The sequence below is a fragment of the Streptomyces sp. E2N166 genome (assembly GCF_003671715.1).
In the GTDB taxonomy this organism is placed as follows: domain Bacteria; phylum Actinomycetota; class Actinomycetes; order Streptomycetales; family Streptomycetaceae; genus Streptomyces; species Streptomyces thinghirensis.
In genome coordinates this window covers 1934969-1992639 of the sequence record NZ_RAIF01000032.1, presented here as the reverse complement: position 1 = coordinate 1992639, position 57671 = coordinate 1934969, and the positions used below count along the sequence as shown (strand labels likewise).

At 69.8% G+C, this 57671-nt stretch carries 49 protein-coding genes and 8 pseudogenes (1 of these 57 cut by a window edge); 39 read left to right on the top strand and 18 right to left on the bottom strand.

Annotated features, from left to right (window positions below; translation table 11 throughout):
• Positions 1-985, top strand: partial view of a RiPP maturation radical SAM C-methyltransferase gene (locus tag EBH09_RS36165; protein ID WP_121751191.1) — the 3' portion only. The gene continues 965 nt to the left of window position 1, outside the view; 985 of the gene's 1950 nt are visible here — the last part of the coding sequence; its start codon lies beyond the left edge, outside the window; its stop codon occupies positions 983-985.
• A gap of 59 nt (positions 986-1044) precedes the next feature.
• A complete protein-coding gene (locus tag EBH09_RS36160) occupies positions 1045-1704 on the top strand; it encodes a DUF5825 family protein (RefSeq protein WP_121750969.1) in 660 nt (219 codons plus the stop codon).
• Positions 1705-2152: 448 nt separating this feature from the next.
• Here EBH09_RS36160 and EBH09_RS36155 read toward each other — a convergent pair whose 3' ends face one another.
• The 4 genes from EBH09_RS36155 to EBH09_RS36140 all read right to left on the bottom strand — a co-directional run bounded on the left by EBH09_RS36155 (position 2153) and on the right by EBH09_RS36140 (position 6717).
• Positions 2153-2518: an STAS domain-containing protein gene (locus EBH09_RS36155; RefSeq protein ID WP_121750968.1), complete on the bottom strand. Its 366-nt coding sequence runs from the start codon at positions 2516-2518 to the stop codon at positions 2153-2155.
• A 23-nt stretch (positions 2519-2541) separates the two neighbouring features.
• Positions 2542-3645 carry a cobalamin-dependent protein gene (locus EBH09_RS36150; protein WP_121750967.1) on the bottom strand — a complete coding sequence of 368 codons (1104 nt, stop codon included), beginning with the start codon at positions 3643-3645 and terminating at the stop codon, positions 2542-2544.
• Positions 3642-5264: a PP2C family protein-serine/threonine phosphatase gene (locus tag EBH09_RS36145; protein ID WP_121750966.1), complete on the bottom strand. Its 1623-nt coding sequence runs from the start codon at positions 5262-5264 to the stop codon at positions 3642-3644. Before EBH09_RS36145 ends, EBH09_RS36150 begins: the two co-directional genes overlap by 4 nt.
• Before the next feature lie 292 nt (positions 5265-5556).
• Positions 5557-6717: a PP2C family protein-serine/threonine phosphatase gene (locus EBH09_RS36140; protein ID WP_193776710.1), complete on the bottom strand. Its 1161-nt coding sequence runs from the start codon at positions 6715-6717 to the stop codon at positions 5557-5559.
• 148 nt (positions 6718-6865) lie between these two features.
• On the opposite strand from EBH09_RS36140, the gene EBH09_RS36135 reads away from it, so the two are divergent.
• Both EBH09_RS36135 and EBH09_RS36125 read left to right on the top strand, forming a co-directional pair.
• The gene (locus tag EBH09_RS36135; RefSeq protein WP_121750964.1) at positions 6866-7348 is read left to right on the top strand and encodes a MarR family transcriptional regulator; all 483 of its coding nucleotides are present in this window, start codon (positions 6866-6868) and stop codon (positions 7346-7348) included.
• A 1008-nt stretch (positions 7349-8356) separates the two neighbouring features.
• Positions 8357-8803 (top strand): DUF6196 family protein, encoded by a 447-nt coding sequence (locus EBH09_RS36125; protein WP_121750963.1) that lies wholly within the window; start codon positions 8357-8359, stop codon positions 8801-8803.
• Positions 8804-9024: 221 nt separating this feature from the next.
• Here the strand turns inward: EBH09_RS36125 and EBH09_RS39655 are convergent.
• Positions 9025-9396 (bottom strand): annotated as a pseudogene (locus tag EBH09_RS39655) (hypothetical protein).
• Between the two features lie 178 nt (positions 9397-9574).
• Here EBH09_RS39655 and EBH09_RS39650 point away from each other — a divergent pair.
• Positions 9575-9912, top strand: a pseudogene (locus EBH09_RS39650) (trehalase-like domain-containing protein); the annotation flags it as partial.
• Between the two features lie 30 nt (positions 9913-9942).
• The gene (locus EBH09_RS36115; RefSeq protein WP_238697597.1) at positions 9943-10560 is read left to right on the top strand and encodes a TetR/AcrR family transcriptional regulator C-terminal domain-containing protein; all 618 of its coding nucleotides are present in this window, start codon (positions 9943-9945) and stop codon (positions 10558-10560) included.
• 140 nt (positions 10561-10700) lie between these two features.
• Here the strand turns inward: EBH09_RS36115 and EBH09_RS36110 are convergent, their stop codons facing one another.
• Positions 10701-11933 carry a SpoIIE family protein phosphatase gene (locus EBH09_RS36110; protein WP_121750962.1) on the bottom strand — a complete coding sequence of 411 codons (1233 nt, stop codon included), beginning with the start codon at positions 11931-11933 and terminating at the stop codon, positions 10701-10703.
• Between the two features lie 899 nt (positions 11934-12832).
• Between EBH09_RS36110 and EBH09_RS36100 the strand changes: the two genes are divergently transcribed.
• A complete protein-coding gene (locus EBH09_RS36100) occupies positions 12833-14761 on the top strand; it encodes a PAS domain S-box protein (RefSeq protein ID WP_121750961.1) in 1929 nt (642 codons plus the stop codon).
• A 179-nt stretch (positions 14762-14940) separates the two neighbouring features.
• Here the strand turns inward: EBH09_RS36100 and EBH09_RS36095 are convergent, their stop codons facing one another.
• On the bottom strand, positions 14941-16257 hold the full coding sequence (locus EBH09_RS36095; RefSeq protein WP_193776708.1) for a phytase: 1317 nt from the start codon (positions 16255-16257) through the stop codon (positions 14941-14943).
• A gap of 130 nt (positions 16258-16387) precedes the next feature.
• On the opposite strand from EBH09_RS36095, the pseudogene EBH09_RS39645 reads away from it, so the two are divergent.
• Positions 16388-16619 (top strand): annotated as a pseudogene (locus EBH09_RS39645) (xanthine dehydrogenase family protein molybdopterin-binding subunit); the annotation flags it as partial.
• 75 nt (positions 16620-16694) lie between these two features.
• Here the strand turns inward: EBH09_RS39645 and EBH09_RS36085 are convergent.
• On the bottom strand, positions 16695-17585 hold the full coding sequence (locus EBH09_RS36085; protein ID WP_153182733.1) for a hypothetical protein: 891 nt from the start codon (positions 17583-17585) through the stop codon (positions 16695-16697).
• Positions 17586-17726: 141 nt separating this feature from the next.
• Positions 17727-17966: pseudogene (locus tag EBH09_RS36080) on the bottom strand (MerR family DNA-binding transcriptional regulator).
• Positions 17967-18794: 828 nt separating this feature from the next.
• Here EBH09_RS36080 and EBH09_RS36075 point away from each other — a divergent pair.
• A complete protein-coding gene (locus tag EBH09_RS36075) occupies positions 18795-19412 on the top strand; it encodes a hypothetical protein (protein WP_153182732.1) in 618 nt (205 codons plus the stop codon).
• Positions 19413-19568: 156 nt separating this feature from the next.
• Here the strand turns inward: EBH09_RS36075 and EBH09_RS36070 are convergent, their stop codons facing one another.
• The gene (locus EBH09_RS36070; protein ID WP_153182731.1) at positions 19569-20864 is read right to left on the bottom strand and encodes an MFS transporter; all 1296 of its coding nucleotides are present in this window, start codon (positions 20862-20864) and stop codon (positions 19569-19571) included.
• Between the two features lie 559 nt (positions 20865-21423).
• On the opposite strand from EBH09_RS36070, the gene EBH09_RS36065 reads away from it, so the two are divergent.
• The 9 genes from EBH09_RS36065 to EBH09_RS36025 all read left to right on the top strand — a co-directional run bounded on the left by EBH09_RS36065 (position 21424) and on the right by EBH09_RS36025 (position 29520).
• The gene (locus EBH09_RS36065; RefSeq protein ID WP_202977442.1) at positions 21424-22149 is read left to right on the top strand and encodes a TauD/TfdA family dioxygenase; all 726 of its coding nucleotides are present in this window, start codon (positions 21424-21426) and stop codon (positions 22147-22149) included.
• A gap of 20 nt (positions 22150-22169) precedes the next feature.
• Positions 22170-22607, top strand: a complete 438-nt coding sequence (panD, locus tag EBH09_RS36060; protein WP_121751188.1) for an aspartate 1-decarboxylase — start codon at positions 22170-22172, stop codon at positions 22605-22607.
• A complete protein-coding gene (locus tag EBH09_RS36055) occupies positions 22604-23959 on the top strand; it encodes a DUF6002 family protein (RefSeq protein WP_121750956.1) in 1356 nt (451 codons plus the stop codon). Before panD ends, EBH09_RS36055 begins: the two co-directional genes overlap by 4 nt.
• 74 nt (positions 23960-24033) lie before the next feature.
• A complete protein-coding gene (locus EBH09_RS36050; protein WP_121750955.1) occupies positions 24034-25254 on the top strand; it encodes a GNAT family N-acetyltransferase in 1221 nt (406 codons plus the stop codon).
• The gene (locus EBH09_RS36045; RefSeq protein WP_121750954.1) at positions 25251-26363 is read left to right on the top strand and encodes a potassium transporter TrkA; all 1113 of its coding nucleotides are present in this window, start codon (positions 25251-25253) and stop codon (positions 26361-26363) included. Before EBH09_RS36050 ends, EBH09_RS36045 begins: the two co-directional genes overlap by 4 nt.
• Entirely contained in the window at positions 26360-27193 is an 834-nt protein-coding gene (locus EBH09_RS36040; RefSeq protein WP_121750953.1) for a methyltransferase domain-containing protein, read from the top strand. Before EBH09_RS36045 ends, EBH09_RS36040 begins: the two co-directional genes overlap by 4 nt.
• Positions 27194-27326: 133 nt before the next feature.
• A complete protein-coding gene (locus EBH09_RS40035) occupies positions 27327-27782 on the top strand; it encodes a hypothetical protein (RefSeq protein WP_345940971.1) in 456 nt (151 codons plus the stop codon).
• 267 nt (positions 27783-28049) lie between these two features.
• Complete coding sequence (locus EBH09_RS36030) at positions 28050-28643, top strand: TetR/AcrR family transcriptional regulator (protein WP_121750952.1); 594 nt, start codon at positions 28050-28052, stop codon at positions 28641-28643.
• A gap of 139 nt (positions 28644-28782) precedes the next feature.
• Complete coding sequence (locus EBH09_RS36025; protein ID WP_121750951.1) at positions 28783-29520, top strand: NAD(P)-binding domain-containing protein; 738 nt, start codon at positions 28783-28785, stop codon at positions 29518-29520.
• Between the two features lie 195 nt (positions 29521-29715).
• Here the strand turns inward: EBH09_RS36025 and EBH09_RS36015 are convergent, their stop codons facing one another.
• From EBH09_RS36015 to EBH09_RS36005, 3 genes are all read right to left on the bottom strand, one after another.
• On the bottom strand, positions 29716-30858 hold the full coding sequence (locus EBH09_RS36015; RefSeq protein WP_121750950.1) for a GDSL-type esterase/lipase family protein: 1143 nt from the start codon (positions 30856-30858) through the stop codon (positions 29716-29718).
• Between the two features lie 298 nt (positions 30859-31156).
• Positions 31157-31681 (bottom strand): carboxymuconolactone decarboxylase family protein, encoded by a 525-nt coding sequence (locus EBH09_RS36010; RefSeq protein ID WP_121750949.1) that lies wholly within the window; start codon positions 31679-31681, stop codon positions 31157-31159.
• 200 nt (positions 31682-31881) lie between these two features.
• Positions 31882-32775 (bottom strand): sigma-70 family RNA polymerase sigma factor, encoded by an 894-nt coding sequence (locus tag EBH09_RS36005; RefSeq protein ID WP_121750948.1) that lies wholly within the window; start codon positions 32773-32775, stop codon positions 31882-31884.
• A gap of 253 nt (positions 32776-33028) precedes the next feature.
• Between EBH09_RS36005 and EBH09_RS35995 the strand changes: the two are divergent.
• The 4 genes and pseudogenes from EBH09_RS35995 to EBH09_RS35975 form a co-directional block, all read left to right on the top strand.
• Positions 33029-33361: pseudogene (locus EBH09_RS35995) on the top strand (DDE-type integrase/transposase/recombinase); the annotation flags it as partial.
• A 290-nt stretch (positions 33362-33651) separates the two neighbouring features.
• Positions 33652-35121, top strand: a complete 1470-nt coding sequence (locus tag EBH09_RS35990) for an alpha/beta hydrolase (RefSeq protein WP_121750947.1) — start codon at positions 33652-33654, stop codon at positions 35119-35121.
• A 13-nt stretch (positions 35122-35134) separates the two neighbouring features.
• Positions 35135-35788, top strand: a complete 654-nt coding sequence (locus EBH09_RS35985) for a hypothetical protein (RefSeq protein WP_121750946.1) — start codon at positions 35135-35137, stop codon at positions 35786-35788.
• Positions 35789-36594: 806 nt separating this feature from the next.
• On the top strand, positions 36595-37107 hold the full coding sequence (locus tag EBH09_RS35975) for an ATP-binding protein (RefSeq protein ID WP_153182730.1): 513 nt from the start codon (positions 36595-36597) through the stop codon (positions 37105-37107).
• Between the two features lie 99 nt (positions 37108-37206).
• On the opposite strand, the gene EBH09_RS35970 is transcribed toward EBH09_RS35975, so the two are convergent.
• A complete protein-coding gene (locus EBH09_RS35970) occupies positions 37207-37896 on the bottom strand; it encodes a GAF and ANTAR domain-containing protein (protein ID WP_121750943.1) in 690 nt (229 codons plus the stop codon).
• A gap of 253 nt (positions 37897-38149) precedes the next feature.
• On the opposite strand from EBH09_RS35970, the gene EBH09_RS35965 reads away from it, so the two are divergent.
• On the top strand, positions 38150-38425 hold the full coding sequence (locus EBH09_RS35965) for a hypothetical protein (protein ID WP_121750942.1): 276 nt from the start codon (positions 38150-38152) through the stop codon (positions 38423-38425).
• A 289-nt stretch (positions 38426-38714) separates the two neighbouring features.
• On the top strand, positions 38715-39332 hold the full coding sequence (locus EBH09_RS35960) for a hypothetical protein (protein WP_121750941.1): 618 nt from the start codon (positions 38715-38717) through the stop codon (positions 39330-39332).
• 278 nt (positions 39333-39610) lie between these two features.
• Here the strand turns inward: EBH09_RS35960 and EBH09_RS40030 are convergent.
• Positions 39611-39861 (bottom strand): annotated as a pseudogene (locus tag EBH09_RS40030) (hypothetical protein); the annotation flags it as partial.
• 90 nt (positions 39862-39951) lie between these two features.
• Here EBH09_RS40030 and EBH09_RS35950 point away from each other — a divergent pair.
• The 4 genes and pseudogenes from EBH09_RS35950 (at position 39952) to EBH09_RS35935 (ending at position 46015) form a co-directional block, all read left to right on the top strand.
• Positions 39952-42078 (top strand): SpoIIE family protein phosphatase, encoded by a 2127-nt coding sequence (locus tag EBH09_RS35950; RefSeq protein ID WP_238697547.1) that lies wholly within the window; start codon positions 39952-39954, stop codon positions 42076-42078.
• Positions 42079-42428: 350 nt separating this feature from the next.
• A pseudogene (locus EBH09_RS35945) lies at positions 42429-43629 on the top strand (PP2C family protein-serine/threonine phosphatase).
• Between the two features lie 55 nt (positions 43630-43684).
• Positions 43685-44616, top strand: a pseudogene (locus tag EBH09_RS35940) (IS5 family transposase).
• A gap of 310 nt (positions 44617-44926) precedes the next feature.
• Complete coding sequence (locus EBH09_RS35935; protein ID WP_193776706.1) at positions 44927-46015, top strand: hypothetical protein; 1089 nt, start codon at positions 44927-44929, stop codon at positions 46013-46015.
• Between the two features lie 547 nt (positions 46016-46562).
• On the opposite strand, the gene EBH09_RS39640 is transcribed toward EBH09_RS35935, so the two are convergent.
• The gene (locus EBH09_RS39640; RefSeq protein WP_238697546.1) at positions 46563-46799 is read right to left on the bottom strand and encodes a hypothetical protein; all 237 of its coding nucleotides are present in this window, start codon (positions 46797-46799) and stop codon (positions 46563-46565) included.
• 127 nt (positions 46800-46926) lie between these two features.
• On the opposite strand from EBH09_RS39640, the gene EBH09_RS35920 reads away from it, so the two are divergent.
• The 9 genes from EBH09_RS35920 (at position 46927) to EBH09_RS35880 (ending at position 54981) form a co-directional block, all read left to right on the top strand.
• On the top strand, positions 46927-47928 hold the full coding sequence (locus EBH09_RS35920; RefSeq protein ID WP_121750938.1) for a fumarylacetoacetate hydrolase family protein: 1002 nt from the start codon (positions 46927-46929) through the stop codon (positions 47926-47928).
• Positions 47925-48887: a cyclase family protein gene (locus tag EBH09_RS35915; RefSeq protein WP_121750937.1), complete on the top strand. Its 963-nt coding sequence runs from the start codon at positions 47925-47927 to the stop codon at positions 48885-48887. The genes EBH09_RS35920 and EBH09_RS35915 overlap by 4 nt, the downstream gene beginning before the upstream one ends.
• Positions 48888-48910: 23 nt before the next feature.
• Positions 48911-50041: an FAD-dependent oxidoreductase gene (locus EBH09_RS35910; RefSeq protein WP_121750936.1), complete on the top strand. Its 1131-nt coding sequence runs from the start codon at positions 48911-48913 to the stop codon at positions 50039-50041.
• Positions 50038-51057 (top strand): amidohydrolase family protein, encoded by a 1020-nt coding sequence (locus EBH09_RS35905; RefSeq protein WP_121750935.1) that lies wholly within the window; start codon positions 50038-50040, stop codon positions 51055-51057. The genes EBH09_RS35910 and EBH09_RS35905 overlap by 4 nt, the downstream gene beginning before the upstream one ends.
• A 5-nt stretch (positions 51058-51062) precedes the next feature.
• Entirely contained in the window at positions 51063-51995 is a 933-nt protein-coding gene (locus tag EBH09_RS35900) for a VOC family protein (protein ID WP_121750934.1), read from the top strand.
• Between the two features lie 178 nt (positions 51996-52173).
• Complete coding sequence (locus EBH09_RS38140; RefSeq protein ID WP_238697545.1) at positions 52174-52338, top strand: hypothetical protein; 165 nt, start codon at positions 52174-52176, stop codon at positions 52336-52338.
• Between the two features lie 23 nt (positions 52339-52361).
• On the top strand, positions 52362-53333 hold the full coding sequence (locus EBH09_RS35895; protein WP_121750933.1) for a fumarylacetoacetate hydrolase family protein: 972 nt from the start codon (positions 52362-52364) through the stop codon (positions 53331-53333).
• A gap of 590 nt (positions 53334-53923) precedes the next feature.
• A complete protein-coding gene (locus EBH09_RS35885; RefSeq protein ID WP_121750932.1) occupies positions 53924-54259 on the top strand; it encodes a metalloregulator ArsR/SmtB family transcription factor in 336 nt (111 codons plus the stop codon).
• 2 nt (positions 54260-54261) lie between these two features.
• Positions 54262-54981, top strand: a complete 720-nt coding sequence (locus EBH09_RS35880; protein ID WP_121750931.1) for a cation transporter — start codon at positions 54262-54264, stop codon at positions 54979-54981.
• Positions 54982-55300: 319 nt separating this feature from the next.
• On the opposite strand, the gene EBH09_RS40025 is transcribed toward EBH09_RS35880, so the two are convergent.
• Positions 55301-55579, bottom strand: coding sequence for a hypothetical protein (locus tag EBH09_RS40025; RefSeq protein WP_345940970.1), 279 nt, complete (start codon positions 55577-55579; stop codon positions 55301-55303).
• 132 nt (positions 55580-55711) lie between these two features.
• On the opposite strand from EBH09_RS40025, the gene EBH09_RS40020 reads away from it, so the two are divergent.
• Positions 55712-56170 carry a GAF domain-containing protein gene (locus tag EBH09_RS40020; protein WP_238697596.1) on the top strand — a complete coding sequence of 153 codons (459 nt, stop codon included), beginning with the start codon at positions 55712-55714 and terminating at the stop codon, positions 56168-56170.
• A 371-nt stretch (positions 56171-56541) separates the two neighbouring features.
• Here the strand turns inward: EBH09_RS40020 and EBH09_RS35870 are convergent, their stop codons facing one another.
• The gene (locus tag EBH09_RS35870; RefSeq protein ID WP_121750929.1) at positions 56542-57165 is read right to left on the bottom strand and encodes a hypothetical protein; all 624 of its coding nucleotides are present in this window, start codon (positions 57163-57165) and stop codon (positions 56542-56544) included.
• 236 nt (positions 57166-57401) lie between these two features.
• Here EBH09_RS35870 and EBH09_RS35865 point away from each other — a divergent pair.
• Positions 57402-57671, top strand: a 270-nt coding sequence (locus tag EBH09_RS35865; RefSeq protein ID WP_153182770.1) for a helix-turn-helix transcriptional regulator, incomplete at its 3' end; no start/stop codon positions are given.

The window sequence follows — 57671 nt, the reverse complement described above, 5'->3', positions numbered from 1 at the left end:
CAACATCCTCGACATGCGCTACCTGTCCACCGTCCTGCCCCGCATCATCGACAGCGGCTACGACCTGCGGATGCACGTCGAGATCAAGGCCAACATGCGGCGCCCCCAGCTGCGGGTCCTGGCGGACGCCGGCCTGGTCTACGTCCAGCCCGGCATCGAGAGCCTCAACAGCCGCGTCCTCGACCTCATGGACAAGGGCGTCAGCGGCTGTCAGAACGTCCGTATGCTTCGCGACGCGGCGGAGACAGGGCTGTCGGTGTCGTGGAACTACCTGCACGGGTTCCCCGGCGAGACCGCGCAGGACTACGAACCCGTCATCCAACAGCTGCCCGCCCTGGAGCACCTCAACCCGCCGGTCGACCTGTCCGCGCGCATCGCCATCGAGCGTTTCAGCCCGTACTTCAAGCGCCCCGAACTGGGTTTCACCGGACTGCGGCCCGAGGAGCACTACCTGTTCACCTACGACCTGCCCGAGGCGGAACTGCACGACCTGGCGTACGTCTTCCAGGCACCGGAACGCGGTATCACCGAGCCCACGGTGAAGCTCCTCAACGACGCCATCGCCGCGTGGAAGAAGCACCACGCCGACGCCCGCCTGACCCACACCGACCTGGGCGACCGGATAGTGCTGGTCAGCCGGCGGCCGTCCTTCGACTGGCGGACCATGGAACTCACCGACCCGCTGGCGACCGCGCTCTTCCGTCTCCTGGACCAACCGCACACCGTCATGGCGCTGCACCGCAAGCTGACGTCGTCCGCGCCCTCCGGGAGCGCGCGCTGCACGCCCCAGGACGTCGAGGCCCTGCTGGGAGAGTGGATCGAGCACGGCATGGTGTTCACCGACGCCGGCCAGTACGTGCACATCGCCCCGGCCGCCGTGAACCAGGACCTGCTGCGTCTGGACTACATGCGGCACACCCACTCCCGCGGCGAGGCCACGGACCCAACCGGCGCCGACGCCGGGCCCGCGCACGCCTTGACATGAGCGCCATTCCCCCCACCTCCCGGCCTCCCGACGCCTCGCTCCGGAACGAAGGACCGCAGATGACAGCCACCGCACCGCACCTCGCGATACGTGCCTGGCGCGACCTCGACCGTCAAGCCCGTGACCTGCCGGGCATGTCACTGGGCCGCCTGCCGGTGACTCCCGTGCCCCAGGACGCCGACCGTCTCTGGGCCCTCGGCGTACGTCACGCCGAGCTGGACACGGCGGTCGACCTGTCCGGCGACGATCCCGTGACGCACAGGCGGGCCGTCGACCGCCTGTGCCTGATCCGCGACCTCACCGCTCGGGCCGTCTCGGTCGACTGGGATCTCCGTCTGTCGCCCCGGCAGTCGGAGCACCAGTGGAAGGTCCTGTCCCACCTGCAGCCGCCGCGCACGATCACCGGCCTGAAGGAGGCCGAGGACGCGTTGCACGCCTGGCGGACCCGGCACTACCTGTGCAAGCTCGTCTGGCGCCAGGGGCCCGGGTTCGTCCAGATCCGCGACCGACGCTGGGGAGACCTGCGCCGCTTCACCGCCGACGAACCGCACTACCGCGAGGCCATCGCCCTTCTCGCCCCGGGAGTGCCCCACGCCGAGGTACCCGCCGACGTGCTGGAGGAGTTCACGGCCGAGCACCTCATCCTGCGCGTCGGCGAGCTGGCCTGGTGGCTGCCCTACCGGGTCTCCCGCTGGCTCCAGGAGGCCATGGCCGTGTGAGGCCGCGGTCCACTCCGGCGGGAGGGGCGACGTTCGCTGGTGGGCGGCGACCTGGAAACGTTCGACAGTCCGGCGAAGAGTCCAGCTCCTCGACCACACGGCGGGCAGGGCGCGGGCGGCCGGTCTCGGTCAGAGGCGTATTGCGGGGGCCACGAGGGCCCTTCTCGCTGGTGCAGACGTCGCGATCCACACCGGACCCGGAAGGCCCTCACCTGTTCAAGATCCTCAGCCGAGACCTGTCACTCGCCACGTCAGTCATCGACTGCCGCTCTCGGCGCGGGTGTCGGACCGCTCACCGTCCCAGAACCGATGGCAGCGGTTGCTGGGTGGAACACGGGGCTCGTTGGAACAGCGAAAGGCCGGAATGCGAGACTCGACCGCGAAGGCGGGAAGGGGTGTGCGACCGGCCCGCCGACGCGAGCGCAGGGGTGAGCGAGCCTTCGAAGGGTCACTCGTCGGTCGGGGCCGCCGTACGCTGGGAGCTGCTCAGGTGCTCGTAGGTTCCGGTGAGTTCGAGCAGTCGCTTCAGTGCCGGACCTATGTTGTCCAAGTGGAAGCCGATGCCGGCCTGGCACGCGGAACGGTGGATCTGCAGGAGCGTGGACAAACCCGTGGAGTCCACCACTCCGAGCTCCCTGCAGTCCAGTCGCAGATCCTCGACGTCCGCGCGTTCGTGAAGGGCCAACCGCACCCGAAGGAGCAGTTCACCGCAGGTGTCGTAGTCCAGGTCGCCGTCGAGGGCCAGGCGCACAATGTGCGGGCCGGCGACGGAGGGCGAGGCGGCAGTGGGGTCTGCGTCCGGTGAGGTGGTCACGGTGTTCGTCCAGCGTTTCGGGGTCAGGGGGAGGTTGTGAGGGCGTTGCGCCCGGCGTCGATGAGGCGGCGGGCACGCGGAAAGTCGCGCAATTGCTCCGCCAGCAGTTCCAAGCCGGGAAGCAGGCACTGCGCGGGAACGCCTCGGGCGGTGAGTACCTCTGCTGTCCAGGTGAGGAAGTCGGTGAAGATCTCGGGTGCGTCGACGTACAGGGCCGCGGTCAGGAAGTGCACGATGTGGGCGAGGTCCTCGGCAGTGCGCTCGCGTTGTTCGTCGGTGTGGTCGCGCACCGTCGGGAGACGCTCTTCCAGGCGGTGGAAGGTGTCGCGTACGAGGCGGGTGGATGACTTGGCGACCATGGTGTATTCCTGGTCGTCCAGATGCGGCAGGTCGTCGATCGCCTGACGGGCGGGCGGCGGCTGGCGCAGAGGGCCGGTGGCGAGTCTGTCCGCGGCCGCGCGAGCGTCGGGCGCCCAGGCGTCGGCGCCCAGCAGGCGGGCGTAGCGGCCGTCGGCGCCAAAGGCGAGGCCACCGACCATGACAGGTGTACCGACGGCCTGGACGGCGGTGATCGCGCTGTGGGCGTGCGGCAGGCGCGTGGGCAGGGAGCTGGACAGGCAGACCGCGTCCGGTCCGGTGCGGTGCAGGTGGCCGATCAGGTGGGCGGTCGGCACTTGGGCGCCGAGGTATTCGACCCGCCAGCCCCGCAGCCGCAGTGTTTCGGCCACCAGTCGCGCCGGCAGTGCGTGCCATTCCTGGTCCACGCAGGCGACCGTGACACGTCCGCGCGGCGTGGTGGGGCGCCGTATGGGCAGGGAGGCGATGACGCGGTCGTTGATGGCGGTGGCCGCGTGCTCGTCGGCCACGCTCATCCGGTTCGCGGCCCACTCGATGCCGACTCTGCGCTGGACGGCCCCGATGACGTCCAGCAGCACGGTCTCCGGCCCGAGCCCCGCGTCGAGCGCGCCGTCGACGACGTCGACGGCCGAGAATTCGTCTCCGGCCCGGACGGCCGTCCACAGTTTGTCCGCCCACGGCAAGGCCCGCTCGTCGCCACGTGCCGGGTTGATACGGGCGCCGTCGTGCCGGACCGATTCCTCGTCGATGTGGATGGCGCGGGTGTTCATGCCGTATACCTGCCCCGTGTCGTTCCGTCCACGGCACTGAGGTGGCTGCCGCGTGGGGCGGTGATGGCCATGACGGCGATGTCGTCATGGCGACCGACGCCGAGCCACTGCGCGGTGATCATCTGGATCCGCTCCACGATCGCCGCGGCCGGCATGCCGACGCACTCCGCCGCCGCGCGCCGCAGACGCTGCTCGCCGAACATGGTGTCGCCCAAGGGGCCACCCTTGGCTTCGGTGACACCGTCGGTGAACAGCAGGCAGGTTTCCCCGGGTGCGAGCCGTACGTGTGCGGTTCGGGCGGTGACGGCGGGCAGGACGCCGATCAGGGTCCCGTTGGTGTCGGCCTCCTCCACGGTCCCGTCGCTTCGCATGATCAACGGTGCGGGGTGGCCGGCCGCGGTGACGCGCAGCGCCACATCGCGTTCCTCCCGGCGGACGGAGGCCAGCACGAGGGTCGCGAAGCGCGTGTGATGGCTGGTCCGCATCGCGTTGTTCAGCAGGCGCAGCATCTTGGTGTGGTCGTCGGCCATGGGGAGCAGAGCGTGCAGGGTGTTGCGGATCCTGCCCGTGAGTACTGCGGCTTCCAGCCCTTTGCCTGCCACGTCTCCGAGTACGGCGAGGGTCTCGGGGAAGTCCTCGCCGGGCGGGTGAACGTCGTAGAAGTCACCGCCGACGCGTTCTGTGTCCTTGCTCGGACGGTAACCGCCCGCGAACTCCACTCCCTCCACCTGTCGCAGGGTGGGCGGCAGCAGTTCACGCATGAGGGTGTCGGAGATCGTGTTCTGTTCCGCGTAGAGACGGGCGGCCGACATCGCCGCGCCGGCCCGGGCGGCGAAGAGCCTCGCCATCACCTCTTCCCGTTCCGTGAAGGCGACCTTTCGAACCCGGCGCAGCAGTATCAGCGCACCCGCCGGCACTCCGTGGCCAGGAAGGGGTGTGATGGCCAGTGATCCGACTTCTCCGAATCCGTCGGGTACGAGCCACCGTGGAGCGGCAGTCGGGTCTATCCACTGCGAGGGGACAGGCGGGAAGCCCCGCAGGGCCTCCGTGAGTCCCGGCACGGTGTCCGGGGGTCCCGCGACGGTGCCGTGAGAGATTCGACCGCGTTGGTCGCAGACGACCATCGGCAGCTTGCTGGTCGCGCTGGGGGCGATGACCAGCGCGGCGTCCGCAAGGTACTCGGTGGCCAGGCGCGCGGTGACCTCCATGCAGCGGTCCAGGTTCAGGGAGGCCGACAGCGCGGTGGATGCCTGGTTCAGGAACTGTGTGCGCTCGCGTTCCGCTTCGAGTTCGACGAGGAGCGACTGGAGTTCGGTCTCGTCCACGAGCCACCAGGCGACACCACCGGCCGGCAGGACGGACGGATGCGCGGAGAAGAACCGATCGCCCACCGCGCCGCTCACGGAGACGGGACGAGCGGTCCTCCCGGCGGCGGTGGCTAGCCAGGAAGGGGACCGCAGCCGCCCGCCGGGACGCGCGGTCGGCAAGAGCACCGAGGCGGCGTCGTTGAGTTCTACGACGTGCCCGTCCGCGCCTATGACCACCACCGGGTAGGGGGCGGTGGCGGCGCTCACCGCGCTGGCGGCACCGGTGCCGTGGCGGGCCGGGGAAGAAGTCATGCAACGGGGCCCCTACGCGTGGACCCTCACCTCACTCAGCGAAGAAAAAGATGTCGAAAGACAACAGTCCCCCAGCATGGTGGTTTCGTGCAACCACCGAGCTCCCCCGTGACCGTCGATACATCCGGGCGAAGGACGACTGCCCTTCTTTTCCCGGGAGTTGCGGGGTCTCGCACAGCTGCGAGAGCGCCAACATTCACATTCTGCGCACATCCTCCTGTCGACCGGGCCGTGCGGACGCCGCGCCGAGCGCGCCGGGCCGGCCAGGTGGGATCGGCTGCCGCGCCCGCGCTCAACGCCCCAGCCAGTCCAGGCAGACCACCAGAGCGTCGTCGTCCGAGGCCGACCGGCCGCGGTGGTCGGCCAGTTCCCGCAGGACGGCACGAGGCACCTCGGCCGCGGGCAGGAGGCGTGTGGCCTGGATGGCCCGGGCCAGTGCCGCGTCTCCGTACGCCTCCCCCCGCGGAGAGGCGGTCCCGTAGACACCGTCGCTGACGAAGATCAGCCGATCACCGGGCTCGGCGTGCAGCTCCTGGGACACGTAGTCGGTCTCGTCGAACATGCCCAGGGGCAACTGCGCCTCGAGCTCGACGCGATCGACCACGCCGTCCCGCAGCCGCAGCATCCGCGGCGAGCCGGCGTCCACCACGGATACCCGCCCGGTGGCCAGTTCGAAGTCGAGCATCAGCACCGACAGGTAGCACTGGCCCCGGTAGTGGGCGTAGAGCGCCTGGTCGGCGAGGACCGCCTGGTCGGCCAGGGGGAGACCGGCCCGCCGGGCGTTGCGCAGGGCGCTGATGGCCAGGTTCGTCAGCACGGATGCCTCTATCCCCTCCCCCATTCCGTTGGTGACGTAGAGCATCAGGTGGTCCGCGGTGGCGGACCAGTCGAAGTTGTCCCCGAAGATGGCGTACGCGGGCTCCAGTTGGGCGCCCAGCTCGTACTCCGGCCGGGCGCAGGAGCGGCCGGGCAGCAGCTGCCACTGCATCTCCGCGGCCAGCGTCAATCGGTCCCTGCGCCGCGCCTGCGTGTACACATCCGTGTCGCGCTCCGCGACGACGACCTCGTGCGCGAGCACTTGGGCGACGTCCTCAAGCTCGGCCAGAACTCCTGCGGCCAAATCACCGTCGGGCAACGTCACCGAGAGAACGCCGAGTCGGTCACCACGCACCGATACGGGCAGATGCAGGCGCGCCAGGCCGTCCCCGACGCTTTCGACGAAAGGCTCCTGGGCACCGAAGGCCCGACCGGCGGCACTGCTGTGCACCGAGATCGGTTCCATGGTGTGCGGCAGCACGGACACCGGCTGCAGTACGGTCAACCCGTAGTCGGCCATGAACAGCTCCACCGACTGCGCCGCGTAGTGTTCGATCAGCACGCTTCGAACGGCGTCGAGCAACTGATGCGGCGCCGCCGTACGCAGAGCGCGCTCAGCGGCCACGAATCTGTTCACGAGGATAGAAACACCAATCTCTTGCCGGGCCCGTACGGGCCTCGCTCGGTACCTGGCTCCATCGACCGGCCGTCCCGGTCGCCCGAGTCGTCTGCGTCCAGCTTCGCGTGCCTAGTACGCTGGGATACGTACCAGCGCCTGCGAGAGTGTGACCGTGACTGCTTCCCGCCCCCGCCCCCAGCCCGACGAGGTCGCCCGCGTGACCTCCACGGCCGCGGAGCTGCTGGAAGTGCTCTGGGGCAGGGCCTCGACGGCGCCCGCTTCGGCGTCCCAGTTGCGCGTGCTGTTCATCCTCGAACACCACGAGGGCATCAACCTGCGCACGCTCGCCGATTCCCTCGCCTCCACGCCGCCCTCGACCAGCCGACTGTGCGACCGGCTGCAGGCCGCCGGCTTCGTCGAACGCGCCGTCAGCGCGACCAGCCGGCGCGAAGTACGCCTGTACCTCAGTAAGCGGGGGCGCGCCTTCCTCGACGACCTGCGCGAGCGAAGGGAGCGGGAACTGCGGGCGGTTCTGGACCAGATGCCCGCAGCGAAACGGGCCGCGCTGCTGGCAGGCCTGGAGGCCTTCTGCGACACCGCGGCGAGCCGAATACACCATGACGCGGGCTGGGACGCTCACTCCGCCTGACGCGACGGGTGGGGCCGCGGCTCCTGCCACCGGCCACGGTGCCGCCGGTCGACGCCCCACTGACCAGTGGCCTTCCGCCGGAACATGACCGTTCCTCCCCGCGCACATTTCTGCCACCCGCCCCTTGCTGCATCCCTGCCCCGGCCGTCCGGTGACAGCGGCGCGCCTCGGTTGGCGCCTGCCTGACTGCGTGTGCATCCGAATACCCCGAATCACCACGTCAAACGGCCCTGGCCCGTATCTCCCCCAGAGCGCTCAAACCCGCAGGTATCGGGTGCGCCAGGCACGCCAGGGCCCGGACAGGAGCAGAGGGATCACCGACTTCGGCTCGTAGCGTGAGGCCTGTCGTCCGTGCGGGAAACTTTGTCAGTGGCGCGCCACCCCGAGGGAGCGCCGCAGCAGCGAGATCCGGCCCGCGGGTGACCGCCGAAGTAGCTTCCGCTCGATCTCCCGTCCCCGAATCGGCTGTTTGTTCCGTGGTGTCGGGTCGCGCCAGGTGCTGGTGTCCTCGCCGGTGAGGCGGCCGGCCATGAGGTCGCGCTGATCTCCATGCCGATGCCGAGGGGGGACCGGGTGCCGCGACGAACCGCCACTCCGCTGGTCACGACCGGCCGGTGTCTCAAGGTCGCTGCCCTCTGAAGTTGCACGAAAATCTCGCCACCCGGGTCTTCCAGGCTCGCATTCCGGTCGGACACACGGACAGGCCTGGTCGAACTCGCGGTGGGCATCGACAGGTCCGTCGTCGCGGGCAGCGTCGTCGCCGGGCGGACGAACCGTCGCTCTTCGACAGTGTTGTGGGGTGTAGGTCTGTCCCTGGACGGCCAGGTCAGCGGCGTAGCCGGCCATCACGGCCGGGGAGGCGTCGTCGGACTTGCCCGCCCACTCCGCCGGCGTGGTCTCATCGCCCCACCCTTCACCAGGCTCGGAGCATCGGACACATCGTCGGCGCAGCCGTGCAACGCCCAGACATCGAGGAATGGCGGGGCGGTGTGCTCGGTTGCACGGATCATGGTCAGCATCAGCCACGAAACACCGCAGGAAACTCGCACGCGGCTGCGCGGAGTCCTCGCAGAGGCCGCCTTCAAGGTCTTGTCAGGGCATTGGGCATACCACGAGTACCCGGCGGGGCCCGCACCGCAACTGTCCGCCGACGCCCTGGCTCTGGTACGCGACGAGGAGAGCTGGTCAGTTCTCGAGCCGGCGCAGGGCGGCGAGACGGAGGTGTTTGGCGTCTTCGCCTTTCACTTCCCGGCAGCATCCGACAACAGCGGCTTCGTCGGCTGGCTGGCCAGCGAGCTCAAGGATCGCCTCGGCACAGGCGTGGCCGTGCTCTGTGGATACAACTCCGCGCAGGGCGGCATCTACGACTACTGGCTCGTCCCTGGTCAACTTCTGGGCGAGGCAGAAGCGCATGTACGGAGTCTGGCGGAGGAGGACGGTGAGGACAGCCAGTAGACAGGGCGTGTGCGCTGGGCGGTACGGTCGAAGATGACGGGGCGTCGGGGAGCCCGCTGACGGGCCCGCCGTGTTCGAGGAGTTGGTGCAGTGTCACGAACCCGAGGCTCACGAACCAAAACAGCGGTCAGGGCCGCTCCACCGGCGTACGCGAGTGGGGGCACTGACCGCTCGCCGCGGCGCTCCCGGCCTGCGGCGGACCGCTGGCGGGAGTCAGGTGCTCAGTGATCGGAGTAACTGAAGTCACCCACGGTCCAGGCGCTGACGTCCTCGACCGCCACGCGGTACGTTCCGCTCGATTCCGGGATCCCCATCGCGCCCTGCTGAATGCGCGCGACATGGAAGTGCAGGTGCGTGGGCGGTCCGTCTCTCTCTACAGGGGTGTCGAAGACGGCAGAGGACGCCCAGGTCGGCAGAGCCCTGCCAGAACCTTCCGACACCTCTGCCTCCACACAGCTTCGGGAGCCAGGCGAACCCGTGAGGACAGCGCCACCGGTGACCACGGTCAGGGACATCCGACTGCTTTACCCGGACTCCACGAGGGCGACGACGCCAACGATCAGCCCGTCAGACTTCGGCGCACTGCGCGACAGCGGCGGGTCAACGGTCGATCATCGCGTCCGAATCCAACGGAGTGGTCACCACGCCCCGCAGCGCGTCCCGCGGGCTGTCGACAGAAGCGTCGTCGATGCCGCCCATCGGCCGTGCCCGGGCTCCGCGACCGGGCGTACCCTGTAAGCAGGCGAAATGCACGACGGTGTGGGTCTCGTCATGAGCAGCCTCATCGAGGACTACGCCCTTATCAGTGACTTGGAAACCGCCGCGTTGGTCGGCAAGGACGGCTCGGTCGACTGGTTGTGTTTGCCTCGGTTCGACTCACCCGCATGCATGGCCGCCCTGCTCGGAACGAGGAACCACGGTTCTGGCGTGTCGCCCCTCGCGGCGCCCGCGGCCCCTGCGCGCGGCGTGCCTATAGACCCGAGACACTGGTTCTCGACAGCGAGTGGCGGACCGGCTCCGGCTCTGTGCGCATCACTGACTTCATGCCTGTCCACGCCAGCAGCCCCTGCCTCGTGCGGGTCGTCGAGGGGCTCTCCGGGGCGGTGACCGCGCGCCGTGAGTTCAGCCGGGAGCTGGTCATGGCCTCGGCCCTCAAGGTGGTCGACAGAGACGGACTGCCGGGCCTCAGCATGCGCGGGCTGGGCATCGACGCGATGGCTCTGTACCGCTACGCGTCCGGCAAGGACGAACTGCTCGACGGACTCGTGGGAGCGTTCTTCCTGGAGGTGGAGGCTGATCTCGGTCCTGATACGGACGGTGACTGGCGTGCCGGGCTGCACCGCGTCGCGCTCGCGACGTACCGGGTGGCGATGCGCCACCCGAACGTGGTGCCGCTGCTCGCCACCCGTCTGCTGTCATCGCCCCTCGCCCGCCGACCCGAGCCGGTACTGCGCGGCGACGAGCGCGTCCTCGCCCTCCTCGCGGGTCTGGGCGACCGTCGCGCCCTGGCCCTGCACCGCGCGTTCACCGCCTGGCTCCTCGGCTACCTGTTCGTCGAACTGCGAGCCATGGACGATGTTCCGGAAGAGCGGGACCCCGCCTTCCGCCTCGGGCTGCACCGCATCTCGGCCCAGGACCACAGCGCCTGGGTGAAGCGCTCGGCCAAGCCGAGCCGGTCGATAGGTGTCTTCGGCAGGCGGGGGCGGCGACCTGGGCACCGAGAACAGGAGCGCCGTTCGAGGTCAGGGCCCCGGTAGCGCCCTCGCGGGCAGAGCCGCTGGACGCGCAGGGCATGACACTCACCACAGCGGCAAGGTCCCCCGCCGAGTCGCGTCGGGGGCTCGCCCCGGTCCCCGCAGTTCCGCCGCGGCGTGGCTCGGGCTCCGGACGACACGGGTCACAGGCGGATGACGACCAGTGCCGTGTCGTCGCTGTTGCCAGTAGTGGGAAGGAGGTCGGTCAGGAGCGCGTCGGCCAGGGCCTCGGGGCCGGCTGTCCCGTGGCGGACGAGGGAGCCGGCCAGGCGGGCCAAGCCGGCGTCGATGTCCTCGTGTCGGCGTTCGACCAGACCGTCCGTGTAGAGGACCAGGGTGGCGCCCTCGGTGAAGGTCGTACTGGCCTCCGGCCGTGGGACGTGTTCGGGGCGCACTCCGAGAGGCGGGTCGGTCGCTTGGTCCAGGAAGGTCACGGTGCCGTCGGAGTGGAGCAGGACAGGCGGTGGATGGCCGGCGCTGCTGTAGATGAGGGTGTGGGCACCCCAGTCGATGAAGATCTTCACCACCGTGGTCGACTCGGCACCTTCGACATGGCGGGCGTACAGACCGAGTGCCTCCAGTGCCTGGGCCGGGCCGGCGGCGACCCGGGCTGCCGCGCTCAGCGCGCTGCGCAGCTGCCCCATGACGCAGGCTGCTTCCAGACCGTGGCCGACGACATCGCCGACCGCGACCGCGATCCGGTCACCCGTCAGGTCGACCAAGTCGTACCAGTCACCGCACACGTTCAGGCTGCCTACGGCAGGCCGGTAGCGGACGGCGGCCTGATGGTGCCCGACCGGCGTGGGGGCCGGCAGCATCGCCGCCTGCAGGGCCAGGGCGATCTCGCGATCGCGGGCCTGAGCCCGGCGCAGGCGTTCATTGAGGTCCTGCAGTTCACGGGCGCGGGTGTAGAGCTCGGACTCCAGCACGCGCGCCCGGCTGCTGTCGCTGCCCGTGCCGCCGCGGGCGCGGATGAGTTCGGTGATTTCCTCCACCCGGTGCACGATCAGCACAACGCGCCCGTCCGGGTCCAGCACGGGGGCGTTGACCGGGCTCCAGAAGTGCTCCACCCAGCGGCCGGGCCGGTCACGGTCCTCGATGTCGTAGCGCAGCAGCGCCATGGTGTCGCGTTCACCGGTGGACACGACGCGCAGCATCGACGCCCGGGTCTCCCGCATGCCGGCCGAAGCCGGGTCGTTGGGGTTCTCCGGGAAGACGTCGAAGATGTAGCGGCCCAGTAGCTGCTCGCGGGTGCGTCCGGCCAGTCGGAGGAAGTCCTGGTTGGCGTCGGCGTACTCCAGGTCGGGAGTGAGCAGAGCCACCATGCCGGGCAGGGCGTGGAAGACCGCCTCGTAGTCGATCTGCGATTCCTTCATGCGCTGCCCGCCTCGGTGCTGATCGTCACTGTGCTGCTCCACGATAGGAGTGATCCGCCACGGAACCGGTCCGCCGCCCCCTGTGGACGCCTGGGCGGTCCCGTAATGAGGATGCGGGGCCCGTGTCCGAGGAGCTTGCCGGCAGACGTCGGTGCGGCGAGCTTCCCGGAGGCGGCCGGGTCGGAGTCACCTGTACCGGCTGAGGGGCCGGAGGTCGACGAACGCAGGATCGTTGCAGAGGGCACCGTCCAGCTCGGAGCCCCGAGCCCGTCCGGTGGAAGGACCGCTCGCGCGCTACGCGATCCGGATGGAGGGACACCTGTCGGCGACGCCGGCCAACGCGTTCCCGGAGTTGAAGCACGTCGTCATGTCCGGCCGGCCAGTCCTGTTCGGCACGGTGATCGACGGGGCGTTGTACCTGCCCGCTCTCCGCTCCCGGGCCGACCTCACAACCGCGCGATACCCAGTGGTGCGCAGGCCACGGCCGCTGCGGGGAAGACTTCTGAAGCGGGTAGTCAACTCCGCCTCTTCCTCCCTTGCCACTGGCGAATCATGCCCCCGGCCGGTCAGCGATGGACCGGTCCCGGTCGGCGGTCACGCGTTGATCGATGAGTGCGGCCGGGAGCCGTGCCGTGTCCCGTGCGAGTCATCGGCTCGTGTGTCCTCTCCCCAGCGACGTCGGCGCCGTCTGCCGTGGCGGCCCTCACCGCGGCGGCGGCGGCCGGTGGCAGTGGCAGTGACGAACAGGAGGGCCGTGCGGGTGATGGGCGGGCACGATCTGGCCCTATTCCGCCAAGGAGGAGCCACAAACAGGCGCTTAGTGACAATCCGCCCGCGGCAGCCCCGGTCGATGCTGACATATTCCATGGCACATGGACGAGAACAGGGCGGGTCCGCGTATGTTCCCAGTAACTGAGGAACCATTTCGCGCGCTGCTGGAGGCGGCTCCCGACGCGATGATCATCGTGGATGACTGCGGCATGATTCGTCTGGTCAACGCCCAGACCGAGGCGTTGTTCGGGTACCCACGAGACGAGCTGCTCGGCCGTCCCGTCGAGATCCTGGTGCCGCATCGCTTCCAGGGCCAGCACCCGGGTCACCGCCTGGGCTACTCCGGCAACCAGCAGGTCCGGCCGATGGGCGCCAATCTCGAACTGTACGGACTGCGCCGGGACGGAGCTGAGTTCCCGGTCGAGATCAGCCTCAGCCCGCTGGAGACTCCGGACGGTCTCCTGATCTCTGCCGCGGTACGCGACGTCAGCGAGCGAAAGGCCGCCGACGCGCGCTTCCGAGCACTGCTGGAGGCTGCTCCGGACGCCATCGTCATCGTGGACGACGCGGGCATCATCCAGCTGGTCAACGCGCAGACCGAAGTCCTGTTCGGGTATCGGCGCGAAGAACTTTTGGAACGCCGGGTGGAAGTGCTGGTCCCACAGAGGTTCCATCACCACCATCCCGCCCATCGTCACGGCTACGTCAGCAACCGCCGCGTGCGCCCCATGGGCGCCGGCCTGGACCTGTACGGACTGCGCAAGGACGGTGCCGAATTCCCGGTCGAGATCAGCCTCAGCCCGCTGGAGACCCCGGACGGCACCCTGGTCTCCGCGGCCATTCGGGACGTGAGCGAGCGGAAGGCGGCCGAGGCCCAGCTCGCCGAACTCTACGAACAGCAACGCCACGTCGCCCTGACCCTGCAACGTAGCCTGATGGGCTCACCCGCCCTCCTACCCGGCATGGACACTTCCAGCCGCTACTTCCCCGCCCGGCAGGGCCCAGGCGTGGGCGGGGACTGGTTCGACCTGATCGCGCTGGGCAGTGGCCGTGTGGGCGTGCTCATCGGTGACGTCATGGGCCGAGGTCTGGAAGCTGCTGCCGTCATGGGTCAGCTGCGCTCGGCTTCCCACGCCCTGGCCAAGACCGGCATGCCACCCTGGCAGCTGATGCGAGCCCTGGACGCGGTCGTCAGCGAGCTGCCCGACCAGCTCGTCACCTGCTGCTACCTGATCCTGGACCCCGACGACAGCACAGTGACGGTGTGCTCCGCCGGACACCTGCCGGTACTGATGGTGGATCCCATCGGACAGGTCACCAGACTCCCGGTCCCAGTCAGCGTGCCCCTGGGTGTTGGCGAGGTGCCCCACCAGGAGACCCGCCTGACCGTGCCACCGGCGTCGGTACTGGCCCTGTACACCGACGGACTGGTGGAGACCCCGACCAGCGACATCGAAGAAAAGATAGACGCCCTTGCCTTGGCCCTGGAGAAGGCCACCACCGACCTCCCTTGCCTGGACCGGTCCGCGGACTTCGTACTCGCCACTCTGCTGCCCGGCCTCCAGGACTACGCCGACGATGTGACACTGTTGCTCGCCCGCGTCCCTTCCGCTCCAGTGACCGCTGCCACCGCACTCCTGCCGGCTCAACCCGAGAGTGTGGGCGACGGGCGCCGCTTCCTACGCCGCACCCTGCAGGACTGGGGCTGCGAAAGCCTCTCCGACACCGCCTGCCTACTGGCCTCCGAACTCCTGTCCAACTCGGTGCGCCACGCCTGCGACCCCCTGCGGCTACGGTTGCGCCGGACCAGAGACGAACTCCACATAGAAGTCAGCGACGGCAGCCCCGTTCTGCCACACCCTCGGACCGCCTCCCCCGATGAGGAATCGGGCCGCGGCCTCAACCTACTCGACCAACTGGCCTCCTCCTGGGGTGCTCTGCCCACCCAAGGCGGAAAGGCCGTGTGGTTCTCACTCCCCCTGCCCCACCCCACCGAGCATCCGGAGGAGCTCGACCAGGGTGCCGCAACGACCGCTGGGCCCCGAGGACTCCCGTAGGTGCCCTTCGGGCGCATGGTTGATGCGCACAGGCGCCCTTGCCAGGATCCGACCTCACCACGGGGACGCCCCAACGCTACGTCGGTCACGCTGATCGTCCTCGTGGACGGCGGAAAGGCTCGTACAGGTCGTGGGTGGCGGGCCACCCGGCCGGAACCGGGCGGCCCGCCGGGTGGGGGTCAGTCGTCGAGGGCGTCCATGACCTTGCCGAGGTCGACGAACTTGAAGTTGGTCGCGTCCCGGTCGCCGTCGGCGGGGGCATCGTGTCCGTCCTGGACGACGAGGAGGCCGTTCGGGTACTTGGAACCGAGCGGGGTGTTCAGGACCGCGGCGCCGTCGCATTCCTCGGAGCCGTCGAGGGTGTCGCTCGCGGCCGTGACCCGCAAGCCGCCCTCGTACTCGTTGGCGTCCTCCAGCTCGCGGTCGTAGAAGGCGAAGGTGTTGTCCCCCTGGCTCGAGGCGAGGAGGTAGCCGTCGCCGTCGGACTCGGTGAGGAGCGTCAGGCCTTCGACGTCCGCGGAGATCTTCGTGCCGCCGTAGCCGGGGTCGGCTCCCGGCGTGCACTCCTCGGTCTCCTCGTCGTAGGTGCCGGGGACGCCGTACTCGCGGACCTTGTCGATCAGTTTCGGCGTGCCGGTGAGGTCGGCGCGCAGGCGCCAGATGCCGATGTCCTCCTGGCCGGCGTAGAGCATGCCGTTGGCCGGGTCGACGACCATGCCCTCGACCTGCGGCAGCTCACCGGGCTCGCCGCACGGGGACCACGAGGTGCCGTCGGGCAGCCGGAAGGCGGAGGGCAGATCCAGGGTGCGGACCTTGCGGTACGTGACCTTGCCGTCTGCGGTCGGCAGCAGTTCCAGGAGAGCGATGCTGGTGCGCTCGCGGCGGCTGACCAGGGCGTAGGACTTCCCCGTCGCCGGCTCCGTCCAGGTCGCCAGACCGTAGGCGGTCCGCTGGTCGTTGATCTCGGCCTGGTCCTGGGAGAAGACGGGCGGCGAGACGGGGTCGGTGACGTCGGTCAGCGGGCCGCCGACGCGGTCTCGGTCGATGCGGTAGAAACGCAGTCTGTCGTGGCCACGGTCGCTGGTGACGGCCAGGTCGGCCTTGCCCGAGGAGAGCCTCAGTCGGTGGAGGAGGTCCACGTTGTTGAACCGGCCCGGGGCGTCGTCCTCGCCCACGGCGGGAGGCGCGGGTATCGACTGCACCAGTCGCGCGTTCAGGTCGTAGACGCGCAGACCGCCCTCCTTGGCGGTGGCGACGACGAGGCTACGGCCGGGGGCCGCGGCGTTGCGCCAGATGGCAGGGTCGTCCGCGTCGGCGTTGCCGCCTTGGTCGTCGTCGTGCAGTACCGGCGTCTCCGCGCGGGGGGTGATGGACGGTAGTGAATCGCCGGAGACGCGGTGGCGGTCCTCGGCCTGGGCCGGCACGGCCAGGGCCGCCGCCGTGAGGGCCGTGATCACGGCCAGCACGGCCGACCGGGCGCTCGTGGAGCGAGTCACGCGGATCTCCTCTGAGAGGGGGTGGGTTGTCCTGCGAGAGAGTGGTCCCTCTTCGTGTCGGCACGGCAGCCGCCGACTGGCCGGTAACCCCGACCTCGCATGTACGCGAGGTGAATGACATCTCGGACGGCGGATCGTCAACGCCGGCGTGGCCGCCTACCCAGTCCCGTCAACGCCGACGTCCCCGACCTGCGGGCGGTCTACCTCGACAACGGCGAGGACCTCGATGCCGCGCCCATCGGCGTCAAGGTCTCGGCGAGGTCGTCGCCGTCGGCGTGGCACCCCCCATCGCCAACGCCGTCTTCCACGCCACCGGTCGCCGCGTCCGCGAACTGCCCATCACCGTGGAAGCTCGGCTCTGAGCCCGGGGCGGCCGGCACACTCGCCGGTCGCCCCGGACCGGAACCTGGTCCTCGGCGGGCGTCCATACCGAACCCTCACCTGTGTCGGCGGCGCTGCCCGATGATGAAGGCGAGTGCGAGCCGGGAAAGGGGCGGCGAGCTGGCGGGTCCCAGGCGCAGCACCCATTCAGGCGTGCGGTAGGAGCTCCGGGCCCGTATCACGCCCCGGTCGTCCCTGAACTCGTAGGCGCCCCACTTAGTACCGGCGAAAGGTTCGACGGAGCCCACCGGCGTACCGTCAAGAGCAAGCAGCGCGTAGCCGCCGGGCGAGTCCTTGCCGGTGCTGCGGATGATGTGCCCGGACACACCGGAGGGGTCCCAGACCACCATTTCCGGTACGGATTTCCCGGCGCGGCGCTGTTCGACCCGGAACATGGGCCGGCCTGCTCGGTCGCGGACCTCCCAGTACGTCGTCTTCACCCCAGGCGCAGCAGGCACGGGCCGGGGGAGCGTGACCACCGAGGCCGAGCGCCGACCGTCGGGCTTGTGCGCGCCCTTGCCCGTGACAATCAGCAGATCCCCGGGGGCGCCGGGTTCCGCGAGGAGCCGGCGGGTGCGCTTCCCTGCCCGGACCTGCTGCACCGTCAGGGCACCGAATGCGACCAGCCAGACCAACGACAGGGAGACAGGCAGAGCGGCAGCCCTTGGGCCGGGACGGTACGGACCCATCGGGCCGACGCGCACCTCGACGGTGTGTCCCGCGTCGCTGCGGCTGAGGCCGTAGATTTCGCCGGAGCCCGTGTCGCCACTGGCGGTGCGCCATGTCCCCGTGCACTTGAGCGGGCTGCGGCCGGCCCCCCGGTCGCACTCGGCGACCTGCGCGGTGGCCCGCTCTCCGGCCAGGAAGGTGGACGTCAGCACCGTGGGCCAGAAGAGTCCGCCGATCATCGCCAGGGGTATCGCGGCACGCAGCAACCAAGATCTCATAGCGCAGCAAACTACAGGGGCGGAACCGGCCGCCACGCGGCCTGAAGCCGCCTGCCCAGCTCCTCGACGAGCGCCACCTTCCCGGTCAGGCACAGTGGCCGATAGTGCCGACCCGACCGCCCCCCTCTTGAGCAGGCCAGGTCAGGCGTCGGCCTTGTCAGAGCGGTCAGCGGGACGTTGACGCAGTCCTTCGTCGGCGCGCCGGGCCTCTTCGAGTTGGTCTTCCAGGATGACGATGCGGCAGGCCGCTTCGACGGAGGTGCCCTGGTCGACGAGTTCGCGGGCGCGGGCGGCGATGCGCAACTGTTAGCGGGGGTAGCGGCGGTGGCTGCCTTCGGAACGCAGCGGCGTAATCCGTCGGGCTGCCTCGATGGCCAGCATGGAACGCGTCGAGGGGCCTTGGTGCCGTACGACACCAAGGCCCCGAGGGATTCGCAACACCATCCGCCGGCCTACTGCACTGCCGGCTTTCTGCTTCCGCGCCGCCCTCTGTCGGAGGGCGGGCAGTTGAGGGATCGCGGATGCGTGACCGTGGGACCACCTTCCATTCCGGGGCCTGCGGTACCCGGGAGAACCGTTCTCGCCCGGGCGATCCTGATGGCGTCCGCCTCCTTCTCTCTTCCGTCTACTACACCTCTCGCACTGCTGTTACTGCTGACGACCCTGGTAAGCCGTCCGGCCCGGCGGCCAGCGGCGGGACCCTGGGAACCTCCGGCCCTGCCACTCCACTGCCGTGCCGCAACCACTGTTCTGCATGCGGGCAGTTCGTCTCTGCCACGCCTCACTGACTTCCTGGCTACAGCAAGACACTAACCCCAACGACGTCCGCATGTCTACATCAGTCACTGGAGATTTCCCTCCAAGCGAGCGACTGGATTTCTGCTCCCATGGCATCCGTGCAGGTGGGACGGGACCTCTTGCCGCCGTCCGAAGTCGGCGAACAGGCCCACCCGTCGGCGCATGGCTCACTGCTCAAGGGGGGTTGACGTGCAGGTACGGGGATGGCCCGCTGAGTGAGAGCCGATCGGAGCGACGAGGCACGGGACGGCGGGCGACGCGATGAAGACGAGCGACGCGGCCGGAGCGACGGGGGCGCTGCTTCCTCGACCTGCGCCGGCCCGTCGGCCCGCCGGACGGCTCCCGCGGTCCTTGGCAGGCGAGGCCTGCCTCCACGTCTCCCAGTGCAGTTCCGTACTGGAGCCGGACGCCGTGATCGGTCCGCACAGCACCTTGCGGCGGACCATCTCGCCCAATAGCACCGACGGCTGCCGACACGGCCGCTACCGTGATGGCTCGACCCCGGGGGATTTCATGGACATCGCAGCCCTGGTGGTGTCAATCACAGCATTGACAGCCACCCTTCTTACCTCCCTTCGCCAGCTCGTACTGGCCCGGCACGCGAACACACTGCCTGCGGTCGTGGGCCTCTTCCAGGAGCACCGCGGTGCTGAGCTCGCCCGCGCTCGTCACATCGTCGTAACCGAACTGGCCGGCCGAGACCTGTCGGAAGGACTGGCTGCCGTGCCCGAGGAGCACAGGCAGCAAGTCCTCAACCTGTGCTGGTTCTACGACAACATCGGCGCGCTGGTCGCGCACGGGGTGGTGCCCCTGGCCCCGGTTTCGGGCTACCTAGGAGGCTCGGTCGTCGAAACCTGGAAAATCGTGCGGCCAATGGCGCTGGCCGAACGCGAAAAACGTCGCCGGCTCCAGTTCCGCGACCCCGAGCGCTGGCAGGCCTACTACGAGAACCTGTACCACCTCGTGGCCACCACGCCACCGCACGAGGCCCGGACGAAAGCTCCACGGTGGCACCGCGCCGGTTCATGACGCAGTCCCGCAAAGGTCCAGGCGGCAAACAGGTCCTACCGGAATGACCGAGTCGAGGCTGCGCTCGGCCTCCTCCGAAGACCGGTGCCAGGTTAGAGGGGGGCAACCCCTGCCCGTCGTGCTGCCGCCTGGCTGAGCCTGAGTGCTGCCTCCTCCTCACCGACCCGGCTCCTCGCGTGGCGCCGGCCCGGTCGAAACCCCTGCCCTTCGTGCCCTCAACGCCCGTCGGCAGAGCGTCGGAGTGGGCGCGGCAGCTACCACGAAGATCACGGCGAGCACGGCCCAACCGCCGACCAGTGCTCCTGTGACGAGAGTAGTGATCATTGCCGGCCCAACGGTGGCCACTGCTCCCTCGGTGCTCGCCGCCAGTCCCTGGTACTCACCCTCGGCGTCGCGGCGCATGAGGCTCAGGGAGAGACCCCAGCGGGAAGCGACGTAGTGCAGTTCGCCGTAGATGTGCGCGGCGAGGCCGGCCAGGACGATGAGGGAGGACAGCAGGGCATCTGCCGGCCAGGCTGCGGCGGCGAGCAGCAGACAGCAGACGGCCAGCGCGATACCGGCTTTCCGGGTCGACCGGACTGCGCCGCGCAGGCTCTCCCCCTGCCGGGTTACGCGCACCTGGTAGAGCGCAATGAACAGGGAGCTGATGACGACGGCCACCGGTGCCAGCCAGACCGGGGCGGCGGTCTGGTACTGCAGCCACAGGGGGAGTCCGCTGGAGAGCAGGGGCCAGCACAGGGAGAGTAGCGCGGTGGTACTCATCAGAGTCAGGAAGGGGATGTCGCGTACGGCACGGGCGCCGGAACTCCGCCGGGCGGCGGGCACGGGCGGGGTGGGCGGCAGGCCGATGAGGACCGCGGCGGACAAGAAGGCCGAAAAGGCCACTGTGACCAGGGCAGCGTAGTAGGGGCCCGCCGTGTCGGTGGACAGGACCCATGCGGCGGCGCCCGCGCCCCCGGCGTAGGTGATGTGCTGCACGACCCGGGCCTGGGCCAGCACCGTGAGGCGCCGGTGGTCCGGCATCAGGAGGTACACCAGGGTGACCTTCACGCCTCGGCCAGACGTCTCGGCGGCGGTGAACAGTGCCGCTGCCACCAACAGGCTCCAGAAGCCGTTCGTGGTGAGGAAGAGCAATACCAGAAGTCCGCGGGCGAGGCTGACGGACACGAAGACCTGACGGGCGCCGTGCCGGTCGGCGAGAGCGCCGACCGGCACGGCGGCGAGGAGGCCGGCCCCGCCGCCGAGCCCCATGGCCAGGCCCATGGAGGCGGCAGGGATCCCCTTGACCGACGTCAGATAGACGGCCCACATGCTGAACCACAGGCCGCCGCCGAAGGCCGACACCGCTTCGGAGTACAGCAGTTTCCGTACGGCCCCGCGTGCCTGGCCCGATCCGTCCCGTACGCCGGCCTTGGACACGGTCTCTGATTTCGGCGCACTGCTGTCCCTCACCTGTTCTCCGTCCTCCCGTTCACACCTGGCCCGCACCTAGTACGGATGGGTCAGAAAGTGCGCCGTACGACAGTGTCGACACTCCGGAGAGAAAGGTACCCGAGCGCTCGGCGCGCGGTAATGGCAATTCCCTCGCAGACACCCGGAGTGAACATACAGACAGACGGCAGAAGCCTGAGTACCCCTTCCCTGGAGGGCTATTCACGGACGTGTCGGAGAGATGCGAACCGGACATCGGATGCGAGGGAAAGCAGGAGGCGGATCCTTGGCATCACCATGACTGGGCTGCGGCTTCTCGGTTGTCAGTGATTTTTGTCGATCCTATTGCTGATGACCGAATAACGACCGCTTCCGGGCATTGACTTGCTCCCCGTGGCGCGGCCTATCGTGCTGGAGTCGCCGCGTTGGCGGACTCTTTGGCCGGGCACCCTGTCGTCGGCCAGGGAGGAATCCATCAGTCATGGATTTCCGACGCGTGGAAGCAAGCACCTCTCAGGTGGCGTCAGCGCCTTCAACGCCGCAGGATCTACGCCCTGGAGCAGCCTTGTCACATTCCCCAGTGAGCATACTTTCCCAGGTCGACTTCAACGGGAATCCGTTGAGCGACGAGCTGTTGGCGAAAACCTTCCACCAGTTGATGGACGAGCACGGATACGTCCTCATGTGCAATGTCCTGGACACCTTCGACCAGGTCAGGTTCTGCCGAGAACTCGGCACCTTCGTGCCCAACTACACGGGCGCCGTGGTCGGCGACGTCCGCCCGGAGCCGGGTATGGACGACGTCTACCACGCGGGCAACACCCGCCCCCTGACCCCGCACACCGAGGGGTACGACTTCGCCGTCCTGCCGCCCCGCTACATCGCCCTGTGGTGCGTCACTCCGGCCTCCGGGGCCGGCGGCGAAACCACGCTGTGCGACACCCGGCCCTGGGTCCAGGCCCTGCCGGACGAGGAGCGCGAGCGGCTGCTGGACCACGCCCACGACTGGAAGACCACCGAAGGCGTCCAACGCCTCGGACTCGACCTCAAGACCCGGCACCCGATTCTGGAGGAACACGAGAAGGGACTCATCGTCCGTTTCAGCTGCAACAACCTCCTCCGGGAGGACGACGACCCGGCGGCGGACCTTCAGGAGCGCTGGCAGCGGGCCTTCGAGGCCGAGCACATCGCCGTCACCTACCAGCGCAACGACATGCTGGTCTGGGACAACTGGCGGTTGCTGCACGCCCGCAACGCGTTCACCGACCGCAGCAGGCACCTGCGGCGCATCCAGGTAGCGGCTTGACCTTCCAGAAGGAGAAACCCGTGCACCGCACCATGCTCCACGGAAAGATCCACCGCGCCACCGTCACCCAGGCCGATCTTCACTACGTCGGTTCCCTCACGCTGGACCGCGACCTCATGGACGCGGCCGGCCTGTTACCCGGTGAGCAGGTCGACATCGTCGACATCGACAACGGCAACCGGCTCACCACCTACGTGATAGAGGGCGCCCGCGGCAGCGGAGTGGTGGGAATCAACGGTGCCGCCGCCCGCCTGATCTCCGTCGGCGACCTCGTGATCATCATCGCCTACGCCACCGTCAGCGACGAGGAGGCGAGGACGCTGAGGCCCGACGTCGTCTTCGTCGACCGCCACAACCGCCCGCAGGACATCGGCACCGACCCCGCCCACGTGCCCGCCGAGACGGACGCCGCGCAGTTGGTCCGGGGCGACCAATTGCTCGAAGGAGCTGCCTCGTGACCTCTGCCCCGCCCTTCACCGCCGACCAGGTCGAACTTCCCGCGACCTTGACCCACTACGACGCGGAACTGCGCCGCGTGCTCCACGAAACCGCGGGTGAGGCACACCAAGACGCCGCGGGCTTCGCACCGCGCTGGGAACTGCCGCGCCCCAGCCCGGCGCTGCACGCCTTCTTCGCCCCCAGCACGATCAGCGCCCACCCGCTGACCGAACACCATGGCCGCCGCGTGGCACTGCTGCACCTGATGCACAACCCACGCACCCGCACCACCAAAACCTACGCCTCCCTGGTGATCGTCGCGCGCGCGGTCGCGCACATCGAACGCACGGGAGAACGGGTTGTCATCCTCACCCCGTCCAGCGCCAACAAGGCGACCGCACTCAGGGACGCCGTGCTGCGCGCCCATGAGTGCGGCCTGGCCACACCACAGGCCCTGGGCATCGCCTGTGTGGTTCCCTCCGCCTCACGCGCCAAGCTGTGGCGCTCCGCCCTGTCCGACGACCCGGACCTGCGCCGGACCAACCCGCTGACCGTGCTGGAGACGGCCGATCCGGGCAAGGTCAAGGAACTTGCCCGCACCGTCACCGACACGCTGTCCCCCGCCCTGCACCAGGAGCACGGTGTGCGGCTGTGGCACTCGCTGGAACTGCTCAACTACGCCGTCGCCGACACCGCGCGCGCCCTGTTCGAGCGCGACCAACTGCCCGCCGTACCGCGGCTGCACGCCCACGCCGTGTCCAGCGCCTTCGGACTGCTGGGGCACTTCCACGGGCAACGGCACATCACCGGCAAACAGTGGCCGGACACCTCGGCCGGCTACTTCCTGGTCCAGCACCTGGGCACCCCGGACATGGTCTCCAGCCTCTACCACGACCGCTTCGACTACCGGCCGAGCTGGACGGAGCGCGACGGGCGGCTCGTGCAGGACCACGACCCTCACTTCCCCCAGGTCGCCTACGCGCCCGACGAACAACTCGACGCGACCTTCTACACCCGCCAGCCTGCGACCTCACCACGCATGAACGAGATCATCCGCCGCCAGGGCGGTGGCGGCATCGTGGTCTCCCTGGCGGAGTGCCTCGACCGCTACCCGACAGTGCGCTCCCTGCTCACGTCCACCGGTGTCCGACTGCCCGCCGACCCGCGTCACCTGCGCGAGTGGTCCCTGGTGATGGCACTGACCGGAGTGCTCAACGCCATCGACCGCGATCTGGTGGACACCGACGACATCCTCGTCCACGGTTCCGGTTCCTACGCCGCCGGCGACTACGAGGCGGTTCCCGAGGAGCATCTACGGCCGGTCACGGATGCCGGAGAACTGGCCCTCGCCGTACGTGAAGCGGTCAGCTGACCGCAACGGCGCGGGGCCGCGCCCGGTCCGCGCCCCGCGCCACCCCAGCCCTCCCGCCGCGACAGGGAGCCCCTTTGCTGCTCTCACCCCGCTCGTTCGAACCGGCCACGCCCGCCCGCCCGGCCGCCCCGCACCCGGCGGCCGGGCTCGTTTCCGCACTGCCCGCGCGCCTGCGCTACACCTGGAACAACAGTCGGCACCCGGCTTGGCGAACCACCCGGAGCCGCGTCGACGACGCGCCGTCGCGGGTGCAGGCCGTCGTCTCCCGTGAGCGGCACGGTCTCTTGGACATCGCCTACGTGGGGCTCCCCGCCGGCCGCACCAACATCCTCCAGCTGCTGGAACACCAGCGAAGCATGCTCGGCATGGACACCGGCGGCCGGGAACAGGCCCTCGTAGCGTGGCGCGATCTCGCCCGTGGCGCGCTGCCTCCGGCCGACCTGGTCGTCATCGGGGCCGAATCAGGTCGACTGGCCCAGTTGCCTGCGGGACACGGCATCACCGCACCCTTCCGCATCCATCTCACGGTCGACGTCCCGGCAAAGCTCGACGACCTGGAACGGCAGATCTCCAAGCGCGAACGCTGGCAGTTCCGCCGTGACCACGCACGACACGACTGGGCGTGGACGGAGGACACCACTCCTGACGCCCTCGAGTTCTTCTACCTGCGCATGCATCTGCCGACCATGGCGACCCGGCACGGCGACCGAAGCCGCACCGAGGCATGGCCAGTTGCCCGGTACGCCGTCCTGCCCAGCGGCCGTCTCTTCTTCCTGACCGACGCGGGTCACCGTGTGGCGGGCGTCCTGTGCCACTGGTCGGCCGACGGCACCACGCTCACCACCCGCCTGCTGGGCGTCCTGGACGGCGACGAGCAGCTCTACCGCGACGGCACCTTCAAAGCGGTCTACCACCACCTGCTGCGCTGGGCACAAGCGCAAGGCGTCCCCCGCGTCGACTTCTACGGCACGGAGGCGTTCATCAGCAAGGGCATCTTCCAGTGGAAACGCCGCCTCGGCCCGCGCGTCGAACTCCCACCGAATCACTTCTCCACCAAACGCATCCGCCTGTACGCGCGCCGCGACACCCCCGCCCTGCGCGACTTCCTCGTGGCGAACCCGCTGCTCTCCCACCGGCCGGACGGCTCACTCGTACCGGTCTACTTCACCGACGGCCAACGCCCGCCCCGACTCGACCTCAGCGCCCGCTGTCCCGGTATGCCGGCCCCGCACACCCTCCCGATCGGCTCGCTCTTCGCCGGCACTGTCCCGACGCCGGTACCGGTGACGCCATGACCAGCGCCCCGGCCCGTGCGTGGGCCGTACTGGGAACCGGAGCGTTCGCCCAGGGCCTGCTGCGCGGCCTGGCCCATCGCCCGGAGCGCGTCTCCACCGTCCACGTCATCGGCCGCACGCACCAGCGAGCCCGCGGCGTGGCCGCGCTCGCGACCGGACACGGAACACTGGCCGGCACGCACGTGCGGTTCGTCCCCCACGACGCCGGCCTCTCCCCCGCCGACCGGCTACGCCCCCTCCTGCAGGCCCTGCGACCGGCGTTGCTGATCGTCTGCGCCTCACCGCAGTCGCCGAGCGAGGCACGCACCCGGGACTCCGACTGGTCCCGGTTGCTGCGCCGGGCGGGCTTCGGCGCCACACTGCCGCTCCAGGCCGCACTGGTCCGCGACTCCGTACTGGCCTGCATCGACGCCTCACCCGGCACGCGGGTGGTCAACGCCTGCTTCCCCGACCTCGTCAACCCCGCGCTGCACGCCGAGGGCCTGCCCGTGCTGTGCGGCCTGGGCAACGTCGCCACCCTCGCCACCGCGACCCGCGCCCGGCTCGGCGTGCGTGACGACCGCCGCCTGTCGCTGCTGGCACACCACGCACACCTGAGCGCCCCGGACGACCCGCGTGACGAGGCCGCCGGATGGCTGGACGGCGCCCCGCTCATCGAACTGCCGGAGGTGCTCGGCGAGGTCCGTGCCATGCCCCGCGACTTCCTCAACGAACTCGGCGCCCAGAGCGCCGTGCCGGCGCTGCACGCCCTCACCGACCCCGCCGCCTCCTACACGGGTCACCTGCCGGCGCCACACGGGCTGCCGGGCGGCTACCCGGTCCGCATCGCCGGCACCGTCCTCTCACTGCGGCTGCCGCCAGGGTTCTCCCGCGCCGAGGCCGTCGCCTTCCACCGCGAGCGCGAGCACCTCGACGGCGTGCGGCTCGGCGAGGACGGCCTGCTGCGCTTCACCTCCGGCACGCACGCCGCCCTTCGCGCCTACGGAGCCGAGCTGCCCACCGCCTTCCGCCCCGCCGACCTGCCTGACCTGAGCCGACACCTCCTCAAACTCCGGGACCGGCTGCGGCAGACCTCCGTCTCCCCGCCCGACCAGAAGGAAAGCCCATGACCACCACCCCCTCCACCCCGTCCCCCTACCTCCTCGGAGCCAGGGACGAGGAGCGCCGACGCCTGATCTTCCAAGGGGAGCTTCTGAAGGACGACACACACGCCCTACTCGACCGACTGCCGCTGGGCAAGGGCGGCCGAGCCCTCGACGTCGGCTGTGGACCGCTTGGCATCATGGACGCACTGTCGGAACGAGTCGGGAAGACGGGCCAGGTCACGGGAGTGGACGCCGAACCCCGCATGATCGAGATGGCCCGCCGCACCATCGACGAACACCGATTGTCCAACGTCTCGCTGACCAGCGCGGACGCGGCGGACACCGGTCTGCCGCAGTCCTTCTTCGACCTGGTCCACACCCGCCTGGTCCTCATGAACGTCCCCCACACCGACCAGGTCCTCGACGAAATGGTCGCCCTGACCAAGCCCGGCGGCACCGTGGCCGTGCAGGACGTCGACTGGCTGACCCGGATCTGCGAACCGCCCCACCCTTCCTGGGACCGCCTCGTCACGGCGATCGCGGAACTCTGGCGCCGCAACGGCATGGACGTGCTGCTGGGCCGCCGACTGCCCGGCATGCTGCGCCGACGAGGACTCCAGGACGTCCAGGTCCAGGCGTCGACGCACGTCTTCCAGCACACCGACCCGTACCAGACCCTGCTCGTCGACCGAGCCGAGCTATGCCGATCGGCCCTCACCGAGCACGACCTCATCACCGACGCCGAACTGGACGACCACATCGAAGCGCTCTCCCGGCACCTCGACGATCCGGGCACCCTGGTCGTACACGCCACACTCTTCCAAGCATGGGGAACACGGCCCGTCAACGCATGACGCCGGCCACATGGCCGGGCAACCGGACGTGTTCGCCGCTGAGGCGGAGGTCGGCCAGGACCTCGCCGCGGTGGACTGGTCAGCGACTCCGCCGGACCCACCGGAGCAGTGGACGCAGAGCCTGCAGACCGCGGTGAACATCCCGTTGTCGTGCCGGTTGCCACTGCGCGATGACTTCGGTGCGATGGTCGGCTTCGGTGCGATGGTCGGCATGCTGTGCGTGGGCAGCGACGACCGAGCGCGGCTCGGCGAACGCCGGATGGCGCCCCTGCGCGACGTCGGCTCCGACCCGAGTGTGGTCCGCACCGAACAGGAAGTGCTGACGTTCGCGGACCAGCAGCTGAACCGCAACCTGCGAATTCCGCCCTTCGCCCTGCCCTACCTGCTCCAGCCCGACGGCTCCGCACGCCTGCCATCGGGCAGACCCTCCCAGTGTCGTCGACGACCCGAACGCCTCGCCGACCGCTCGCGAGTGGGCAGCCAGCAACGCCGATCCGTCGGCATCGGCGATGGTGGGGTGCAGCACGACCTTCCCGGCGGCGAGAACGGCTTCCACAGCGGCCAGACACGAAAACCGCCGCCCCAGTAGGCCGACTGGGATACACATGCCCCAACAGGCTCGAAGTTCCCGCAGTCCGCCGAGGTCAGCCGGTACACGCGGTGAGCAAGGCAGTGGTGAAAGCAGCCGATCATCCGGTCGAAGACGTCCCTCTGGCCGGAACAGCCGGGCCCGGCCGTCCAGCCCCGTGGATCGCTCACCGATTTGACCGGATGCTGCCTCCGTTTTACTTTCAACGTATACGGAGGCAGCATCCGTTTCAACGCGGCCGCAGGATCTCGACAGACAGGAGGGCGTATGAACGCCGACGCACAGCGGGGGCGCAAGCCTCGCGCGGACGTGCAGCGCAATCGCACGGCCCTCCTGGAGACCGCACAGCGGCACTTCCTGCGACACGGGGTCAGTACCTCCCTGGAGGCGGTAGCCAAGGAAGCGGGCGTCGGGCCCGGCACCTTGTACCGGCACTTCCCCACCCGGGAAGCGCTGCTCGCGGCCGTACTGCAGACGCGCTCCGAGGAGCTCATGTCGCGTCAGGCGGGCATCGAGCAACTCGATCACCCGGCCGAGGCATTGAAGCAGTGGCTGCAGGCGATGGAGGAGTACTTCAGCGCCTACAACGGCCTTCCGGAGCCGCTCATGGCCGCGGCCAGGGCCCAGGAGCCGGACAGCCCGCTCACCATCCCCTGCGACCTACTCATCACCGCCACCGACCGGTACGTGCGAGCGGCGCAGCTCGCGGGGCACGTGCGCGCGTCGGTACGGGGGTACGACCTGTTCCTCGCGGCCTGCTCCATCGCCTGGATCAAGGGCAACGGCACCGAGGCGGAGTCACTAGACCGCCTCCGCTCGCTTATCGCGACCGGTTATCTCGAGCGGGACATCCAGGCGTAGCAGCTCGGACACCCGCTCCACACCTCCCGCCATCCACCTCCGATCCGTCCTCGACGCACCCCACAATTTCCGGCTGCGCACTGGGCAGCCTCGCCTCGCGCTGCCCCTCTGGGCTGGCGCGACCCTCAAAGGACACATCATGAGAATCACTGTTATAGGCGCTGGCGCCATTGGCGGGAACCTCGCCTTCAAGCTCAGTGCCGCCGGTCACGACGTACAGGTGGCCAATGCCCGCGGGCCCGAGACCGTGCGGGCCGAGGTGCTGGAGTCCGGGGCTCGCGCAGTGGCCTTGGCGGAGTCGGTCCAGGGCAGGGACGTGATCGTCCTGTCGATCCCGTTCGGAGTGGCGGGCCAACTCGCTGACCTGCTCACGTCGGCGCCCGACGAGACAGTGGTCATCGACACCTCGAACTACTACCCGGGCATGCTCAGCGAGCCGATCGAGGCGGTGGACAACGGGCAGGTGGAGAGCGGGTACACCGCCGAGTTGCTCGGCCGTCCTGTCGTCAAGGCGTGGAACGCCGCGCTGGCCGAGACCCAGCGCACCCGGAGCGTCCCGGCGGGGGCCCCCGGCCGTATCGCCATCCCAGTCGCCGGCGACTTCGACGAGGCGCGGAAGGTGGCCATGAGCCTGGTGGACGATACCGGCTTCGACCCGTACGACGCGGGCACCCTGGCCGACTCCTGGCGTCAGCAGCCCAACAGCCCCGCCTATTGCACGGAGTTGACCCTTGCGGAACTGCCGGCGGCCCTGGCCGCGGCCGACCGTGTCAAGGACGCGGCCGTCCGCGACAGCGTCCCGGAACGCTTCGCCGCCCTCCCGGCCAACCCCTCCCTCGACGACGTCGTCGAGATGAACCGCGCCGCTCACCGGTGACCCTCCCGGTGCCCGGGCCCCCGCGCCGAACCGCGGCGACCGCCGGCGGCGGTGACTGCTCGCCGTGGAGAGAAACAATCTTGCCCGGCACCTCATCATCCTTCACCGACCTCGCACGCTCCCGTCGCTCCCCCCGCAAGTTCCTGCCCGCCCCCCTGCCCCCAGCGGAGATCCGCGGCGTACTACGTCGCGTGTCTACCGCTCCAAGGCGGCCAGGTCGATGGCCTCGGCCATGACCCGATAGCCGGCCGGGCTGGGGTGGATGTGGTCACCCATGTGCAGGCCGTCCTGGATGCGGCCTGTGCCGTCAGCGTCCAGGACGTGGTCGAAGTCGACGAGGGTGTCGTACTCTCCGCCAGTGCGGATCCACTCGTTGACCTGGGCACGGATGGCCTCGCCCCTGGCGGACCAGCCTGCAGACCGCCGGTAGGGGGTGAGCGTGGCGCCCACGACTTTGACCCTTCGGGCGCGGGCGGCGCGGATCAGTGCGCGGTGACCGTCGATCAGCCGCCGCGCGGTGACTGGCGGGGTGTCGCGGCCGGGCTCGCCCGTCGGGTCGTCGCTCAGCTGGATGTCGTTGGTGCCCATCAGGACGATCACCGTGCCGACCCGCGGCTGGTCGAGGACGTCCCGTACGAACCGCGAGATCCCCGCGTCACCGCCGAGGGCCGAGTCGGTGAGCAGCTTGTTGGAGCCGATACCGGCGTTCAGGACCGGGCGGGGACGACCGGCGGCGATCAGGCGCTCGGCGAGGACATCGGGGTAGCGGTCGTCGCCGTCGATGGTCGCGCCGAACCCGTCGGTGATGGAGTCCCCGAAGGCGACGACCGCGTGCGGCAGCGGGCGTCCCCCGGCGGTCTCGACTCCTTCCAGGAAGTACCAGGATCCGAACGCGGGCTCGACCTTGTCGGTGTAGGCGATGGCGTCCGGGTCGCGGTGGTGGTCGCCTTCGGCGCGGTAGGTGGTGGTCATCGACACCTGGTGGTAGGTGGCCGGTCCGGTGGCCGCCTTGGAGTACAGCGTGATCGTCAGCTGTTCGCGTGGTTCGGTGGGCAGCGCGACCGGGTCGCTGACGGCGCGGCCCTGTGCGGGGACGGTGGTGGAGGGGGAGCCGGCGAACCTCAGGGTACGCATGGTTCCCGGCCGTACGGCCGCACCGGAGGCGGTGCGGCCGACGCTGGCGCCTGTGAGGTGCAGGGGTGTGGTGCCGTAGGCGTTGGAGACCCGGATCCGGACCTCGGTGCCGCCGGTGTTCACGCGGACGACCTGCCGGAGCGACTGGTCGCGGAAGCCCTGTTCGGCCCAGGTCTCGAACCACGGTGCCCCGGAGGGCCGCATGACCGGCGTTGTCCATGCACCGTGCCAGACAGTGCGGGTGGCGGACGCCGGACGCGTGGTCTCGTCAAGTGATACCGGTGTCGTTGATGCGGCTGGTGTGAGCAGCGGGGGGTAGAGCTTGGGTGAACTCATGGACGATGCTCTTCCTTCCGTGGGCTTTCGTGATCCGGGGCTCTGGCAGAAGTGGGCTCGGTGGAATCGGAGCGATGGCCGAACGGGTCCGGGACGGGCCCGGAGGGGCATGGTTCGCAAGGCCTTCATGGCCTCTCCGTGGCCGTGTCCGAGGGGTCTGCAGGAACTAGCCGGCCGGGGCCGTACGCCACTGCTCGGCCATCGGCACACCGGGCAGCGGCTTGCCGATCAGCGCGAGTGGGATGAAGAAGTTGACCTGCCCGATCGCCATGGCGAGGGTGGCGAGCGCCTTGGCGTCGTAGTGCTCGGCCGCCCGTGCGTACAGGGCGCCGGAGACACGCTCCCCAGGCCCGCCCGGCGTGAGCACGGCCTCCACCAGTTCCAGCGCGACCCGCTCGGCGTCGGTGAAGTAGGGGGCGTCCTTCCAGGAGGCGACAGCGGCGACCTTCTCCTCCGGCACCCCCGCACGGCGCGCGTTGCCGGCGTGCATCACCGTCAAGTACGTGTTCTCGACCAGCTGCCCGGCGCGCAGTTGGACCAGGACGACGGTCCTCCGCGGAACCGTTCCGTTTCCGACGATCTTGAAAAGGGCGGTGCTGACGTCGGCGAGTTCGGGAACCAGCCGCTGCGGGTCGGAAAAGCGGGAGGTCAGGGCGTCGAGGTTGTTCTCAGTGGCGTCCGTTGCGTTCACCGGGAGTGTCCCTTCCAGGATGCGGGGCCGTTCGGGCGCGCCCGTTCGGCTCGTTCACTGCACTGACGTTCCGGAGGAAACGAAGGTGACCGGCTGCGCCCGACAGCTTTCCGGTGGGGGACGGGCCGGTGACTCCCGGCACGCGTCGGCCCCCTCCCGAGGACCCGGAGTCTTCGGAAAGGGGCCGACAGCGAAAAGGATCAGCCTTCCACGACCGCGAGGTCCAGCCCTGCCAGGCGCTCGGGGTCGGACAGGATGTCGATGGCGGCGATCCTCCCCTCGGTGATGGTGAAGCTCATGACGGAAAACGGCTGCCCGTCCATGGTGTTGACCAGTCCGGCGAAGCCGTTGACTCCCGCCGGGTGCGTGGTGGCGGCGGTGGCCATCCGCTCAAACGTGCCCAGCTGCCCAGCCACGGCGACGGCACCACGGATCGTCCGCAGGCCCCCGGCGAGGACACCGCCGTCCGCGCGCAGCACCACGTCCGGGTCCAGGAGCGTCAGCAGTCCTTCGAGGTCGCCGCCGCGCGCCGCCGTAAGGAAGGCGTCCACCACGCGGCGCTGACCGGACCGGTCCGGATCCGGGGGTGGCGTCGCTCCGCGGACCCTCAGCCGGGCCCGGCTGGCCAGCTTCTTGGCCGTTCCGGGCGTGCGGTCGACGATCGGCGCGATCTCCTCGAACGACAGCCCGAACATGTCGTGCAGCACGAACGCCAGCCGCTCCGCCGGGCTGAGTGATTCCAACACCACCAGCAGCGCCAGTCCGACCGAGTCGGCCAGCAAAGCCTGCTGTTCAGGGTGGGTCCCGTCCTCCCGGCTGATCACCGGATCGGGTAGCCGGTTCTCCAGCGGCTCTTCGCCCCGCCGCTTCCGGGTACGGAGCATGTCCAGACAGACCCGGCCGACCGCGGTGGTCAGCCAGCCTCCGAGGTTGTCGATCCGGCGGTCGTCGGAGCCGGACAACCGCAGCCAGGTCTCCTGGATCGCGTCCTCCGCCTCGGTCAGGGAACCGAGCATGCGGTACGCGACCGCCTTGAGGTGAGATCGGTGTTCCTCGAACCGCACGGCCAGAGTCTCAGGTGGAAGCACGGTCACAGCCCTTTCCGCAGACGCCATCCCCTCCAAGACGTATTGCGTCGCCCAAACGTGACGACACTGCTCCCGCTGGCCGCGGTGCGGACCCGGTTCGCACGGCTCCTGACTCGATACGGAGCCGACGCCACCGCCAGGGCCAGGAAACTGGCCACCAGTCGCGATTGAACGAGCAGCGCCCCGAGACCGAGTCACGGCCAGCCGCCCAGCCGTCGCACGGGCGCTGTCACCTTGGCCGACCGGGTGGGATGATCTTCTGGTTGATCATTCCGGGAATGATCGTCCGTGGACAGCGCGTCGCCCGTCACACAATGGGCATCACTACCCGGTCGAGGCATCTCCCACTGAGTGTGGCTGTACTCCCGCTTTCCGCTGCCGTTCCGCGAGGTGGAGGAGCTGATGCTCCAGCGCGGCGTCATCGTCCCGTACGAGTCCGTGCGCCGCCCGTGCGCCGAGTTCGGTCCTGCATATTCGAACGGACTGCGCAGCTGCCGGCCCTCGGGCCGGGCACGAATGGCGTCTGAACGAGGTGTTCATCAAGGTCAACGGCGAGCTGAAGTATCTGTGGCGAGCCGTCGACTCCGACGGCACCTCCGAGGCGACCGCTACCGTCACGGCGACGGTGAGCGGGAACCACCGCCGGCGAGTCAGACCCAAGGCTGATGTGCCCTTCGACCAGAGTCGAATCGCCTCCTCGACTCTGGTCGAAGGTGATTCGAGCCGCCGGGCTGATGTGCCGACGGCCGCCGCACGGACAGACTCGTCGAGGCGGTCGGAATGGTGATCACAGGCCTCTCCGCCCCGGCGCTGCCTCCGCGGCGGGGCCGTCCCGAGCACTTCCGTTCCGGCGCCCCCGTGCACCCTTGAGGAGGACATCAGATGCACCGAACCTTGTCCCTCGCCCTCGCCACCACCGCGGTGGCGGTGACCGCGATTCCAGGAGTGGCGGTGGCGGCGACGCCAGACTCCGTGCAGTGGGGCCCGTGCTCGGAGAAGGCCGCGGTCGCGGAGAAGGCCGCGTTGCCCCGTCTGGAGTGTTCGACGCTCGAGGTTCCGCTGGACTACAGGGATCCGGACGGCCGGCAGATCGAGATCGCGATCTCCCGACTGGCGAGCAAGGTACCTTCGCAGCGCCGCGGCGTGCTGCTGACCAGCCCGGGCGGCCCCGGTATCACGGGACTCGGCTACCCGGCCGTCCTCGCTGGCTCAGGGCTGCCGCAGGAGGTGCTGGACTCCTACGACGTGATCGGCTTCGACCCGCGGGGCGTCGGCCGCAGCACGCCGGTGACCTGCGATCTGACGCCGGAGCAGCAGGCACGGGGCAACGTACCGCCGTACGCGCACACCGCGGCTGATGTCGCGCGCGAGGCGCCGCACGCGCGGGCCGTCGCCGAGCAGTGCGCCACTTCACGGACGGCGTGGATGCTGCCGCACACCACCACCGCGAACACCGCGCGCGACATGGACCGGATCCGTGCGGCGCTGGGTGAGCCGCGGCTCTCGTACCTCGGCGCTTCCTACGGCAGCTACCTCGGTGCGGTGTACACGACGATGTTCCCGAAGCGCAGCGACCGCATTGTGCTCGACAGCAACCTGGGCCCCGGTGGCTACGACGTCACGGCCATGCGGTTGCTGGCCCGTGGAATGGAGGACCGGTTCCCGGACTTCGCGGCATTCGCGGCCGCGCATCCCGAGTTCGGTCTGGGCACCACGCCGGAGCAGGTGAGGGCGAAGTTCTTCGATCTCGCTGAGCGACTGGAGACGGAACCGGTCCAGGGCTTCGACGCGACGTCGTTCCGCGGGGTCACGTTCGACCGTCTCTACAGCGATGCGGACCTGCCCCTGGTGGCCAGGATCTGGCAGGCACTCGACGCGGACCAGCCGCCGCCGGCGACACCGCCGTTTCCGAACATGGAGAACTTCATGTCCGCCCGCTTTTCGGTGATCTGCGGTGATAATCGCTGGCCGGAAACGGTCCGGGAGTATCAGCGCAACGTCGCGGTCGACCGGCTGAAGTACCCCATGCTGGGCGGATCCACGGCCAGCATCGGACCGTGCGCCTTCTGGCCGGACGAGCGGGTCGAGCCGCCGGTGCGCATCGGTGAGCGGGGTCCGTCGAACGTGCTCATGCTGCAGAACGAGCGTGACCCGGGTACACCGCTGGCCGGCGCCCAGAAGCTGCGGCGGGCGTTCGGGAAGCGGGCCACGATGGTGACGGCCGACCAGGGCGGGCACGGCGTCTATCCGTTCGGGCCCAACGCGTGCGCGAACGACGCGGCGACCGCGTTCCTGACCACTGGGAAGCGCCCGTCCCAAGACCTCGCCTGCGCAGCGGAAGCCAGCAACTAGCAGGAGGAGAGGCATGCTCAAGGAGTGGCGGCATCGTCGGGCTGTGCAGCGGGTCAAGCCCGGGGACGGGCGGCCGTTGAAGCCCTTCCGCTGGTGGCAGATGCTTACCCGCGCACTGTTCCATCTTCGGCTGGTGAACCAGGACGGCCGGCAGACGGTCTACGCCGTCGATGTCAAGCATCAGAATCAGTCGGAGGGGCACGTAAAGGCCCACCTGTACCTCGATGGCAGGCATCACGCCGAGTCCAAGGTCCCCGCCGTCTTCCCCGTCCAGGGCGGCACAGTCGAAGTACGGACCAGCGCCTTCGGTCTCAAGCGCTGCCACTACGTCACCACCGAGGGAGCCGAGCATCAGCTCATCCCGGACCCCTCCTCTGCCGAAGGCCGCCGCGCGCGCCTCGACCGCGCACACCCCGCACTGAGCCGCTGGATCGGTGTCCTCTCGTCGATCGTGCTCGTCACCGGTCTGGTTCTCCTGATCCTTCAGCTCGCCGAACAGGTCACCCGGGCACCGGAGGGCATCGCCCAGTACGTCGGGACCTTCGTCTCGCCCATTGACCTGTCGGCATGGGGCAACGTCGTGGTCGGGCTCGCCACTGTGGCAGCCAGCACGGAGCGGGCGCTGCGGCTGCGCTACAACTGGCTGCTCGACGGCGGAGCGGGCTGACCCGCTCCTTCGGAACGCTCGTTGTGGAAGCCGACGTGGTCGTCCTCCTCCTGGAACAGGCCGCGACGTTCCGCGTGGCCGACCTTCACGTGTGTACAACCGATCTCGGACAGCGGAGTGGGGCTCACCGCGCCCGCCACCGCTCCATCCTCATGCCGGACGTCCTGTGCGCCTGCTGTCACACCGGTTCCCCGTAGTCGGTCGCGGACGGGTCAGGACCGCCCTCCGGGCAGCCACCGCGCGACGCCACGCCACGTGCGTCTTCCTTATGGACGGGCAGTACAGCCCGGCACCTGCACTCGCCTGCGACAGCGCGGTGATTGGGACGGCGTCGCCCTTGACCGCGTCGCCCAGAACGCCGGCCTCCTGGCGGAAACCCCGGCCGAACTCTCCGACGACATCGCGAGCCGGGAACAGCGGCAGCACCACTGACGCGGGACTGCCCCCGCACCGCGCCGGTGCTCACGACATCACGCCCTGAACGTCCCACAACGGCGAACGAGGCGCGCTGGGCCTCGCTCGTGCGCGATGCCCGGCACAGAGGCGTGCTCGGTACCGGGGCCGGGTGTGACCGTCCTCCGTTACCGGCCGAGGCCGGCAACGGGAGCAGGCCGGCGCCCGCAGCACATGTTCCGGACCACAGGCACCTGGCGGACGCCGGCCCTCGGGGAAGCTGCCGGTCACCGCCTGCCACCCCGGTGCCCTGTGGGCGGCTCCCATAACACGGACCGTGGCGGGTAGACGGTGCTCAGCCCGCCAGGCGGGACAGAAAAGTACAACTCATACGACTGAGAGTGACGATCTCCATGTCTCAACCGCTTATGAAGCAGGCGGACGGGCAGGGAGCGGACCGCACTCTGCGTCGGCACCTGGCCTGGAGCGGCCCCCCGCCCCCGGCCGCCCGGGCACGGGCCGAAGCCGACGCACTGCTGTCCGCCCTGCACCACACACGCCAGATCACCGTGACACCCCGCGCCGCCGACGACGTGTCGCTCGTGGTCACCGAGCTGATCGCCAACGCCGCACAGCACGCCCCCGGCCCCGGACGCCTGGAAGTACAGGCAGCCGAACACGGCCGCCTGGTACGGGTCACCGTCTGGGACGCCTCGCCCGCCCTGCCCCAGTCACGGCCGGCGGACCCCCACCGCGTCGGCGGACACGGCCTGGAAATCGTCACAGCCCTCAGCAGCCGCCTGTCCGTCCAGCACACCGGGGAAGGCAAACAGATCACCGCCGAAATCCCGCTCCACCAGGCCCGTTCCCCCGACTCCCCCGGCCAGTACTACATCGACGGAGCGCCCGACGGCACTGTCGGATAGAAATCCTACGACCGCGGCTTCACCCACACCGGGCGTACCCGCGGGCACAACACCCGCAAGGCACGCGGCACGACCGCACCCGGCCAAGGCCCACGCTGGTCAGGGGCGGTCGTGCTCGGAACGGAGCTTCTGAGCCACATCACGGAGTTTGATGTTGTGGTGCTGGGAGACGCGGCGCAGCACGTTGAACGCGTCGTCTTCGCTCATGCGGTGGCGTTCCATGAGGATGCCCATGGCTTCGCCGATGGCGTGGCGGGTTTCCATTGCGTGTTCGAGCTGGTCGATGGTGCGGGCGCTGGCCAGGGCGACGGCGGCGTGGGAGGCGAGCATCCAGCCGGCGGTCTCGATGTCTTTGGTGAAGGTGCCGGGGCGGCGGGCGTAGAGGTTGAGCGCGCCGAAGTCCTCCTTGTCCGTGTAGAGGAGGATGCCGGTCATGCTGCCGATACCGAGCCCGCGGGCCGCGTCCGCGTAGGCGGGGCAGGCCGGCTGGGGCTGGGTCATGTCAGTGATCCGGTAGGTGCGCTCACCGTGCTCGCGGCGGGCCAAGTCGTAGCACGGCCCCTCACCCAGCTCGCCCTGGATACGGTCGGACTCCTCGACCATCTCCCCGCACGAGGACAGCGTGATCGCCCGGCCTTTGCGCACCGCCAGAATCCCGGCCGCGTCGCAGCCCTCGACCAGATCCACCGCCGCCGCCGAGATCGCGTCCAGCGTCTCCTGGACCGACTTCTTCTCCAGCAGATCCCGCGCCAGAACAGCCATCTGCTCAGCGAACCTCTGCCACTGCATTGCGCCACCACCCGCCTAGGCATGCCCGTTGAGCCGTCCGCTCACCCTAATGCCCCGGAGCGCGCCGGTTCTCGAGTACGCCACTGAATCGGGACGAGAGGCAGCCTGCCTCGGGCCCGCCCGCGAGCTTCTTCCAGACGCAGTGCCGTCCTGGTCACCGGGGTGCCGGGGTGCCGGGCCCATCGGACACGCGTTCCTCGTTCGGCAGGCGCCCGGGGATCTGACCTTCTTCGCCCAGGGCACTGACCTGGTTATGGCCGCCCGGTCCGCGGCCCGCGGCATCCGCATCGTCGACACCCCAGTGCAGAAGGTCGTCGACAACGAGGACGGCAGCCTCGCCGGCGCGCACCTGGCCGCCGCACTCGCCGCAGCCCAGGCGACACCCGCGCCCTCTGATGTCCGGCGCGGCACAGGTTGCCGCACACCCCCGAGGCGTGCGGCAGCCTGTTCCCCGCCCACCCCCTTCACCCAGCGACCGGTCCCGCAGGAGCAGGCCCGCCAGGCCCTGGCCGACGCCCTCAAACTCTAGGGAACGTCCTCACACCGCTGGCGGGACCCGGGGCATCGTCCCCACCGCAGGGCGGCGCCGAGGCCCTGACGGCAGGCGCGGTACCGCTCCGAGTCCAGCCGTCCAGCAGCGACGCTGACGGAAATGGGCCAGCAGGTACCGGCCCGCGTCCACTGCCACCCGGACACCGCCCTCGGCACTCTCGCCACGCCAGTCCCTTTGAATCACCTCGCTGGCGAGATGAGGCGGTGTGGAGGTCGGCCAGGTAGCTCGTGACGGCCTTGTCGCAGGCGGTGGATACCCTGCGGCAATGAGTAACGCGATATGGGATGCCCTGGCAGCGACACCCCTCCCTGAAGTACGCCGCCGCGCGGCCGTCATGGACGACCTCGCCGAGATCGAACCGGTGACGCTGGCCGGCGCACACCGACTGGCCTGGAACGACCGCGGCGGCCAGTCCGCGGTCTGGTACTTCACGGAGGACAACCGCGTACTCCTGCTCACGTTCGACCACGAGTCCGCGCTGAATCTCTACGCCGAAGAAGATTTCGCCCTCCAGGAGTCCTTCTACAAGGGTGTCCCCGAATCCCTCGTCGCCCTGGTCCGCGACCGTCCCGAGAACTACGAGTCGCTGAACCTCACGGACTCCACGACGGGCCGGACGGTTCACTACGCAGGCGGCGTCTTCTGGTACGACGGCACGCGCTGGCACGTGTCCGAAGGCCTGACGGAGTACTGCCGCCGCGAGAACGCTGACCTCTTCGGCGAGTCCGGCTTCGACTACTGCCTGGACGTCTACTGCTTCGGCCAGGACTTCACCCCACAGACCATCGTGGCGATCCGAGACGAAGACGGTCAGTACGAGGACGAGAAAGAGAAGGAAAAGGACCTGACCGGCGTCCGCGAAGTCTTCGCCCGGCACGGCTGATGGGTTTCGTGCACGTGGGCGGTGAGGCAGCGAGTCTGGGTGGCCGACTCCGCCGACTCCGGTCGGGTGACGGGAGACTCGACGGGGGTGGCAATCATCCGCAATCGACGGGTTACGGGCCTGACTGACGCAGTGCTTGCTGAACTCGTCGGGCAGGTGGGCTCTTGTGGCAGGAACGCCCCACGGCCACGCTCGCCGCTCGCCCGCGGGCGCGCCTGCGCGCTGTAGTCGTACCGGTCGCCGCCGACTACGGCTGCTGCCGCGCCCCGACTCTGCGACAGGCGGAAGGCGTGCTCGCTGTCGAACCGGGCTCCCGAGGCAGCCGACCGGTGGACCTGGCTGATCCTCGCCGTTGTCACCCAGCTCCAGAGCGGCAGGTACGCCTGCCGGAGAGGGTCGGCGTCTGCCTCGGTGGCGTCGACGCCTGACCCCCACAGCCAGACCGGCTCGGGGCGGCTCCACTGGGCAGGTGCTCCATGTCCAGGCGGATCACCGTGCCCTCGACGACCTGGAGGGAGCCGTCAGCCGCGCCCAGGAGGACGTTCTCACACCCGGGCACTCAGGAGCGCCGTCGAGCGAAGTACGTCAAGCGAAGCAGAATTGCCATAATGTCGAATATGTGACTAATGAGAGTGCGGTCGGCGCCGGCGACGCGGCCTCCCTGGACGAAGCACTCAGCGCCACGGTCCGTCGGACGGGGGCTGTGGCGGGTGGTGTCTACCTGCTGGCGGAGCGGGAGCCGATGCTGGGCCTGGCCGCGGTCTGCGGCATGCCGACGGCGACCGTGGCGCCGTGGCGGCGAGTGGCGATCTCTGCCGCCGGTCCCCTGTCGGAGGCGGTGCGCGAGGACCGCCTGGTCTGGGTCGGCCGCCAGGAAGATCTCGCCCGCCTGTACCCGAACGCCGCGGCCGGCATGCCCTACCAGTTCGCCGCGGCCTTCGCTCCCCTGCACGGTCGGCGCCGCTACGGGGCGATGGCGCTGGTGTGGTCCGCGAGCCACCCGCCGTCCCTCACCCCGCGTGAACGCGGACAGATCCAGTCCAGCGCACGGCGCCTCACCCAGGTACTGGACCAGGCACCCGCCTCGTGGACCCTTCCCGACCAGCCGCGCACCGTGCTGTTGCGGCGGCCCGACATGGCTTCGGCGCAGGCCCAGCTCGCCGCCGTCGACCTGGTCCAGCGACTGCCGGTCGGCGCTCTCAGCCTCGACCTGGAGGGCCGCGTCACCTATCTCAACGACGCCGCGGCGCAGCTGCTGGGCCGCCCGGCCCACCGTCTCCTGGGCACCTCGCCGTGGCAGGCCGTGCCGTGGCTCGACGACCCGGTCCACGAGGAGCACTACCGCGCGGCGGTCTTCAGCCGTGAGCCTGTCGCCTTCACCGCACTGCGCCCGCCCGGCAGCTGGCTCGACTTCCGGCTCTACCCGGACGAGAGCGGTATCAGCGTCCTCGTCTCCCGCAACAAGAACGACCAGCATCCGCCCGACGCGCCACCGCCCCGTATCAGCACCCCGCTCACACCTCCGGGAGGCACCGGCACGGGGCGGGTCCACCAGCTGATCCACCTGTCGGCCGCGCTGAGCCACACCATCACCGTGGCCGACGTGACCAACGTGGTGGCAGACCAGATCCTGCCTGCGTTCGAGGCCCAGGGCATGGTCATCTCGGCCGCCGACGCCGGCCGCCTCAAGATCGCTGGCCAGCGCGGTTACGACCCGCGAACCATCGCCCGCCTCGACGGCCTGCCTCTGGACACCGACCTCACCCCCGTCGGCGACGTGCTCCGCAACGCCGTCCCGGCCTTCTTCGCCGACCCCGGTGAAATGGCGCGGACCTATCCGAGGGCCCCCACGCTGAGCGGCAAGCAGGCGTGGGCCTTCCTCCCACTGGTGATGGCCGACCGCCGCGTCGGCTGCTGCATCCTGTCCTACGACCAGCCGCACCCCTTCAGCGCCGGCGACCGCGCCGTACTCGTCTCACTGGGGGGCCTCATCGCCCAGGCGATGGACCGCGCCCTGCTCTACGACGCCAAGCACGACCTGGCCCACGGCCTGCAACAGGCACTCCTGCCGGCGACCCTGCCGCTCATACCCGGCCTCGAAGTCGCCGCCCGGTATGTGCCGTCCGCCCACGGCATGGACATCGGCGGTGATTTCTACGACCTGATCCGTCTCAGCGACACCACCGCCGCCGCCGTGATCGGGGACGTACAGGGACACAACATCAACGCCGCCGCCCTGATGGGGCAGGTGCGAACCGCCGTCCACGCCACCGCCGGCGCACACCCCGAAGAAGTCCTGGAACGCACCAACCGCGTTCTGGCGGACCTCGAAACGGACCTCTTCGTTTCCTGTCTCTACATCCACATCGACCTCGCCGGCCGACACCTCCATCTGGCCAGCGCGGGCCATCCTCCACCGCTGCTGCACACCGTGGCGCCCACACCGGTGACCCGCGTCATCGACGTGGAACCAGGCCCCCTTCTCGGCATCGGCCCGACGCCAGGAACCGACTACCCGGTCACCACCACTCCCCTGCCGACCGGATCGCTTCTGGCCCTCTACACCGACGGCCTCGTGGAAACCCCGAACACCGACATCACCGAATCCATCGACTCCCTGGCCCACCACCTCACCACCGCGAGCAGCCGGAGCATCAGCGATCTCGCCGACGACCTGCTGCACTACGCCGCACCGCGGCACACCTACACCGACGACATCGCCCTGCTCCTGCTGCGCACCCGATAGGACTCGTCCACGGACTCGCCGCCGTTCGGTCGCGACAGCCTGCGGGGCTCGGCCGCGCTGAAGCCGACGGGTCCGCGCTTGGGAGGTGGTGCAGGTGGCGGGCGGCAACGACGTGGGGCGGAGTTCTCCGGCATCCGCAAGCCCGCCTTCCGCTTCCCCACCCTCGGTAAGCAGGCCCGCCTGGTCCGCGCCGCTCTGGCAAGCAGGCCGGGCGGCCGTGGCGTCTCCATGGTCCAGGCGAAGGCTGATCAGCCCACGCACCCAGTTCCCGTGGGGGGCCGGGGTGGCTGTCGCGGCTGTGATGACTTGGTTTCGACGGGAAGGAGGATTCGTAACCTAGGGAGGCTGAGGTGGAGCGGGATGGGATCGAACTGGCTGAAGTGCTGGCGGCGGCAGAGGATGCCCCGCCGGTGCGCTCTCTCGATGTGGTGGCGCACAACCTGCGCGAGCGCTTCGGCGCGCGTTACGTGTCGTTCCTCTACGTCGATGTCGTCGGCCGGCGTCTGCTGCGGGTAAGCGAGGAGGGGGCGGCGCCACAGCGGTGCGGTGCCGAGGAAGTCCCCTTGACCGGCAGCATCTACGACGATGTCCTGCGCAGCCAGAAACTGGTTCAGGCACCTGCGGGCGCGCAGGGACAGCGGCTGCTCGCCCCGGTCACCAACCGCGGCGACGCCATCGGGGTCCTGGAAGTGCATCTCGCCTACGTCACGCAGGACGTACTGGAGCACGTCGAAGCGGCCGCACACGCGCTGGCGTACATCATCGTCACCGACCGGCGCTTCACCGACCTCTACCACTGGGGCAACCGCACGGCCACGGTCACGCTGGCCGCGGAGATCCAGCGCCAACTGCTGCCTTCGGCATCCTCGTGCGAGGCACCCGAGTTCACCCTCGCCGGCGCCCTGGTCCCCGCCTCCGACATCGCCGGTGACACCTACGACTACAGCATCGACCACGACACCCTGCACCTGTCCATCACCGACGCCATGGGCCACGACGTCGAGGCCTCCCTCATGGCCACCCTCCTGGTCAACGCCTCCAGAGGCGCCCGCCGCGCCGGCGCCGACCTTGCCGAGCAGGCCCGCCAGACCCACCAGGCCCTCATCGACCACGGCCGACGGACCTTCGCCACCGGACAGTTGCTGCGCATCGCTCTGGACGGGAGCAGTGCCCGCCTCGTCAACGCCGGCCACCCCTGGCCCCTTCGGCTGCGCGACAGCGAAGTCGACGAGATCAAGCTGCAAGTCAACCTCCCCTTCGGTGTTGCCGCACAAGGCTCCCATCAGGTACAGGACATCGACCTGCGCCCTGGTGACCGCCTCGTCTTCTACACCGACGGCATGCAGGAACGCCAGGCGGAAACCGTCGACCTGCAGCGCCTCATCCGTGACACCCGCGACCGAGCACCCCCGCGAGGCCGTACGCGCCATGGTCACCGCCGTCACCGACGCCTGCCACGGCCACGTGAGAGACGACGCCACCGTCCTGTGCCTGGACTGGCACGGTCCTTGCCCCCTCAGACCCCAGCGCGAACGCCCGCCACTGGCCTAGGCGCTGTTTCTCGGATCTCCTGACTGGGGCGGGGTGTTGGGGTCAGGCTGGCTTCATGAGTCGTGGGGATCTGACGAACGCGGAATGGGCTCGGTTGGAGTCGTTCTTACCTCCTGGCGGTGCGCGGGGAGGTCGGTGGAGCGATCACCGTCGGGTGATCAACGGAGTGCTCTACCGGGTGCGGACGGGGGTGCAGTGGCGGGATCTGCCGGAACGGTTCGGCCCCTGGGAGACGGTCTATAAGCGGCATCGCCGCTGGTCAGCGGATGGAACGTGGAGAATGCTGCTGTCTCGCATCCAGGCCGCCGAGGATGCCGCGGGCGGGATCGACTGGGACGTGTCAGTGGACTCGACCGCGGTGCGGGCCCATCAGCACGCCGCCGGTGCGAGGAAGGAGCCGCCGGCCCTGGATGCTCAAAAGGGGAACGGCCGGGGGACGAACCAGGTCGATCCGGTGCTGCGGAAACTGGCCATCCGCCTGGAGGAGGTGGTCAGATCGGCGAATGTCTGGGACGCTCCCGCGGTGGATTCACCACCAAAATCCATCTCGCCGCCGACGGACGATGCCGGCCCCTCGCCTTCGTTCTGACACCAGGACACTACGGTGACGGCCCGCAGCTCGAGCACGTGCTGGGGCAGATCTCCGTACCCCGATCCGGAGTGGGACGGCCCCGCACCCGGCCCGACCACGTGCTGGCCGACAAGGCCTACACGTCCCGAAGCAACCGGCGCTACCTGCGACGACGCGGAATCCGGCACACCATCCCCGAACGTCTCGACCAGCAAAGGCACAGGCACAACCGAGGATCCCAAGGCGGCCGGCCCACCGGATTCGACCGCGAGCACTACAAGAAGCGCAACACCGTCGAACGTGCCATCAACCGACTCAAGGGCTTCCGCGCCGTCGCCACCCGCTACGAGAAACGCGCCTACATCTACCTCGGCACCGTCGCCCTCGCAGCCCTCATGGTCTGGCTCCGCACATGATCCGAGAAACGGTGCCTAGAGAGTTCGCCTGGCCGTCGGCTGGGCCTGCCTGTCCCGGCGGGTGCCGAAACTGGACGAAGGACGTGCTGGCAGCGGCACAACGGTTGCCGTGGGACGTGGCCGCGCGGGTCCTGTGTCTGCTCCGCGGCGATGCGGCGCAGGGGACGAGGACCCGGACTCGTAAGAGTGCGAAGCTCGTGCGTGCTCTCTGCGCACCTTCACTCTGACGAGCCGACGTTCTTTGCGCCCGTCGGCTGGCTGCCGCTGTCATCGTTGGCCGTGACACGCGCTCGGGCGTGGCCTTTCGTGCTTGGGTGCGCGAGAAAGTCAGGGCTGGGAAGTAGAAGTTGGAGGGTTTTCCATGGTCATCGGGGACGTTCCCGCTTTCACCGGCACACCCGTCGTGGGCCATCCCCACGTCGAAGAAATCCAGTCCCGGTCACTGGCGTGGATGTGTGACATGGGCCTGCTTCCCGTCCCGGAGCTACGGGCCAGGTATGCGGGCATGCGGGTGGGGGCATGGCCCAGCCATTGCTATCCGTACACCAGCTTCGACTACGGCCTGTTGCTCGCCTGCTGGTGGTCTTGGTGGACCTACGTGGACGATGTCGCACCGCGGATGGACTGCGATCAGTGGCTGAAGCTGTCGCTGGACATGGAACACGTGCTGCGGTGCGCCGGGGACAACGCGGTACCGACCGATGGCTCGGACTCCGGTCAGCCGTTGCTGCATTCCCTGGCAGACCTCTGCCGACGCACAGCCGCCGCCGGCAGCGATGCCTACTACGAGCAGGTCGCCGCCGGCAGCATCGACGCTCTCTACGGCTTCGGACTTGAGGCACTCAATGAGCGTCTGCACCGCACGCCGGACATCGACCTGGAGTTGTCGATCCACTGCGAGTACCTGCGGGGCCGGTACAAGACGATCGGGCTCATCCTCGACGTGGCATACATCGAGGGCGCTCTCGGCTTCGACGTTCCGCACGCGGTACGCCGCACCACCGCCTGGCAGGACGTGCTGGAGACGGCGTTCAGCGTCATGATCCTCCAGAACGACCTGGTCGGAGCCGATCGGGACGACGCAGCCAGCGACACCTACAACGCCGTCAGTCTTCTGTGCCGGCTGCACGGGCTCTCACCCGCGGACGCCAAGCGCCAGGTCACCCGCACAATCGCAGCCCGGATCGCGGAGTTCCTCCACCTCGAACGCGTTTTTCCCGACCGCGTCATCGATCTTCATCTGCCCGCCGTGGAGCTCCAACGGGTTCAAGACGTCATCAGCAAGGTGAAGGTCATGAGCCAGGGAGCGCTGGCCTGGTACACCGAGACGTCCCGTTACATCCCCGCCAGCCGCACCGCGAACACAGGAGACAGATTCCCCTCGCGGTGCCAGGCATGACTGAACCGGTGGCCTGAATCGTCCTGGCCCCGTGCACGCTTGTCCACGCAAAATTTCGGGACAGGCGCGGTCAGTTTGCCGGCGGCGTCGAAGAAGGCTCCGTCGGCCGATATCCCGCTCTTGGCCAGGCCTGCGAGTCTGGCCTGCTGCGCCGCCTGACGTTCCATCCAGGTCAGTGCCCTGGGCGAAGAAGGTCAGAGATCGACCCCGGAGACGACGAAAGGATCCGGTTGTCGGAGGACGGTAGCGGGCGCAGACGCGCCGACGTACCTCGTCCGAGCATGCGTCCTGCCGGGCGGTCTGCCCAGCCCTGCCGTGATTCACGTTGCGGATGGCTTTCATCCGTCCCATGGATGACGTCAGCCGTTCAAGGGCGGCGGCGCACCACTCAGCCCTCGGGCTCGTCGGCCATCCGCCTGCCGACCCGGGCGGCCGTCTCGCGCGGCCGGATGTGGGTCGCGTCGTGGGTGTGCGCGGGGTGCCACCAGGTCGGTGGCCGGGATTCCGCTGATCACGCCGTGCGGCATCGGCAGGCCGTCGGTCGTGCTCACAGCGTGTCCGTGGCGTCCACCACCGTGGTCGGGGTCTGCGCGAGCCGCGGCCGGATGCCAGGCGCCTCCTCGTGCATGACCCGGGCCGGCTCCGCGCCGAGGACCTCGACGGCGTAGCCGGACGCGATCAGCAATGAACGGCCGACGCGCTGCCCGGCACGGGTGAGGTCGCGCTCCTCGAGGAGCGCGCGCAGGGCGACGACGAGATCGAGGTCCAGGCGACTGAGATTCACGGCGTCTTTCCTGGTTGCCCGGCGGCGACCTGCGGGAATTCATCAGGCGGATGACAGTCATCCACAGAATCGATTTCCGTGATCACGAGTGACGGGTCCAGATTAGTGCCATCGCAATCAGGAGGACATGTCCGTGAAACCTGAAGCCGCGTCCGCCCTCTTCGCCGGACCCTTCGCCCTGGCCACCCTTTCCGCTCCCGAGGGCCGCGCCTTCCCCGCTCTTGTCACCCCCGACGCCCAGATACTCGACCTGCGACCCGCCCTCGGCGACACCGGCCTGACCATGCGCGGGCTCCTCGACGACTGGGACGCGGTGGCGCCGCGGCTGGCCGCACTGGCCGACGACGGCGCCCTCGGGCGCAGGCCACTGACGGAGTTCCGCGTGCACGCCCCTGTAGAACCGCGCCAGGTGTTCCAGTCCGGCGCCAACTACCGGCAGCACGTCATCGACCTGCATGTCGCCCACCGCGCGCCCGGTGACGAACGGCCGGAGGAGGAGCGGCGCGCGGAGGCGGCGAAGATCATGGACCGGAGGGCGGCGGAGGACCTGCCGTACGTGTTCATCGGCCTGCCGAGCGCCATCACCGGGCCGTACGACGACGTCATGCTGCCCGCGTGGGCCGAGAAGCCCGACTGGGAGCTGGAGCTGGCGGTGGTGATCGGCCGGCCGGCCCACCGGGTGTCCGTCGAGGAGGCGCTGGGCCACGTCGCCGGGTACACGATCGCCAACGACCTGACCGACCGCGCCACCGTCTTCCGCCGGGACATGCCGCAGATCGGCACCGACTGGCTGCGCAGCAAGAACGCGCCCGGGTTCACCCCGCTCGGCCCCTGGATCGTGCCCACCGAGTCGGTCTCGGCCCCGGACGACCTGCGCCTCACGCTGAAGCTCAACGGCGAGACCATGCAGGACGAGTCGACCAGAGACATGATCTTCGACGTCGCGCGGATGGTCTCCTACGCCTCGCACACCGCCCGGCTCCTCCCCGGCGACCTGGTCCTCACCGGCTCGCCCGCCGGCAACGGCATGCACTGGGGCCGGTTGCTGCGCGACGGCGACGTCGTGGACGCCGCCATCACCGGGCTCGGTGCCCAGCGCAATCGCTGCGTGGCGGAGGCGGCCCTGTGACGCTCGACCGCACGGACCCCGCGGGCTCGGTCGCCCGGGCCGCGAAGGCGTACTCCAACTGGGGCCGCTGGGGCGACGACGACGTGCTCGGCACCCTCAACTTCCTCGACGAGGCGAAGCGCCGCGAGGGTGCCGCGCTGATCCGCCGAGGCGTCAGCTTCTCCCTCTCCCAGCGCTTCGACATCGACGGCCCCCAGAAAGGCTGGCGGCGGCGCACCAACCCGGTGCACACCATGCTGGACACCGGCACCGACGCCGCCCTCGGCAACCAGGGCCTGCCGCACGGCATCGGCGGCGCCGACGACGTCATATCGATGCCGCTGCAGTGCTCCACCCAGTGGGACGGGCTCGGCCACATCTTCGACCACGGCAGGGCGTGGAACGGACGCCCTGCCGAGCAGGTCGTCACCTCCGACGGCGACCAGGTCACCGGCATCGAGCACATGGCCCCGCACGTCGCCGGACGCGGCGTGCTCCTCGACGTCGGCCGGGCCGTCGGTGAGGGCGGTGAGCTGCCGGACGGGTTCGCGATCACCGAGGAGCACCTGACCACCACCGCCGAAGCCCAGGACGTCCTGGTCGGCCGCGGTGACCTCGTGCTGGTGCGCACCGGGCAGCTCGCCCGGGTGCGGCGCGACGGCTGGGGCGACTACGCCGGTGGGCCTGCCCCAGGACTGTCGTTCACGACGGCCGGCTGGCTGCACGGCAGCGAGATCGCCGCGATCGCCACCGACACCTGGGGCTTCGAGGTCCGTCCCAACGAGTTCGAGCACGCCTTCCAGCCGCTGCACCAGGTCGCCATCCCGCACATCGGCCTGCTGATCGGCGAGATGTGGGACCTGGACGCCCTCGCCGAGGACTGCGCCGACGACGGCGAGTACGCGTTCTGGCTCACCGCGGCTCCCCTGCCCATCACCGGCGCGGTCGGCTCACCCGTCAACCCGATCGCGGTCAAGTAGTCCGAGGACCGAAGGAGTTCTTCATGACCCAGTCCCGCACGGTCCTCGTCGTCGGTGGCGGCGCGGCCGGCAACGCCGTGACGATCCTGCTGCGCCGCGCCGGCCTCACGGTGGACCTGGTCGAGGCCAAGGACGACTGGAACGCCACCGCAGGCTCCGGCATCACCCTCCAGGGCAACGCCCTGCGCGTCCTGCGCGAACTCGGCGTCTGGGAACAGGTGCAGGCATCCGGTTACGGCTTCGGCTCGGTCGGCATCACCGCCCCCGACGGCACCGTCCTGCACTCCCAGGACGACCTGCGCACCGGCGGCGACGACCTGCCCGCGACCGTCGGCATGCAGCGCCCCCGCCTCCAGCAGATCCTCATCGACGCCGTGCGCGCCGGCGGCGCCACGGTCCGCCTGGGCACCACCGCCGAGATCCTCGACCAGGGCCCCGACGGTGTCTCCGTCCGGCTCTCCGACGGCTCCGAGCACCGCTACGACCTGGTGGTCGCCGCCGACGGCCTGGGCTCCGCCACCCGGGCCGCGATCGGCATCACGGACAAGCCCGAGCCGACCGGCATGGCCATCTGGCGCGTCGAGGCACCACGTTCGGCCGGCGTGGTCCGAACCGACCTCGCCTACGGCGGGCCCGCCTACATCGCCGGCTACTGCCCCACCAGCGAGACCACGCTGTACGCGTACGCCGTCGAGGCCAACCGCGACCGCGCCTCCATACCGCCCACGTCCTACGCGGACGAGATGCGCCGCCTCACCCAGCACTACGGCGGTTTCTGGCCCGAGATCACCGCGAACATCACCGACCCGGCGAAGGTCAACTACACCTGGTTCGACCGGCTGCTCGTCGAGGGCCCCTGGCACCGCGGCCGGGTCGTCCTGGTCGGCGACGCCGCCCACTGCTGTCCGCCCACCCTCGCCCAGGGCGCCGCCCTGTCCCTGGAGGACGCCTGGGTGCTCGCCCAGCTGCTCACCGCGTCCGACACCTGGGACGACGCACTGTTCCAGGCGTACTACGAGCGGCGGATCGCCCGGGTCCGCCCGGTGGTGGAGGCGTCCGTGCAGATCGGGCGGTGGCAGCTCGACGGGGTGCGGGGCGCCGACGTGCCGGGACTGATGGCCCGCACCATGACCATGCTCCGGGAGCTGCCGTGACGTCCCCGGCGCAACAGGCGAGCACTCCGACGGTGGACGTGCACGCCCACGTCCTGCTGCCCGCGATCGATGCCCTGGTCGAGGGCCGGCCGGGCCTCACCGAGGCGCGGGCGCTGGACGCCCGCCGCAACGGCCAGGCCGCCCTCGCGGTCAGCGGGCCGATGGTCCGCGAGCGCTTCCCCCGTCTGACTGAGGTGACTGTGCGCCTCGCGGCGATGGACGCCCAGGGCGTGGACGTCCAACTGGTCAGCCCTTCCCCGTCGCACTACCACTACTGGGCCGACGAGCCGACCGCGGAGAAGGTGTACCGGCTGGCCAACGAGGCGACGGCCGCTCACTGCGCCGCCGCCCCCGATCGGCTGCTCGGGCTGGGTCTCGTCCCGCTCCAGCACCCCGAACTCGCCGTCGAGGCGCTCGACCACGCTCTCGCGCAGGGCCTGCTCGGCGTAGAGATCTCCAGCCACGCCCCCGGCCGCGAGCTCTCGGACCCGGCGTACGAGCCCTTCTGGATTCGGGCCGGGGAGACGGGCGCGCTGCTCTTCCTGCACCCCTTCGGATGCACGCTCGACGAGCGCCTGGACCAGTGGTACCTGTCCAACACCGTCGGCCAGCCCACCGAGAACGCCGTCGCGCTCTCACACCTCATCTTCTCCGGCGTACTCGACCGCCACCCCGGCCTGAAGCTGATCGCCGCACACGGCGGCGGCTACCTGCCCACCCACGTCGGCCGCTCCGACCACGCCTGGTCCGCCCGCGCCGACGCGGGCGCCGGCTGCGCGCACCCGCCCAGCAGCTATCTGAAGCGGCTGTACTTCGACTCCCTCGTCCACGACCCGTACGTACTGCGGGAGTTGGTTCGGGTCGCCGGTGCGGACCGCGTCCTGCTCGGCTCGGACTTCCCCTTCGACATGGGCACCGAGGACCCGCTCGGCGCACTGCGCGCCGCACAGCTCCCCGAGGCCGACTTCCACGCCGTCCGCGGCGGCACCGCGGCGGCCCTCCTCCGGAAGGACTGATCATCATGCGCCTGCTCACCCACCTGCGGCACGTCGATCTCGCCGTGCCCGACTACGACAAGCAGCTCGACTTCTACGCCGGCGTCTGGGGCCTGACCAAGGTCGCCGAGGACTCCGGCATCTCCTTCCTGGCCGCCGAGGGCTCCCCCGAGCAGTACGTCGTGCGACTGCGCCGGGCCGAGGAGAAGCGCCTCGACCTCGTGTCCTACGGCGCCGCGTCCGCCGCGGACGTCGACACCCTCGCCGAGCGACTGCTCGCGGGCGGCGTGCAGTTGATCTCCCGGCCGGGCAAGGTCGACACCCCCGGCGGCGGTTACGGCTTCCGCTTCTTCGACGTCGACGGCCGCACCATCGAGGTCTCCGCCGACGTCGAGGTCAGGCAGCACCGCAAGATCGAGGAGAAGGAGTCCATCCCGGTCAAGCTCTCCCACGTCGTCCTCAACAGCCCCGACCTCAACCGCACCCGCGAGTGGTACGAGCGCCACCTCGGATTCGCCCTCTCCGACACGCTCAGCTCGCCGCACATGGGCGAGGTCATGCACTTCATGCGGATCAGCAGCCAGCACCACTCCATGGCCCTCGCGAGGGGCCCGCACACCGCCCTCCACCACGTCTCCTTCGAGATGCGCGGCATCGACGAGTACATGCGCGGCTCCGGGCGCGTCATCCGGGCGGGCTTCAGGAAGGTGTGGGGACCGGGACGGCACATGGCCGGGGACAACACCTTCACGTACTTCCTCGACCCGCACGGCAACACCGTCGAGTACACCACCGAGTTGGAGAACCTGGACGAGGACACCTGGCACCCCCACGTCTACGACTTCTCCCAGCCCGAGGTCACCGACCAGTGGGGCACCGCCAACCCCATGAACGAACTCGTCGCCAAGGAGTCCTTCAACGACCCCGACCGCGGCGTGTTCGTCGCCCCGCCGGTCTGAGTCGCCCCGCCGGTCCGAACCTCCCGCTGACTCCGGGGACGCGGCAGCACGGCCCCTGCCCTGACGCGCGCTCCCGCGTCCCCGGTATCGAACGGCGAATCCGCTCTCCACGGGTCCAGCATCAACGACGAGCGAAGGAACCACCGGATGCCCCACCGTACGATTTCGCTGTCCCGCCGTGGCCTGTGCGCGGCAAGTGGTGGTCAGCAGTCCGGCACCGGCCGATCCCACGCGGTTCACCGACCGCCAGTGGGCCGCGGCGGCCCGCGCCTCCGCCCGGACGGCCGGTTACCGGGGCCGCATCACCGTGGGCCACGACCTGATGCGCATCCCACTCTCCTGATCACACTCCGCTGGAGCCGCACCATGCGTTTCGCCGCATACGAACACCAACACCGCCACCGGGTGGCAGTCGTCGAAGAGGACGGCACCCTCTTCCCCCTGCCGGGTGTCACCTCGCTCACCGCTCTCATCCAGGAGACCGGCGGGCTCCCCGGACTGCTCGCCGCGGGCGCGGCGGCCCTCGACGTGCCGCCCGGCCCTCACGTCTCCCAGGTCCGGCTGCTGCCCCCGCTGCGCCCCGCCTCGGTGCGGGACTTCGTGACCTTCGAGGAGCACGTGGAGGGGGTGCGCCGCTCCGTGGAAGGCACCGGCGGCGTGCCCGAGCAGTGGTACGCGGCCCCGACCTTCTACTTCACCAATCCGCACGCGGTCTACGGCCCCGGGGACGGCATCCCCGTGCCCCCCGGGTCGGCCGTGCTCGACTTCGAACTGGAAGTGGGCGCGGTGATCGGCCGGGAGGGCCGGGACCTCACGCCCGGGCAGGCCCGCGACCACATCGTCGGTTACACCGTCTTCAACGACTGGTCCGCGCGGGACCTCCAGGGCGCGGAGATGAGGGTCGGTCTCGGCCCCTGCAAGGGCAAGGACACCGCGACCACCCTCGGCCCGTACCTGGTCACCGCCGACGATCTGGAGCCGCACCGGGACACCGACGGCTTCCTGCGGCTGGCGCTCACCGCCTTGGTGAACGGCGAGACCGTCGGCACGGACCTGCTGTCCAACATGAGCTGGACGTTCGAGGAGATGACCGCCTACGCCTCCCGCGGCACCCGCGTCGTTCCCGGCGACGTCCTGGGGTCAGGCACCTGCGGCAACGGTGGCTGCCTGGCCGAGCTCTGGGGGCGGCGCGGCGAGCAGACGCCGCCGCCGCTGAAGCCCGGTGACACCGTCACGCTCACCGTCGAGGGGCTCGGCACCCTCTCCAACACCGTCGTTTCCGGTGTCGAGCCCGTCCCGCTGGCGTCGGGCCGCCGCCGGTCCCGGGAGCGGCCCTGAGCGACCCGCATCCCCGAGAGGCTGCTCGGCAAGGTCGTCGTCATCGCCGGCGCGGCCCGCGGGCAGGGGGCCGCCGAGGCACGACTGCTGCCCCGGGCTGCCCTGCGCCCCGAACCGATGCGGCCGGCGGCGAGCAGGGCCCCGAGGCCGCGGCCGTCTTCAACGTCGTCCGCGGCGAGGGGGCCACCATCGTCAGGTAGACCGCAGACGAACCCTGCTCAACCTCACCGACGAGGGATGTGATCTCCTCGACTCGCTGATCGGACCGGCCGGGGAAATCAACAGACAACTCCTCAACTCGCTTACCGGCGACGGGACGAGTCACCCGGCGGTCCGTGAAGCCGTCCCTGGGGGCCGCTGCCTCTGAGGACTGGTCGAAGGACGGGCAGCACTGCTGCTCGTCGGCGGCCAGTGCGGCGACGGCCCCGGCCCGGTCGGCGAGCTGGGAGATCCGCGTCGTGCGCACGACGCGCCGACGGTAGAACTTCGACCCGACTCGAAGGTCAAGACGGTGCTGCCCGGCCACAGACCCCGTCGATCGCCCATGATTCACGATTTTATGAATTCAGTTTTCCGTGTACTCTCAGGGAATGCTGACTGTTGCCTCCGACATCGAGGTGCTGGCCCGGTTCGGCCGCGCGCTCGCCGACCCGATCCGCTGCCGCATCCTGCTGGCCCTGCGCGAAGCCCCCGCCTACCCTGCCGACCTCGCCGACACTCTCGGCATCTCGCGGACACGGCTGTCGAACCATCTGGCGTGTCTGCGCGACTGCGGGCTGGTCGTCACCGTGCCGGACGGCCGCCGCACCCGCTACGAACTCGCCGACGAACGCCTCGGCCACGCCCTGGACGACCTGCGCACCGCGGTGGTGGCCGTCGAGACCGACCGAACCTGTGCGGACGCCGACGAGAAGGGCTGCTGCTGACCATGACCGCCGGGATGCCGATCGCCCTGGGACCGTCACCGGCCCGCCGTGAAGCGCTCGCCGGGCGCATACGCCTTCTGGTCGCCGCCACCATCACCTACAACGTCATCGAGGCGATCGTCGCCATCACCGCCGGCACGATGGCATCCTCCACCGCCCTGATCGGATTCGGACTCGACTCGGTCATCGAAGTCTCCTCCGCCGCCGCGGTCGCCTGGCAGTTCTCCGCGGCCGACCCTGCCGTCCGCGAGGCCCGAGAGCGGCGCACCCTGCGGATCATCTCCGTCTCCTTCTTCGCGCTCGCCGCGTACGTCGGCGTCGACGCCGTCCGCGCCCTGACCGGCAACGGTGAAGCCGAAAGCTCCGTCACCGGCATCGTCATCGCCGCACTGTCACTCGCGATCATGCCGTTCCTTTCCGCCGCCCAGCGCCGGGCTGGTCGGGAACTCGGCTCCGCGAGCGCGGTCGCCGACTCCAAGCAGACGCTGCTGTGCACCTACCTGTCCGCGGTTCTCCTTCTCGGCCTGGTCCTCAACGCCACCCTGGGCTGGTCCTGGGCCGACCCCATCGCCGCCGTCGTCATCGCCGCCATCGCCGCCAAGGAAGGCCGCGACGCCTGGCGCGGCAAGGGCTGCTGCGCGCCCACCGCCACAGCAGTACCGGCCGTCGATGCCGCAACAGGCGCCTGCGGCTGCCATACCGGCTGCGACTGCCGCAACTGACATGGGCCGTGGACATCCACGTGTGCACTTCACCACCTGCTGCCGATCGAGCCGTAGGCGCGAAGGACCCACAACCGGGCCTGTGTGACCCAGGGCCAGCCGGCTGCCCCTCACACGCAGTGCGGGCGGGTCCAGGCCGTGCGCCGCCGCCCGCTCCGCATTGATCACGACTGTGGGGCAGCCCCCGCGAAGAGATGGGCACGCCTGGCGGCAGGCGGGCACGCTGGTGGTGTTCGTTATGGTGGAACCGGTGCTTGGGAAGCAGGCACGCCCGCGGCGCGCACGCGCATGTGTGCCGCGGACACTGTTTCCTCCAGGATCACAGGGAGTCCGTAGCGTGAGCCACGAATGCCGGGATGCGGCACCTTCCGGTCGCGCAGCGCCTCGTATCAGCGTGACGGTCACACACGCCCAGCAGGGTGGCCTCGAAGAGCGCAATCGCCGACTGGCTCATGCCGGTGTCGCACGTGCCCAGCAGGTACTCGTCGGCCGCTACCGACTGGACGGCCCGCAGGTTTCCTTCGAGTTGCTGCGCCAGACGTCGCAGCGGTTCAACATCAAGCTGCACACCCTGGCCGACGCCGTCACGCATATCCACGGGCCAAGTCCCGGCGCGGCACAGTGGTTTCCCCGCCGAGCCCGTTACAGTCCGCCGCCGCTGCCGGGCCTGGGGATGGAGGGACCCGAACGCCGGCACCACGGGGCCGTGCTGAGGGCTGCAATGCGACGGATGCTACACATCACCGACGCCGGAATGGGCAACGTGCAGCTGGCGGAGAGCGGACTGCTGCGCCTGGAGAAACACACCGGCTTGAACCAGGAGTTCACCGACTTCTTCACGTTCGTCCAGGACTCGACCACCGCCTGCGCGCAGGCCGCCCGGGAACGACACCAGGTCACTGTGAAGGACGCGGCCGAGGCGGACATCTTCGACGACGCCTCCCGCCATGCCATCCTGCAGACAGGCGCCCGGGGAGTCCACAGCCTGCCTCTGACCAGTCCGTCCGGAGCGGTGCTGGGCATGGTCTCCTCACACCACGAACGGCCCCTGCCCCGCCTGAGCCAAGCCCGGCTCACCGCCCTGGACACCCTCGGCACGCAGATCGGCCGATGGCTGCTCTGGCACCGGCACACCGTCGTCCTGGACGCCCTCGAACACCTCCACACCGTCAGCGCCACAGCCCGCTGACCGCCGGACAGGGCTCAGCTGCGAACACCCGGTCCGGATCAGGTGCATGGGCGGGGGGACGGCGCGGGGCGGAGGGGTCGGAACACGGCCCTCCGGGCGGTGCGGATGCGGGAGCCGGACTCCAGGCCGCGCGCTGTCTTCGGCTCGCCGTTGTCCAGGCAGTGGTCGGTTATGACGGCCCACGGTCCTCCCGTCCGGGCCCGGACCCGGAACGCGGCGAAGGGCCGGGGCGGCGGCCCCTCGCGCGGGATGCCCAGGGAGAACTTGGCCGAAGTACGACGGTCCCCGCCCCGGGGCACGACCGTTACGGGGCCGTCCTCCCGACCCCCGTGACGGGAGGACGGCCCCGGCCTTTTCCGACGGCCGCCCGGTCAGTACAGCTTGGTGACGGCCGTGCTCGTGGTCTTCTTGAAGGCGGCCACGGGCGCGTTCCCGAAGTCGCCCATCTGTCCCCACTTCACGACGGTGACGGTCCTGCCGTCCCGCCCGACCGACAGCAGGGCGATGTCTGTGGCGCCCCAGGACGTCTCGGTGTGCAGGCCGCGGACGCGGGCGCCCTCCTCGACCGGCAGCTTGCCGTAGTCCCGGCCCTCGGCCTCGACGTCGGGCGAGGACTCCTCGACGCGGTCGGCGCAGGTGCGGATCAGGTCGTCGTAGTGCTTCGCCAGGGCCTTGGCCTGGGTGGCTGTGCCCGTCACGACGGTCAACTGCACGGCGCCGGTGTCCAGGTCGGTCCGGAACTCCCGGTGCCGGTAGTCGTAGGCGGACACGCCCTCCGTGCTCACGCAGAGACCGAGTTGCTCCGGGAACCCGTCGGTGACCGGCCCGGCGGTCCAGGACGACGTCGGGTGCGGCGGCAGCTGGGACGCCGACAGGAACTTGGGCGCGGCGGCCTTCGGCGCGGCGCCGGCGGCCGGTGCCGTGAGGACCGTGCCCGCCGAGAGGGCGGCGACGGTGAGTGCGGTGAGAGCGCTCGTTCGGATGCGCATGGACATGGATGTCCCCCCGTGGATGAGTGCGTGGTCGTGGATGCCGCGGCGGTGCCGGCTGGTCGGCCCGGGCCTGGTCGGAGCGGCACCAAAAGCATCAGCGGTCACAGCGGCCGGGCGCAACAGCCGACGGCCGATCGGGCACGGTGGAACCATCCCAGCCCGTCTGACGTGCAGGTACATGGGGTGCCTGGGATACCGTCCCGGGCCGGGTGGGGCCGTACGAGGACGGGGGGACCGCTGTGTCGGCACAGGACGACGGCGACGGCATCGACGAGGTGGCGGAGTTCGCCGCGCTGCTGCGGGCCCTGAAGGAGCGCACGGACCGGAGCTACGGCTCGCTGGCCCGCCGTCTCGGCATGAACACCTCGACGTTGCACCGCTACTGCGCGGGCGACGCGGTGTCGCTCGACTTCGCCCCCGTGGAACGCTTCGCGGCCCTGTGCGGGGCGACCTCGGAGCAACGCCTGGAACTGCATCGCCGTTGGCTCCTGGCAGTGGCGGCCCGCCGT

Excerpts from the sequence above, each read along its gene's own strand:
- EBH09_RS36160 (WP_121750969.1), top strand. The coding sequence starts at position 1,045 with ATGACAGCCACCGCACCGCACCTCGCGATACGTGCCTGGCGCGACCTC.
- EBH09_RS36150 (WP_121750967.1), bottom strand. The coding sequence starts at position 3,645 with ATGAACACCCGCGCCATCCACATCGACGAGGAATCGGTCCGGCACGAC.
- EBH09_RS36145 (WP_121750966.1), bottom strand. The coding sequence starts at position 5,264 with ATGACTTCTTCCCCGGCCCGCCACGGCACCGGTGCCGCCAGCGCGGTG.
- EBH09_RS36125 (WP_121750963.1), top strand. The coding sequence starts at position 8,357 with ATGGTCAGCATCAGCCACGAAACACCGCAGGAAACTCGCACGCGGCTG.
- EBH09_RS36115 (WP_238697597.1), top strand. The coding sequence starts at position 9,943 with ATGGCCTCGGCCCTCAAGGTGGTCGACAGAGACGGACTGCCGGGCCTC.
- EBH09_RS36110 (WP_121750962.1), bottom strand. The coding sequence starts at position 11,933 with ATGAAGGAATCGCAGATCGACTACGAGGCGGTCTTCCACGCCCTGCCC.
- EBH09_RS36100 (WP_121750961.1), top strand. The coding sequence starts at position 12,833 with ATGTTCCCAGTAACTGAGGAACCATTTCGCGCGCTGCTGGAGGCGGCT.
- EBH09_RS36085 (WP_153182733.1), bottom strand. The coding sequence starts at position 17,585 with ATGAGATCTTGGTTGCTGCGTGCCGCGATACCCCTGGCGATGATCGGC.
- EBH09_RS36045 (WP_121750954.1), top strand. The coding sequence starts at position 25,251 with ATGACCAGCGCCCCGGCCCGTGCGTGGGCCGTACTGGGAACCGGAGCG.
- EBH09_RS36040 (WP_121750953.1), top strand. The coding sequence starts at position 26,360 with ATGACCACCACCCCCTCCACCCCGTCCCCCTACCTCCTCGGAGCCAGG.
- EBH09_RS36030 (WP_121750952.1), top strand. The coding sequence starts at position 28,050 with ATGAACGCCGACGCACAGCGGGGGCGCAAGCCTCGCGCGGACGTGCAG.
- EBH09_RS36025 (WP_121750951.1), top strand. The coding sequence starts at position 28,783 with ATGAGAATCACTGTTATAGGCGCTGGCGCCATTGGCGGGAACCTCGCC.
- EBH09_RS36015 (WP_121750950.1), bottom strand. The coding sequence starts at position 30,858 with ATGCGGCCCTCCGGGGCACCGTGGTTCGAGACCTGGGCCGAACAGGGC.
- EBH09_RS35990 (WP_121750947.1), top strand. The coding sequence starts at position 33,652 with ATGCACCGAACCTTGTCCCTCGCCCTCGCCACCACCGCGGTGGCGGTG.
- EBH09_RS35985 (WP_121750946.1), top strand. The coding sequence starts at position 35,135 with ATGCTCAAGGAGTGGCGGCATCGTCGGGCTGTGCAGCGGGTCAAGCCC.
- EBH09_RS35975 (WP_153182730.1), top strand. The coding sequence starts at position 36,595 with ATGTCTCAACCGCTTATGAAGCAGGCGGACGGGCAGGGAGCGGACCGC.
- EBH09_RS35970 (WP_121750943.1), bottom strand. The coding sequence starts at position 37,896 with ATGCAGTGGCAGAGGTTCGCTGAGCAGATGGCTGTTCTGGCGCGGGAT.
- EBH09_RS35965 (WP_121750942.1), top strand. The coding sequence starts at position 38,150 with ATGGCCGCCCGGTCCGCGGCCCGCGGCATCCGCATCGTCGACACCCCA.
- EBH09_RS35960 (WP_121750941.1), top strand. The coding sequence starts at position 38,715 with ATGAGTAACGCGATATGGGATGCCCTGGCAGCGACACCCCTCCCTGAA.
- EBH09_RS35920 (WP_121750938.1), top strand. The coding sequence starts at position 46,927 with ATGTCCGTGAAACCTGAAGCCGCGTCCGCCCTCTTCGCCGGACCCTTC.
- EBH09_RS35910 (WP_121750936.1), top strand. The coding sequence starts at position 48,911 with ATGACCCAGTCCCGCACGGTCCTCGTCGTCGGTGGCGGCGCGGCCGGC.
- EBH09_RS35900 (WP_121750934.1), top strand. The coding sequence starts at position 51,063 with ATGCGCCTGCTCACCCACCTGCGGCACGTCGATCTCGCCGTGCCCGAC.
- EBH09_RS35895 (WP_121750933.1), top strand. The coding sequence starts at position 52,362 with ATGCGTTTCGCCGCATACGAACACCAACACCGCCACCGGGTGGCAGTC.
- EBH09_RS35885 (WP_121750932.1), top strand. The coding sequence starts at position 53,924 with ATGCTGACTGTTGCCTCCGACATCGAGGTGCTGGCCCGGTTCGGCCGC.
- EBH09_RS35880 (WP_121750931.1), top strand. The coding sequence starts at position 54,262 with ATGACCGCCGGGATGCCGATCGCCCTGGGACCGTCACCGGCCCGCCGT.
- EBH09_RS40020 (WP_238697596.1), top strand. The coding sequence starts at position 55,712 with ATGCTACACATCACCGACGCCGGAATGGGCAACGTGCAGCTGGCGGAG.
- EBH09_RS35870 (WP_121750929.1), bottom strand. The coding sequence starts at position 57,165 with ATGTCCATGCGCATCCGAACGAGCGCTCTCACCGCACTCACCGTCGCC.